This window comes from [Micrococcus luteus] ATCC 49442 (assembly GCF_010367585.1).
GTDB classification, from domain to species: Bacteria; Actinomycetota; Actinomycetes; order Actinomycetales; family Micrococcaceae; genus Arthrobacter; species Arthrobacter luteus_A.
In genome coordinates, this window is the sequence record NZ_JAAAXP010000001.1 from 1,141,647 (window position 1) to 1,199,317 (window position 57,671).

Consider the following 57,671-nt stretch of genomic DNA (forward strand, 5'->3'; position numbering starts at 1 on the left):
AGAGATTCGCTCGGCGTTCGGTCGTGAGCGTTTCGGCCTGGTGATGATCGGGGGCGGCATCAGGATGATCCCGGAGTACACCGAGCTCTTCGAACGGATCATCAACGTGTGCAATGCGGAATCGCCCGGAATCACCTTCTGCTTCAACACATCGCCCGACGACTCTGGAGGCGTTGGAGCGTCACGCCAAGCCGTGAACGTCTGCGACGCGATCCGTGCGTCGACTAGCCTCGGCGTTTCGTGTCGGCGGTCATGAGATGCGCCTCTGCTCACGTGCGGCTGCGATGTATTGGGAATAGGTGCTCGCCTTACGGGCACTGTTGCGACACGGAGCGACCAAAAAACGCCGCCACAGAGCGACCAACTCCACAACCGATTCCGGCGCGCCGAAAAGACTAGTCAGAAATGGTCGTTTTGAGCAGCCAGTGAACGATGCAGGCGGGGAGCCTGACTCAGCAATCAGCCGTAACGCCGCCCCATCTTATGATCCGGAACTAGGGACTGCCCCCGGTTTTGTTGACTCCTTGACCTAGCGAGCTTGTGCTCGTGGAAGGATGTTGACCATGCCCACGGCTTATGGGGCGGAGTTCCGCCAGGATGTTATTGATGTGGCCCGCAAGGGCGAGGCGCCGCTGGCGCAGATCGCGAGGGATTTCGGGCTTTCGGTCACGACGTTGAAGCGCTGGATTGCCATCGCTGAACGGAAGGAATCCGGGGCTGGCCCGGCGGCTGCGGAGTCGGCCGAGATGCGGGAGTTGAAGAAGCGAAACCGCCTGTTGGAGCAGGAAAACGAGATTCTGCGCCGGGCTGCTGCCTATCTTGCCAGGGACATCAACCCAAAATGACTTACCCGCTGGTCACGGATCTTGCCGCCGACGGTGTTCCCGTGGCGGTGACCTGCAGGGTGTTGGGATTCAGCAAGCAAGGCTATTACCGCTGGAGGGCCAGTCCGGTGACGGAACGGGACTGGGTCGATGCGCACCTGGTCAACGCCGCGCTGGACATCCATGCCGAGGATCCTGCTTTTGGGTACCGTTTCATCGCGGACGAGCTCCCGGAGACGGGCATCACGGCGGGTGAGAACAGGGTCCAGCGCCTGTGCAGGGACCACGGCATCTGGTCGGTGTTCTCGAAGAAGCGTGGCCTGAACCGCAGACCCGGGCCGCCGGTCCACGACGACCTGGTCGAGCGGGATTTCACCGCCGCAGCGCCGAACGAGCTGTGGCGGACGGACATCACCGAACACCCCACCGCAGAGGGCAAGCTTTACCTCTGCGCGGTGAAGGACGTCTACTCCGGAAGAATTGTCGGCTACTCGATGGACTCGCGGATGAAGTCTTCGCTGGCCGTCGCCGCACTGGAGAACGCCGTGCGGGCACGCCGCCCGGCAGGGACAGTGGTGCACTCGGATCGAGGGTCCCAGTTCCGGTCACGCCGGTTCGTCGAATCACTCCGGCACCACGGGCTCACCGGATCAATGGGCAGGGTCGGGGCGTGCGCGGACAACGCCGCGATGGAATCTTTCTTCTCGCTGCTGCAGAAGAACGTCCTGAACCGTCAGCGGTGGCTCACCAGGCAGGATCTCCGGCTGGCCATCACAACCTGGATCGAAGGACCTACCATCGCCGGCGACGGCAAAGACGGCCTGGCAAACTCACGCCCATCGAATATGAAACAATCAACCGGACCGCGCTCACAGCGGCCTAAGACCCCGAGTCAACAAAAGCCGGGGCAGTCCACTCCGCCTCGCTCCAGGTGGGCTGGAACTCCGCCCGCACTCAATGGTGAAACCTAGGACAGGAGGCTTTGTCGGTTCTACGGTGTGCCGGTTGAAGGCGTAGTCGTCTCTGGCGCCGGACGTGGTGTAGAGCCCGTATGCAGGCTCGGCGGGTACGTCTCACCCGAACGTCCTTGACAGCCGAACTCATGAGGCTGCCCAGCTGCACTCCCTTCAAACCGCATCATTTCGGTCACTGCAGAGCCTCTTGCCCAAGGGGCGACTACGCCGACCTATATCGTCCGCCTTTCGGGTGCGCATGATGACAGCGTGAATATGGATAACAGTGTGCTTGTTATTTTTTCTACGCTGCTGGTCGCCATAGTTGGCTTCTATTTTGGTCAAGGAGCGACTACGGCAGGAGTACGAGCAGCCACCGGACCTGGCGGCCGTGGTCGAATTCAGCGTCGTTGAGACGCCGAACATGCGTTCCTTGCTAGGCCGGAACCGCCGGGTGTCAGGGGCCGTGCCTTGCCGTGGGTATCGGCCGACCCGACTGATCGCTGGCCAGCATGCCTGGGCCGCGTTGAGGATGCCGCATGAAGGCTATCGACTGTGCTCCTCGTCTCGGATCAGAGTGGCCTCGGGGGTATCGTCTTTAAGCCGGAGCTTGCCGAGGCCGATCTGGACAAGCTCGTGCAACTCCTCGGTGACTACGACCTCGTAACCTTGGTTGCTCCCCGCAAATGCCCATTCCCGTTTCGGTGGGGACCGTTCTCGGAGTCCGCTTCTAGCTCAATACCGAAGCCATGATGGTCCCGGAATTCGCCTGCAACGACAACGTTCGCCACCGTGGGATTTGCCAGTGGTGGCAAATCCACCTTCCGTCCCAGAGAACCATCGCCGGAGTGAAGGTGCTGCATGCGAACGTGCCCAGTCCGACCGGCTTTACGGCTGGGCAAGCCGGCAGAACCGGGACCAGTAACGCAGCAGTAACGGCTGGAGGGTTAGGTTCAAACACGGCGGCCGAGGAGTCTTACAGCGCCGCTCCACTAACAGCACCAGAGGCTAGTTGATCAGGGGCGCTTCGCTCCGCCGTGGGGGCGGAAAATGGGGTGCGTCACCGGCCCTTGCTGGATCTGGTGCCGTCTGGGCAGGAACAAGCACACTTAAGAGTGTGTTTCGGTCGACCCCGGTCCCTCTATGGTGCCGGTGAGCCTGCAGGCTAGTTTGGTGGTGGAGGGCACAGTTTTGTCCGCGGGACCGTGGACTGTTGCCGTTCGAGCACGGATGTCAGAGTTGTCGTTTTATCCGCCCTCCCCGGAATACACCGCTTTTGCCGGGACGGATCGAAGAACGGTGATTTGCCATGGAAGTCATTCACCCGCGGTGCGCGGGCATCGATATTTCAAAAAAGGACGCAAAGGTCTGTGTCCGCATCCAGGGACGAGGTTCCGGGGCCACCTCCGCAACAGTCACGACCTGGGGCGCGATGACAGGGCAGATCCTCGCGCTGAAGGAACACCTGCTGGCAGAGAAGGTCACCATTGTGGTGATGGAGGCCACCGGTGATTACTGGCGGCCCTTCTACTACGTACTCGAAGAAGAACTGAACGTCATCCTCGTCAATGCCCACGAGGCCAGGAACGTGCCCGGGCGGAAGACGGACGTCTCAGATGCGGCTTGGCTGGCTGATCTGGGCGCCCACGGATTGGTGCGGGCCTCCTTTGTCCCACCGGCACCGATCCGTGAACTCCGGGATCTGACCCGGGCACGGACGATCATCACCCGGGAGCGCACCCGCGATATCCAGCGCCTGGAGAAGCTGCTCGAGGACGCCTGCATCAAACTCTCCTCCGTGGCCTCGGAGATCACCGGAGTCTCAGGCCGGGCCATGCTCGAAGCCCTGATCGCCGGCGAAGACGATCCGGCAGTACTGGCCGATCTGGCCAAACGACGGATGCGCTCAAAGATCCCGGAGCTGACCGAAGCATTGACGGGCCGTTTCCGTGAACACCACCGGTTCATGACCAGGTTGTTCCTGGACCGGATCGACGCACACACCGGCGACATCGAACGCCTCGACCAACGGATCGAGGAAGTCATTGAACCTTTTCTGCCCGCCCGGGAGCTGTTGATGGGCATCCCGGGCTTCAGCCGCATCATCGCTGACATCTTCATCGCTGAAACCGGCGCTGACATGTCGGTTTTCCCCACACCGCGGCAACTGGCCTCGTGGGCCGGCACCTCGCCCGGATCAAATGAATCAGCCGGACGGATCAAGTCCGCCAAAACCCGCCCGGGCAACCGCTACCTCAAAGGCGCACTCGGCATTGCCGCTCTCTCCATAGCAAGGACGAACAACACCTACTTCTCCGCCAAATACAGACGAATCGCCGCCCGACGCGGACCGATGAGAGCCCTTGTCGCCGTCAACACTCCATGCTCACCGCAGAGTGGCACATCCTCACCACCGGTGAGCTCTACCGGGATCCAGGACCGGACTACTTCACCCAGCACTCCCCAGCCAAGGCCAAGGCCCGCGCGATCAGCCAACTCGAATCCCTCGGCTACACGGTCAGTATCCAGCCACTGGCAGAAGCAGGTTAGAACCCCCGCTCAACCGTCCACACCCGCCGTGGTCATCAAATTTTCATGTCAGGAGGCCAGGATGGCAAACGCTCGACCAAAGAATGACGGCACCCTGATCGTTGATGTTCATGAACTTCAACTCCCGCAAGCAGCGCTCGATCGCATCGCGGCATCAGTGCAGAAAGCTGTGATGCTTGAACTCGCCACTGTCGATGAAGCCCCGGACTTCCAGGTCCAAATGTCACGGCCGGACGGCAAGTTCATTGACATCCTGAAAGACATCGGGCGGACCCGCGGCCTCATACTCCAAAAGATTGCGAGAGGCGACGGTCGGTGACACTCGAGCCCTCCAAGCGTGTGCCCACTTGCCCTAGCGGTCGTTGCACATCGGGCGCTCTTCTGATCGGCCTAGTCGGGCGTGATGGCACCGTCCGTTACCTTGGCGGCCCCACTCCTATTGATGAAGACTTCGTCAAGGCGGCGAGCAAGGGGCGCAACCCGCAAACCAGATTCCGCTTCGCTGAGCCCTGCGCACAGACGCAGTGCCAAAACTGGTCCGGGAACGACTGCAACCTCGTCAGTGAACTACTCAAGGACCCTCCCCCAACCACGACTTCGGGCAGCACAGCCGAACTGCCAAAGTGTGGGATTCGTGCATCCTGTGTGTGGTTTGCCCAACGGGGACGAAGCGCATGCAGCGTGTGTCCCGCCGTCGTGCACACCATCACCTGACGCTCTCACGGCTGGGGCCTATTTCGGGGAGTATCAGGCTCCATGCCTTTCTCGGGCTTGGAAGGCATAGGCCTCTAGCGCATGAAAGAAACCTACTCGTCGGAGCTGCTGACAAAGGAGGAACAATTGTGGACAAAAAAGAACGCACCACTATAGAGGTCTCGGACACAGTATTCCGCGAGGTGTACGACTCCCCGGCATCGTTGCCAGGGAGGGAACGTTGGACCACCAGCGATGAAGATGTCCGCAGGTTAGAGGACTTGATCGGCCTCAAGAGCGGCACGATTGGAGCGCCCCTCTGGGTCAGCGGTGACGAACGGCAGTGTCCGAAGTGCAGCCGGGAAGTGAACTGGCTGGACATCGTGGCGTCGTCCACCGGCTCGATCCACTCGCCGCGAATGATTGCGGCGGTTATCCTGGGCCAGCGCAAGTGTGTGAACGTCGAGGCGCCCAGAGCCATTGAGCGCGTAACTTGTTTTAGCTGCGGTGCCAGCATCAAGGGGCTGCGGAGCTTCAAATGCCACAACTGGGCGTATGCCATCGGCGACCTGCGGGAAGTGATCGCCGATCTCCCGGAAGATTCAGGCTGAGCTAGCGGTATGCGGTGGGCGCTTTCCTGTTCTTCGTGGCTAGCGGACCTTAAAGTCAGAACTTTGATGCCGTACGCGGAAGGGTGGAAGACCCCTGAGAGTCTCCCGGACACGAGGAGACCATGGAGGCCTTATCCCGACCGACTCATCCCATAAAGACCCGAGCATCTCCCCAAGCGGCGCGGTCCCGCGTCCGCCCGGCAGGCTGAGAAGCCAGCGCGTACCTGCGCCAAGTCGCAGCCACGCAGTCACAATCAAGGAGTCAGAACATGCCTCAACCTGAACAGCCAGTACCGGATGTGAACACGTTGGCGAACCCCGCGCCGGCAAGAGAGGACCAAGGCGTTGACGTGCCGAACTTGGGGTCCCAGGCCCTGGGTACGTTTCTTGCCACGGCAGGCACTTTGACGCTGCAGGATCGCAAGCTGATCGTCGACCAGGCATTGATCCTGATCGAATCGAACTACGTGCATTTGCCGATGAAAGAGGCAATGTACGCAGCGAACCCGGTGCGGCGCCTGCGGCTGCTGCGAACGAGGCTGGATCGGCAGACAGCCTCGGCGATGGAACCGGAGTGGCTCTTCCACTGGCAGATCTCGAGCGTCTTCCACTCGGTGCGGGATCTCCACACCAACTACCTGCTTCCGGCGCCGTTCGCAGGCCAGATCGCCTTCCTGCCATTCGGGATCGAGAAAGCGCACGACACCGGCACCGACCACTACATCGTTACGCGGATCCTCAGCGGGTTCCAGTCCGAAGGTTTCGACCTGGGTGCGGAGATCACCCATTGGAACGGCATACCGATTGCACGCGCCGTAGCAGTGAACGGTGCCCGCTTCGCGGGTAGCAACACCGCGGCGAACCTGGCGCGCGGACTCGATTCGCTCACCTTGCGACCACTGATCATCCAGCTTCCTCCGGACGAGGAATGGGTGACTGTAAGCTTCGTGGGCAACGACGGAGGAAAGCGCGAACTGCGCGCCCACTGGCAGGTCGCGCCCAATCTGCCGCCGGCCGCCGATCACGATGCGGTGACCGTGGCGGCGACGTCGCTGGGACTGGATCTGGATTCGGACGAGAAGTCGCGCGCGGTGAAACTGCTGTACCGTCCCGACGTCGTGGACCTCGAAGAGGGGCTGACCTCGGCAGAGCTGGCTGATCCAGTGGTGGTAGAAGGCGCAGACGTGGGGACCACCATGCCGGGAGTGTTCCGGGCACGGACGGTGAACACCACTAGCAGAGCATTCGGGTACGTGCGGATCTTCACCTTCAACGTCCAGGATCCGCTGGCTTTTCGCGACGAGTTTGTGCGCTTGACCGGAAAGCTGCCCCCGAACGGCCTGATCGTCGATGTTCGGGGCAACGGCGGCGGACACATCTTTGCTGCGGAGTTTCTCCTGCAGACCATGACCCCGAAAACGATCTCCCCCGAACCGGCGCAGTTCATCAGCACTCCGCTCAATCTGCGGATTCTCCGCCGGCATAAGGACAATCCGACCGGTGAGATCGATCTGGGGCCATGGTTCGAATCGCTGGAGCAGGCAACCGAGACGGGAGCAACCCATTCGGCCGTCCACCCGATCACTCCCGCCGCTGGCGCGAACGAGATCGGCCAGACCTATCAGGGACCGGTGGTATTGATCACCGATGCCCGTTGCTACTCGGCGACAGACATTTCGCCGCCGGCTTCGCCGATCACCGGATCGGACGAATTCTCGGCGTCGATGACAACACCGGTGCAGGCGGGGCCAACGTCTGGACTCAGGGGCTGCTGGCCAACCTGCTGCGGCTTCCGGCGCCGGCTGACGCCGAATCGCCCTACCGTACGCTTCCCAACGGTGCCAATCTTCGGACTGCCATTCGGCGCACGCTACGGGTCGGTGCAGCGGCCGGAACCCCCGTCGAAGATTTTGGTGTTAGACCGGACGCGACCCATCGGATGACACGCAATGACGTGCTCGGCGGGAACGTCGACCTGCTGGCCGCGGCAGGACAGATGCTAGCGTCAATGACGGTACGCCGAATGGAAATGGTCGTCGGAGACCCAGCCACCGGTACGGCCACGATCGACCTAACGGTAGCCGGTGTCGACCGCATCGACCTCTATGTGGCCACCCCCCCCCCCCCCCGGATCTCCCAGGACGTGACTGACGGCGATGTCCACCTGACTCTCTCGGGCGTGTCACCCGGGCAAAGACTGAGCGCATACGGCTTTAACGCCGGGGAACTCGTCACCGCCCGCCGGGCAACAATCTGACCTTTTTCGACACTTCTGCGCTCGGTGACGACGCAGTAAGGTCGGCAAACTGTCGTGGAAGCGCTTGCTTTTGAGAGGGGAACATGAATTGAGGAGTTTCACGCTTACAGGTCAAGGTATTGAAGCGCGGTACAGCGTTGAATCCGGTGTGCTCTCGGTGCAAGGTGATGGCCTGCCGGGCAGGCACCGGGAATTCTTCGGGAAGGATCTGGTGATATCAACATCGGAGTTGGGGACCTTGATGACGGGAGTACTCCTCGCGAGTACAAGGGACCGTAGTGCAATCAGGTTGTCCGTGCTGGTTCCTTCGGGGCTTCGGAAGCTCGATGAAGGACCGATAACCGGGGCCGCCATCATAGTTACTGATCGGACCGAGGCTATGGACTCAGGGCCAGATCCCCTGCAGGATTTCGATGTCCGTCAGTTGTCCGGGAAGATGCAGGCTTGAAGAAGAGCGTCTATGTGCCGGATGCAGAGATCAGAACCTTCGGGCGGGTGACGGCTGAGTCTTTGGTCCCGGACATATTGTGGGGCGTTCATCGACGCTGGAGTTGACACTGCGATCTGACAAGCCGGCGCGCGGCCAAGAGTCTCGTAACCTAAGTGATCTCCTGGTCCCGACCTGCCTGATCGGGATGTTGGCTATCTTGGCAGGATACCAAAAACTAGGGGAAGGCCGCAGTATTGGTCTACTCCGACACGTTCGGCGCATCGAACGGTGTCATCGAAAACCCCGCAGCGCCGGGGCTGTCGAAGCTTCGCCAACTGCAGATTCAGATGCCTTCTCGCCGTCGGCTGGCACCGGCCGTCCCGAGAGACCTGGTCCTGAACCGTTCCGCCTCACCCGGAATCAGTTGCAGGCCTGGGCGGAGGATAGGTACGAAAATCACCACGGGGTCCTCCCGGGGCTGTCAATCAATCGAAGTCGAAGGCCGCGATGACGGGGGCGTGGTCAGATTCGGGGTATTTGCGGTCGACCGCGAAGGCGGCGGACTCGTCGTGCAGGATCTCGTTGTGGATCTCCGATCCCCGGTATCCGGCAAGGAGGTTCCGCGTGATGAGCATGTGGTCGAGCATTTGGCCGCGGCCTTGGTGGTAGAGGGTGTATCTGGCCGGTTCCGGGATGGTGTGTTCGATCGGGACGAGGATGCGTCCGATCAGGTCGGCGTTTCCGGTATCCTCAACGTCCCCTCGGATGGTCTTGACGGGTACCTCCTCCGGGGCGGCATTGAAGTCACCCGCCACGACGATGCGGGCATCAGGATCAGCGTCGAGGATCCGGTCGACGAGCCGGCGCACCTCTAGCGACTGCGACATGCGCTTCATGGACGACAGGAACGATCCCTCGGCCCAGCCATCCGCGGTCTGCCAGGTGAAGGAGTCGATCTTCTGGCCCGGGATGTCGGTCGGGATCTTGGACTTCAGGTGCACGTTGATAGCATGCAGCCGACTCCCGTTGCCCAGATCGAGCTGCACGTAAAGAATGGGACGCTCCAGTCCGATCTCCACAGCGGCGGCATCCGGAGGGACGGCGGTCAGCCGGCGGTAGGAGAGTTTAGCTACCAGGTCATTGCTGAATTGTTGGACATCCAGGACGGGCAGATGGGTGACGATCACCAGGTTCCGCTCGTTGTACACGGCATCGTCCTGCGGCCGTGTGCTCACTACGTTAGCTCCCTGCAGATTGGTGCCGGCCAGCAGCTGCTCAAGTGCCAGCAGAGCCCTGGGCTGGTTGGGTCGCTCCTGCCCGTGCACTTCTTGGAAGAACGCAAGATTCGATCGCAGTCGGATGATCTGCGGCCGCATCAGGGCAATCCTTTCCGCCAATGATGGCATCGCCCCTGGGCCCGTCTCATCGAAATTTTCCAAATTGAATGTTGAGATCCGGAATTCCGTCATCTCTGCCCCTCTGCTTTCCTGGGTTCCCGCATTGGATGTTATTCAGGGTGGTGCCTGCCGTCATGCTCGCAGCGGCGGACCTGGACTGCGGCTATGAAACCGGCATGGGAATCCCCGGTTGCTTCTCGACCCGCAGCCCAGAACCCATTGCCGGAGAACTGGCGATTATCGTCCAGGTATGCTGGCAGCAACTCCCTTCGGCCTCCTCACGGGACGATGGGACGCCACCCGGTGATCTACGGCGCATGACACGCGGATCGCTGTCCGACGTCGTAGGCAGGTCCCGACCCGCCCAATCGGGGAAGGTGCCCGCCGCGGCTTGGCTGGTTGACCTTTGAGGCCGGTGTTCTTTTCTAACCTGTCGTATCCACTCCCCTCTGAGCTGCTTTCTGCTCAGAGCCAATCCCTTCGCGCCCCTCACCCGGCTTTACCTCAAGCGTGCCCGCGCCAGGGGGGCGTGGTTCCACCTTTGTCCCCCCCGGGAGCCCTTCCATAAGATCCTGCGCCCGCTTGTCTAGCAAGCGCGAAAGTGCCTGTTGTGCAAAGCCGAAGATTAGGGCATAGGCAAGAATTTGGCCTTGGGAGTCCAGACGGGAAAGACCAGGTATGAAGTTGCCTTGGATTGCCACGAGGCCCAGGATGGCAGCGAGCACTCCGAGCGGAACCTTGAGAAAGGCAAGTGCGACCGGCACGTCGTACGGTGTTGAGGTCCCTTTCAGGTTCCGTATGGAGAGGGTGGCGGCTGTGGCACCGCCTAATGCCCCCAAGAGTGCCACGACCATAATGTCGTTTCCCGTTGGCGCTGCCTGGGGCCCTGAACTTGTTGGGCAGTGCATTACCTGAGCCGCGGTTGATGCGTTCGGTAAGGGATCTCCAAGAAAGCAGAAGGGAATGAATGTTGGGTTTCTGTTGACATATATCACGGCGAGGACCAGAAGCAGAACAAGGAACCAAGCTGATATAAGGACAATGTTCCGGAAGCTTCGGAGCTGGGCGTGCTCAAGATCAAGTTGCTCGTAGCTGTCCCCGACCACCCGGCGCATACGGGGCCGCAGATTTTCAACGCTTTCCTGTTGAAGCTCGTCGACGGTGATGCGTCTGGGGTCGTCCCGATGAAGGGTGGCGTTAGCACGGGCAACTACCATCGGAATCTCTGCGCGGAGCTCGGCTGGGCTATATAAATCGATCATTTGGGTTCGAGCTGCGTGAAGGTTCCGGTATGCCGCCTCAACCAGCGTTCCTCGCCACCAGTTGGCGACTGCGAGCGGCACAGGATCCTCTTTGTTAGCTGCAAGCCGGGCTCTCTGGGAAAAACCGCAGATAGCGTCGGCGATTGAATCCTGGTAGGGAGTCAGCCCTGGCTCACGCTCACGTATCGCTCTCACTCGGCTTTCAATGCGGGTAGTGTCCACATCGACATGCTGGACCCAAATCCGCCGGCGCTTCCCTGACCTAACTTTTTTATCCGGTTCCACACGGTTTTCGCCTGCCCGAGTCCCATTAATCTGGTCGATCATCGCTACTTCCTATTGACGTCCACGGAGTGGCCCAGAAGCTGCCGGGCTTCGCTTGCAACCACAGTAGGAGTCCCAGCCATGGCCTTAGGTCGGTTGCCAGTACCCGTACTCCGGACTACCGGGATAACTCGGAAAGCTAAATGCATAGAGAGAGAATAATTCGTCGCGCGTTACAGAGGCGTTATTGGTTTTGGCACTCATGCGGCTTTGGATCGCGTACTGCTGCTACTGCGCCAGGACGTAGCCGGACATACGCCGTCAAATTCATTTCGTGGCGTTCTCCCTGTTATTCCTCAGGAACGAACTGCCACCACGACTCCGCGTATGTTCCGCCGGGTGGACTGTTCCAAGATGGTGGCTGCCGAAGCCACTGATCGTTGACGCGCGCTGACCCGGGGTCGGTGAGTGACGATAGTAGCCACCCTGAGGGACAGCGTCGTGAACCTTGGGTATGCAACGCCTGAGCCTTTGCCATCTTGGTGGGCCCACCACCGACTATGATCGTCCGAATCCTTGGTTCGCAGTCGAGTGCCACGTTCAATCGATTCACGCAGGCATTGTTGGGCTTCCCAGAACCTGCCTAAGCCTTGATCCACCGATCCGCGGTTGGCCTGCGGTTTTTGGTTTCGGGCATGCCGGATTGCCGGCCTCGCTTGCTCAATGATGGCGTGTTTGCGATGCGTTTTGTCCGCCGCGACGGTGTCCAGGATCCGGGGTCCACGGTGGTGAAGAACGCGTGGTGCCGGTGCGTGTCGAACAGGGTTTCCTGCCCATCACTAGCCTTCCGATTCAGCTCCGGGATTCGGCGCACCACCAGCCGGCCGGTGACCTGCTGGGCCTTTTTATGGGACGTGAACGCCGTGAACCCGGTTTCGGGGACTTCGGCCTTCGAGACCCAGGTGCTGGTGGTCTTGTCGAAGACCGCGTCGGTGTATTCGATCATTTTCCACGCTGCCTCCGGGATCTCGGCGATGGCCCGCTTCACGGCCGGATCCATGCGGACCGTCACCGAGACCTGCGCCCCGCCGGCCAGGGCTATGGTCACCGAATCATGGCCGTAGAAGGCCGGATCGAAACGGCAGAGCATCCCCCCGCCGGCGTGGACGCGATCGAAGGTGGACAGGGCCGCGGTGACCAGCCGCTTGGCGCCGCGGGCCGAGGTCGCTGCACCCTTACGCAGCCGCTGGGCGGCGATCGCCGGGGCGGTGGCCAGCAGCTCGTTCAGGCCCGGACTCCGGAGTGCCCGTCGCCGGAGCCCTGTTTGGCATAGTGGTCCTCGATGATCGTGTCATCGACATCGACGAACACGAAGTCCTACGGGGCCGAAGATCCCAGCAGCGGTGCCCGGGATGCCAGGCCAGCCAGGAAGCGGCACGCGACCGCGTCCAACTGCCCGACGTGCCCGAAGGTGAAGGACCGCAGGAACGAGCCCAGCGTCGAGGGCGCGTAATAGGCGCTGACGAGCCGTTTTCATCCCGCCGTGGCGCAGCACGGCCATGTCATCGATCGAGTCCGCGCGCGCCGGCGACCATCCCCGCCGCCAGGGGCGCGACCTTCAGCCCGACGTTCGCATCCTTGTCCGTCGGCACCGACAGCCATTCAGTGGGTGGTTCGCGGTTACGAATGGCCGACGGCCTTTTTAGGAAACGGCCCTGTTGCACCGGTGCGGCTAATGCCCCCGCGGCCGCAACGGCCACAGCAGTCGCCCTCAGCCGAGCAGCGGGACGCGGAAGATCTGGCCTGGAAAGATGAGGTTGGGGTTGTTAATGCGGTCTCGGTTAGCCTGGAAGATGTCATCGGGGGTCGTGTTTTGGCCCGGTTCGCCAGCGATCTTGGTCAGGGTATCGCCGGGCTGGACTTCGTACAGTTTGAAGCCCTCCAATGCTGTAAAGAGGGTGACTGGAACGAGGTTAAGGTCGGTCCCCGGGGGATGAATGCCGGACGCGTCCTCGCCGAAGACCTGAAGCGTCATATGGGCGCCGCGGGCGGTGTAACCACCGACCGAAACCTGGTGGCCGAAGTCCAGGATGACTCCCATGGAACCGGCGCCCTGGATGTTTCCCTGGGCTACGCTTTGACCGTTCTGGTCCAGCAGCTGCCACAGGACTGTCGCTTCGAAGCCGGTGCCGAAACCGGCGATCGTAAAGTCGCTGCCGATGACGTCGTTCGGCTTCGGCTGACGCACTTCAATCAGTCGCGGGGCCATGGCTACCTCCTTGACGGTTCTAAAAGGATCTTGCAGAAGAACTTTTTCATCCCACCCGTTACCGCCGCGTTATCGGAAGGGAGAGCACAGCCCAGCCCTCCCCCGGATTGACGGTCGACGACAGTAGTGAGGCGTCAATGTTGCAACGTGAACTTGTCGAAAAGGTGAAGTGGTCTGCACGGTGTGTAGTGGGCACGGAGAACTTGCCCTCATGACGGATCGTCCGCAGTATTGGGGGTCTGAGATGAGGCAGTGTGCCGTGCCCGTGCGGTCAGTCCTCGTTCGACGAGCCACGTGATGGCAGCGAGTGAAAGCACGAGTGCGAAGACCATTCCCAGGCTGGCAGCTCCGGCAGCCGTGGCGCCGGCGGCCGCGTAGAGCACTGCCATTGGCATCGTGCCGGTTGCTGTGGCGGTGATGAAGCGCCGCCAGGAGATGGAGCGGGTTGCTCCTGCGAGGACCGCGGTCGTTTCGGCCAGTAAGGGGACAGGGCGGGTTATAACGATAGCTATGGCCCCCCAGCGCCCCAGTAGTCTCTCAGCATGGCGACGCTCTGAGGGCAGGACGAGTTTGTCTAGCAGCGGACCGCCACGGCGGCCGATGGCAAACCCGACCAGTGCTGCCCCGAGGCTGCCGGTAAGTGAAAGCAGAGTGCCTAAGACAATGCCGAACAGGGCGCCGTGTAGAACCATTACCAGGCTTGATGGCACCGGAAGTACAACATCAGCTATGAGCAATCCGACCCCTATGACGGCTGCCATAAGCGGGCCTGCTTCAACCAGTTGTTGCGTGGGGTCGGTCAGCAGTGTGATGTCCGCGGCTTCGACCAGGGCGAATAGGGCCAGGAAGAGCATCATTAGGGCCAGTACGACTGTGATGTAATACCGCACGCAACATCCTCCTTCCGTTGGTCGGCGCGTAGTGGCTTGGGTGTCAGGGCCGTCGGTCAGTGACGCCGGCTGAGCGCAGCCTCCCAAACGGAGCCGGTGCTGGGGCGCCTATGGTGGCTGTACCTTTGATGAAGCCGCAGAGTACGTCGGCGTCCCATCCGCCGAGCCAGAAGTGCACAGGCCACGGCGCAGGCTCAGCCATCTCTTCGCTCGCGAGCCAGTGTTCAGGGTCGTGAAGCTTGAGCTGTGACCCCAGTTCATAGGTAAACCGCATTCGTGCTCCGAAGAAGCGGGCAGCGCCGCCTCCCGGGGCCCCAATTTGGCGTTCGAGGAACGCGGCCCTTTCCGCGGTGCCGGTGCGCTCTGGCTCGCCGAGGTTAGTAAGTTTTGTCCGGAGTGTGATGGCCCGCTCCCTCCACAGGCTCGCCAAGTCTGTGATGCCGGTCGCGTCCCGGATTTCTTCTGAAGCATCCTCGACTCCCGCGGCGTAGAGTTCCGGGTACGGGTACTCCGGGTCATGAGGGTTGATCGCGCGGACGAGTGAGAACTGGCCTTTCGTCACCTCGAGGATGAAGGGATAAACGGGCTCCAGCCCGGCGCCGGCGATGACGCCGTTGCGGCCTTCAAATTTGGGGCCGTTCAGGAGGGTCACCCTGGCGCCGATGAGGGCGTGGTCTACTGCCAAATTCCCGTCCAACCTGACCTCATTAATGGACACGCCAACCTGAGGTCCTAGCGGGCGCGTAAATGGAGGATCCTGGAAAACAAGGAGTCGGTCCAGATCCGGTTCACCGACGTAGGCGTGCACGTAGCCGGACACGCCACGTGGTTCGTCATACGGGTCAGGATCCGTGGCCAGACGGCACTGGAACCAGCCGCTGAACCTGAGCTCGATCACGGGGCCACCTCTGTAATCCGGCGCCGAAGGAAGGAAATGGTCTCACCGATGGCACTTAAGCGCGGTACGTCTGCGCCCAAGATACGAGCTTCTGTGGCCAGCACCTCCAACCGTTCCAACAAGATGGTCCATCGAGCCCCGAGGAACGGGGAAACCGTTAGGTCGTCATAGAGCTCGAACGAAGGAGCAGCCATACTTTCATGGTCATCAGCGAAGGCGGGAAGCTCGGTCAAGACCTCGGCCAGAGGCCGGATGGCGGTGCTCATCATTTGCCCTGCCGAACCCTTAAGCACTTCCCGCTGCTCTTCTGTTTCACCGACTGAGGTGAAGAACTGCTGAAGGATCATTAGTGTTGTTGCGTAGGCGACGTTGAACAGTTCCGCGACCCGCACGCTGAGTTCGTTAGTGAGCAACGTGCCCCCGGGATCGGCATCACGGTGGACGCGCGTCTGCGGGTTCCGGACCACGGGACGAGCCGCGGAGAACCAGCCCTGCTCCGCATATTCAGCGCGTATTTTGTGGAATCGGTCATAGTGAGATCCCGCGCGCTCTCCGGGTGCCCCTTCACCATCCAGGATGATGTCATCGATGGCCGCCAGTGCGGAGATACGGCCGATTACGGGACGCAGGTCCAGGCTGACGGACCAGGTGTCCTCGACCTGGGCGGTTGAAGGTCCGATAAATAGTTCGGCCTCGGGAATCATCTGAAACCCGTGGCGGATCTTCTCGTACAGCTCGCCTACATACTCGTACTCAAGCGGGTCCGGCGCCAAAGACAGCGACAACGATCTAGCAGCTGACATGCGTGGGGGTTCGGGAAGATCTTCACCGCGGGGCAGTTCGAAGACGAGCATGCGGTATAGGGCTTCATCGCTGAACTCGACAAGATCGAAAGGAAAGGGATAGTAACCAACGGTCTGCGGGAAATTCGGACGAGAGAAATGAGGGCCTTCACCGATGGCCGCCAAAAGGTTGCACACCGTGCCTAAATGACCCATTTCCTCCACGGCCACCCCTAGAATGGTCGCCTCCCACGAGCGGAGCAGCGAAAGGTGAGGTGCAGTGATCCCCTCGTTAAGGCGTTTCTTCATCGTCAAAGCCGGGAACAAGTACTGGATCATCAATCCGTGCTCGATTTCGGCGGCCTCGTGCAACGCGCCAATGAGTTCTTGCCGAGTATCAATCATTGGCTCAAAATAGCCGAGCGCCGTTATTGCAGCGTTATCGCGGGCCTATATCGCTTGAACCACGAGTGGCCACGAACGGAGTGGATGCCTCGTGGGGCTAGATATGGGCATCGAGCCGGTGAAAGCCAGCTGTCACCAGGTTTGTCTCGGACAAGTGCTGCTCCAGCACCCAGCGCTGCAGCTACACCAAGGCCAGCCCTTTCGTCTTTCGTACGCACGTCTGGGGACCTACCGCCGGACTTCAGGGGCTCGCTTCCCCGTGCCCCGAGTAGCGGCGCGAAGGATCTCAGTTGAGCCTGTGCAAGGGGGCGTTCTCTAGCCAGACCCGCTCCATGACCTAGTGGCCTAAGGCAGAGCCAGAAGACCTGAACTGGAGCCGATGTCATCGTGCATTTCTGGTGCCGGTGGCCTACTGAGCTCCTGCAAAAGTTGCAACTGACCTACCATTTATCCCCAAGCCACCTGGGACCCTTATGGTTCCGGGGCTCGTCGATTCAGCAGCACAAGGCCGGCGTCTTCGCTCCATGAACGGGGTCAAGGATGGTGTCCTTCAGTTCATCACCGCCAACCTGGCCAGTAACCGGTCAGTTGTCGTTGTAAAGCTGGTGACGGGGCGAGAGGTTAGTAACGCGGTAATAACGGCGGCGGGGGAGACTTCAGAACCGGGGCCGCAAGTCCCCCCTTCCAAGGGAGTGAACCGTGAATTTAGTACGTCTCCGTGCGGAAAACTTGGGTGGTCACTAATGCGCGGAAAATGCTGCCGTGGATTGAACCAGCCCCGGTGGGTGCGCCAGTCCCATCTCCGGGACTTAACCGGCTCGTCCATAAGCTGCCCCCCCCGAGCGGGCGGGTCATGCGGTCATCCCCGCCGGCAACCAGAGTTCAAAACTTCGGACCTCTCCTAGGAGACAGCAATGAAAGACGATAGCCCGTTCGATGGACGGTGGAGCTACAGAAGCTTCCGCAATGATCCGGACTTGTCCACCGAGTTTAATGCCCTCAGGTTTGGCGCCGGCACCCTCGAGCTGGCGACTCCGGAAGTCGGCCGCGTCTCCGGAAGCCTCGGCGGCGAGGGCTGGCGCCTGGACCTTTCCGGTGGGTACGACTACGGCAATCCGTTCGCCCTGCGTTTCCAGGGCTCCGGGGAGATCGGAGGCGAGCTGTGGGTCTATGACTATGTGGGATATCTGGTGCCCATCTGGCCCCACGGTACCGACCAGCGACCGGCGATCACCGGTTCAGTCATCCGCACAGTTCCACACTCAAATGGCCAGGCCACTGCCGGGGTCGTCGCATCATTCATCGCCGTCAAACAGTCTTAAGACAAAGGAGGACACCCATGCTTGTTCGAAAAAACGTCCGTTCCCTCTCCGCACCGGAACGGGAGGCCTTCGTCAATGCACTGCTGGAGCTGAAGGCCAAGGGAAAATACGACAAATTCGTGCACTGGCACCACCACGTCATGCAGCCAGCGGTCCTGCCCTTCGAACCGCGTGACGCCAACTACCGCAACGGTGCACACCGGGGCCCGGCCTTCCTGCCATGGCACCGCGAATTCCTGTCCCAACTGGAAACAGCGCTGCGCACCATCGACTCCACCGTGTCCATCCCGTACTGGAACTGGACCGAGGACAGCACTGACCCGGCCTCCTCCCCTGTATGGGCTGAGGACTTCATGGGCGGCAACGGCGTAGAGGCCGACGAATGGCGCGTGGCCAACGGGCCCTTCGCCCATGCCAACGGTCACTGGCCGGTCCCGGACTACAGCGAGGAAGGCCTCCCGGGCCCAGGATTGAAACGAAGCTTCGGGCAGTTCATTGACAGTGTCCCGACGCCCGCAGATCTGCAACTTGCCCTGCGCGAAGGCTTCTACGACACCCCGCCATACAACCCCAGCCCATTCACCATCGGATTCCGGAACCGGCTAGAGGGCTTCATCACCCAGCGCGGTGACAACAGGGTCGCGACCACGGGCTCGCAGCTGCACAACCGGGTCCACGTCTGGGTAGGCGGAAACATGCTGCTGATGACCTCTCCCGATGATCCGGTGTTCTTCCTCCACCACTGCTTCATCGACAAGGTTTGGGCCGACTGGCAGGAGCTGCAGAAGGTCAACAACCCGGACGGTGCACCGCACTACGCCCCGCTGCAGGACGGGCCCCCCGGCCACAACATCGACGACGATCTCCGCCCCGGTACCCGCACCATTCGACAAGTCTTGGACATCGCGGCACTGGGCTATACCTACGAACAGCCCCCTGCTACCCCAAACATGGCCGATATGGCCAGGATCATCCAGCCGGTTCGTAGCCCCTTCTGGGTGGACTGATCTGGAACACCCCGCTGCCTGCGCAAAATCACTCCGCCATAGGGCCAGGTCGGGCAGTTGGTCGCGGTCAACGTAATGCTGCCCGTCACCCCGGCGTCCTTTGGCCCGATTTAGAGGGTGATGGGGATTGCAAAGGCCTGTATTGAGAGGGACTGAGATTGAGCTGCGCGGTTCCTTAGGCCCTGAGGTCGAAAACGTCGGCGCGGATGCCGTGGTCTCCAGTCTTGCGTTCGCCAGCCGGTGAGTCGTACACCACCAGGACTGACCTGCCGTCCTCGAGCAAGGGTGATCCCCTCGGCCCGGTCCTCACCCTTTCCGAACGGCACGTTGAGTTCACATCCCAGGTCGCCTTTGTCCAAGACGGCCTCAGCATTGTCGATGAGAACGACTTGCCTACGCTGTCTGCCAAGCACCTGCGCGGCGGCCAAGCCAGCTGGCCCACCCCCGATAATCGCTACATCGAAATGTGACTCCATACCCCACGCTTCACACCATCAGGGCAACATTTGCCACGTTCACAGGTGGAACCGCGATAAAGGCCTCAAATGTACTCGAGACACATCAGCTCTCCCTGGTGAGACCCCCTACAGGGATGAGACGGCTTCAGCGAAAGCTGGCAGAACTCGTGGTAGCCAACAGGAGTTCGTGCATACGCGCCGAGAGTTGCATCGGGATTCCTGCGTCGGCGAGGAGTGCTGCGTAGCTGTGAACGTCCCGACGGGCCTCGCTCACATTTCCTTCAGCCAGGTGTGCACCTATAAGACAACGATGCGCGCTCTCCCGTAACGGATCACCGGCAATCGCCTGCAATGCCGCTTCTATTGCATTGTCGAACCTCTCTGCGCTCACGTACCAAGCTGACATCCGTTCCAAGGCGTGAAGTCTGATCTGACGCTGGCACTCGCGGTCGATTACCAGCCAATCGTCGTACCAGGTTGGTAGCAAATCCCAACTCAGTGGACCAATCTTTAACGGTGGCGCTTCACCCGACAACCACTGATCCAGCTGATCCCGTAACCGAATGATGTCCACCTGCACAAAGGGGGTCAGGTAGAGCCTGTCACCGGACGTAGCCACAAGCGGGAGCCCGTCTGGCCTCGGCAGCCTCCACAAAGTCGAGCGTAGGCATCCCCGCGCCTGAGCCTCGTTCAGGTCCGGCCACAGCTGAGCGGAGACCGCCGTGCGCCGCAAGTCGTGGCGCAGCGCCAGAAAGGCAAGCAGATGCTCAGCCCGGGGGGCCATACCTACCGTCGTCTCACCATGTCGCAGGCGAAAATCGCCTAAAAGCCGAAGTTCTAGAGCAGCCCCACCGCTAAGTTCAGCATTTGTCCCCGTTGGCCTTCCTTCGACAGACTTGACGGCGGTGCTGATTTTTCCTGGCTTCACGCTCCCCAATTCCATGGATGATCCTCTCCCCTGCCCTGAGACCACCCGATTCCGCGTAGTCTCACGCAGGTCTTCGTTCCATGGAGTACACCGCTCACTGCGTTACTACTGCGTTACTGTCAACGGAGGGATTTTGATGCCCGTTGTCGGATGGGTGTATCCGCTGATGTAGCCGATCGGCTCGGGCCTGAGCTGAGGTCGCTAACCATTCTCTAACCACCCTCAAAATTTCGGCGGGGTCAGCAGTAGCTAGAGTGCTTGGGTCGGTATCTGGACTTTGTCCGTAGCTGATCCTCGCCCTGAAGCCTTGGGGATGAACGGCTTCGTGCCACGTACGAATGACCATCAGCCCAGCAGCCGGGATCCTCACGTTTGTTCTAGGGTCACCAGCAGAATCTGAGGACTGTTGGTCCTTTGTCATGGCCTCACGCCTCCCGTCACAAGATGACCACGCGGAGCAAAAGAGGCCAGCGCTTTTGGCCGCCACTGCAAGAACTTCTAATCAATTAATCCACACCGGGCTCAGTGTCGCCTGCACGATGTTCCGACCGTCTCCTTCTTCCCTTCGGAAACTGAAGCCAGGGGCGAGCAGCGGGCTGCGGGTTCAGCGAAAAGCACAATGTTTCAGTTGTCAGGCCGTCGCCCGTCGGACCCCGCAAGCAGCTGTGCCCTTCGCTCAAGTATCCGACCTTTCCGTAACGACACCGTCACTGGCGCCGTCACCGACACGATAGAGGCCCGTGCCTCGGTTTTCTTCAGCGAGGTGTGGAGCGGCAGTAACGGGGCAGTAACGCTACGGGAGGTTTACTCAGCAAAAAGGAGGCACCATGACACGGGCAATTTCGATCCATGTGGGATTGAACTCGGTGGACCCACAGTCATACGGAGGATGGTCGGGAGACCTTGCTGCCTGCCAATTCGACGCCGAAGACATGTTTGCCCTCGCCACAGGAGAGGGGTTTTCGGCCAACAAACTACTGACAAAGGAAGCTACTTCCAGGGCACTATTGGAGGCCATACGAAGTGCTTCGGACGAACTCGAGGCTGGTGACATCCTCCTGCTGACCTATGCCGGGCATGGAGGACGGATACCCGATACCAGCGGGGACGAAGATGATGAGATGGATGAGACTTGGGTTCTCTACGACCGCCAACTTTTGGATGATGAACTACACGCGGCCTATGCAGCCTTCGCGCCTGGCGTGCGTCTCGCAATTTTCTCGGACAGCTGCCATTCAGGAACAGTGACACGCGTCGGTCCTCCGGCAGCTGCCGGCACCGTAGGGGCAGGGCCCATGCAGCCGCTGCCAAGCGCTGGCCTGCGCACGCGGGCAATGCCTCCGGCTGTGGCCCAGGGCGACTTTCTGCGCCGCAGAGCGCTCTATGAATCCGTCCCGGCAAAGTCGTCGGCCAAGGATGATGCGGAGACCCCGTCAGTGGATCCCCAAGCGTGCATTGTCCTGATTTCGGGGTGTCAGGACAACCAGGTTTCCCTCGATGGAACCCGCAATGGCCTCTTCACGGCAACTCTGCTGACAGTCTGGAACGGCGGCCAGTTTCACGGTGGATATCGCCGGTTCCGGGACCGCATCTCCGCGCGTATGCCTGACACCCAGAGCCCAAATTATTACGTCATTGGAGCGCAGAACCCCGAGTTTCTCGCGCAAAAACCCTTCACCGTTTGATACAGGGACATGTCAACAGCGAGCCGTGGACCGTCACTGTGTGGCCCTTCTTTCGAACCACCGGCTTGGGCCACGCAATGATTTCGCAACGTAGGGTGCCTCCAGCCCTGGCAAATGAGGCGCGTCGACCCCCTAACCGCACAACAAACGAACACCCACTAATGATCACGCCGTCAGGCCAGGACCAAGGAAGTCAGCATGCCTAACACTCCGCTCTCCGACCACACTGCAGAGCCACCGCTAGCGTTCAACACCAACGTGATGCCCGATGTCTTCGACAAACGAGACCTGGAGTACCGTCCCCGTCTCCAGCCACTCCCCCACTCCCTGGACGAGCGGCCCTCTCAACACTTCGTCCTCACCCAGCAGGGCAATTCCTGCACTGGCCACGCTGTGGCATCCATGATCAACACGGTCTTAGCCACTAGCCCGGATCCGATCAGGGTAAGTCCCTACATGATTTACACCCTGGCGCGGCGCTACGACGAGTTCCCTGGAAACGCAGACGAAGGCTCCTCACTACGCGGGGCACTCAAGGGCTGGTACTACCACGGTGTCCTCCCCGAAAAAGACTGGCAATCGCTGGAAGCCGACCCCGAGATTGATCTCAACCCAGATCTCGCTCTGAAAGCACTTCGCCATCCACTAGGGGCTTTCTACCGCGTCAATGCCTTCCGTCTCGATGACATGCAGTCGGCCGTGAACGAACTCCATGCTGTCGTCGCATCCGCACGCATTCATAGCGGCTGGAAAACACCGCAGGCCGAACAACGGGAAGACGACGGGACCACGCACTATATCATCAGGCGCTCCTCCAGGGTTGATCAGCTGGGCGGGCACGCATTCACGATCGTCGGCTATAACGACATCGGCTTCCTTGTACAGAACAGCTGGGGGCCGGCATGGGGCCGCAAGGGTTTCGCCACCCTCACCTACGAGGATTGGCTCGTTTCGGCCTACGATGCATGGGTGGCGCGGCCCGGTGTACCTTCTGCGGTGAACCTCCGAAAAGACACCAAGGTCGTAACCGCCACCACCGGTGGAATGGCACAAGGCCCAGGACCAGACTTGGAACGGCTCAAAAACCATGTTGTGAACCTAGGCAACAACGGCCAGCTGTCCGGGACCGGACGCTTTGTCAGCAGCGCCAGCCAAATCAACAAAATAGTCGAGAACATAAAGACTACTCACAGCGAATGGGCCTCGCGAAGTGCCGCCTCTAACCACGCCCAGCCCCGCCGCATCGTGCTTTACGCCCACGGCGGGCTCGTGGACGAAAATGCCGGTTTACGTACCGCCCAGGCGCAATTGAACTGGTGGCTCAACAACGAGGTATACCCTGTCACCTTCGCTTGGCAAAGCGGTCCCATAGAAACATTCATCAGTCAGTTGGAAGACATCACCAAAGATCTCATACCCTTCGGCGGCCTGGGGTTTGACCTTGTCGAACAAGCAGACAGGCTGGTGGAAAAAATAGCGCGGTCCCGCCTCCGCTGGATGTGGGACGAGATGAAGGAAAACGCTGAGAAATCCTCCAGTGCCTTACTCCACCAAGTGTCATGGCGCCCAACGCCTTCAGCGGAGACAGAACAAGCTCCGGGAGCATCACTGCTCGTCAGCAGGCTACGCACATACGTGGACGAAGTGGCTCCGGAAAAAGTCGAGGTGCATTTAGTCGGTCACAGTGCGGGTGCCATTTTCACGGCTCATCTGCTGTCCCGCCTCGCTGCTGAAGGCATTCCGGTGACTACCCTAAGCTGGCTGGCACCAGCTATTACAGTTGATGAATTCAAACGGCTCGTCGTGCCGCTCCTCGACAGCGGCAATCTGGAACGGTTTACTTCCTACGGACTAAGCGAAGCCGTGGAACTCGACGACGTCGTCGGCACAGCCGGACTGAAGATCTACCAGAAATCCCTGTTGTATCTGGTCTCCCGCGCGTTGGAGGGTAACGGGGAAACACCCTTGGTCGGCCTTCAACGCGACATGGGCGCAGCCGCCTCCACGCAGCTCAGTAACGGCCGAACGAACTTTTTCTGGTCCCCCAGCCAGAGTCCCCTTGGCGGACGCAGCAGTGCGACTTCTCACGGTGGAATGGACGAGGACATGCTCACGATGACCTCGGTACTCCTGCAGATCCTTGCCGCGACTGACGTGACACAAACAGCAACATTCCGACCCTTTACGACACTCGACGCGCGCTCCCCGGGATCTTCTTCTGAGAAGGCCTCTCCCGCTGAGGCTGAAACGGTTAACGTTCAACCAGCAGGTGAAGTCCCCGTAACCCACATGGGACAACCCCAGGACGCTCACGACAAAGGCACCGAGAAAGAAAGATGACTAGCTCAGACATAGCGTTCTACAGGTGATAAATCCAAGACAACGGCAAGGTGCGGTTCGGCCGGTCCCGTAATCAAGCGCAACAGGTTAAAGACGCTCCGTGTATCACCGACCGTGAGGGGAACCGAACCTCGGTGGTCCAGGCGTCGAGCCCCAAAGGGGGGCCCTGCAGGCTTTTGTGACACCAAGGGAGCTCTCAACCCATCCCTATTGTGAATGACCCGATTCCTCGAGGTGGATAACAGTGACTGAAGATGTGACCGGACAGTCCCGGCGACCGGAAAGGGCCGTCCGACTGATTTTCGAATACGACGGGGACGACGTCATCCTTATTTCTCAACAAGACGTCGACGTCGCTACCACCAGATTAGGCATCCTACGAGAGCCACCGCTGGGGAACTATGTCGAGGTGCGCGCAGCGGACGGTGGCGCACTTTCCCGAGTAGCGATCGGCGAGGTTTTTTCAACCAGTGTCGAGGTGTTTCCAGAACACGCGGGAGAAGCCATCGTAAGGCTCGATGTAGACAAACCCCGCGGGGCCTTCACGGTGGTAGTTCCCACCGCCGAAGAGGCGACACAGGTGGCCGTGCTGGGGGTTCGAGCAGTTCGTGGTGCAGAAGCCAAAGCGGGTGCGGAGCGCCCTGCTCCTGAAGAACTGGGCGTCTTTCCACTGATGCGGAAGAGCTAAGGGGGTTGGAACCATGACTACTTCCGATGGCACCGTGCAGGGCAACACGCAAATCTTCGGATCGGCTCCCCGCGACAGCGCGTTCAACGTTGTCCTGCTCGCTGAGGGGTTCACGGCCGGACAACAAGCTGACTTCGACACCGCATGCGCCGAGTTCGTCACCGCTTTCAGCGCCGCGGCACCCTTCAACGGGTTAGCGGCCGCGATTAACGTTTTCCGCGTCAACGTCGCCTCAACCGATTCCGGTGCTGACGACCCGGCGGCGGCAGGAGGTACGGGCGCGGTGGTTCGCACCTATTTCGACGCTACGTTCGGAGGCAACAACATCCGGCGCCTGCTGCTGTGCAACAGCACGACGGCTCTTCAGGTGGCCGCAGCGCAGGTGCCTGAGTTCACCGTGGTCCTGGTCGTGGTCAATTCGACTATCTACGGTGGCGCCGGAGGGTCAGTGGGCACCTACTCTCTCGCGCCGGGGGCGACCGAAATCGCCCTACACGAGCTGGGACATACCGCCTTCGGGCTGGCGGATGAGTACGACTACTATGCCGGCGGTGATGAGACCGGCCAAGACCACCACCCGGCGGTGGAACCCAGCGAACCCAACGTCACCATTGATGCCAGCCGCCCCACCTTGAAATGGCGCTGGGCCGTGAACGCGTCCACAGCACTCCCGACGACATCAAACACAGACTGCACGAAAGTGGACCCGCAACCAAGCCCGGTCCCGACGGGAACCGTAGGAGCCTTCGAAGGCGCCCACTACTACCACTGCGGCGCGTTCCGCCCCGAGTACAACTGCAAAATGCGCAGCCTCGGAGATCCCTTCTGCCGGGTGTGCGGCGAGGTCATTCGAAACCACATCCGCTCTCAGGGGGAAGCTGACATCGTCGGTTTCGGTGAGGGCGGGGTGTGGGTGTCGCTGAACAACGGCAACGGCAGCTTCCAGGGCCCGCAGAAGGTGGTGGACAACTTCGCCTACAGCGCCGGTGGTTGGCGGGTGGAGAAGCATCCCCGGTTCCTGGCGGACCTGACCGGGGACGGGCGGGCCGACATCGTCGGTTTCGGTGAGGGCGGGGTGTGGGTGTCGCTGAACAACGGCAACGGCAGCTTCCAGGGCCCGCAGAAGGTGGTGGACAACTTCGCCTACAGCGCCGGTGGTTGGCGGGTGGAGAAGCATCCCCGGTTCCTGGCGGACCTGACCGGGGACGGGCGGGCCGACATCGTCGGTTTCGGTGAGGGCGGGGTGTGGGTGTCGCTGAACAACGGCAACGGCAGCTTCCAGGGCCCGCAGAAGGTGGTGGACAACTTCGCCTACAGCGCCGGTGGTTGGCGGGTGGAGAAGCATCCCCGGTTCCTGGCGGACCTGACCGGGGACGGGCGGGCCGACATCGTCGGTTTCGGTGAGGGCGGGGTGTGGGTGTCGCTGAACAACGGCAACGGCAGCTTCCAGGGCCCGCAGAAGGTGGTGGACAACTTCGCCTACAGCGCCGGTGGTTGGCGGGTGGAGAAGCATCCCCGGTTCCTGGCGGACCTGACCGGGGACGGGCGGGCCGACATCGTCGGTTTCGGTGAGGGCGGGGTGTGGGTGTCGCTGAACAACGGCAACGGCAGCTTCCAGGGCGCGCAGAAGGTGGTGGACAACTTCGCCTACAGCGCCGGTGGTTGGCGGGTGGAGAAGCATCCCCGGTTCCTGGCGGACCTGACCGGGGACGGGCGGGCCGACATCGTCGGTTTCGGTGAGGGCGGGGTGTGGGTGTCGCTGAACAACGGCAACGGCAGCTTCCAGGGCCCGCAGAAGGTGGTGGACAACTTTGCCTACAGCGCCGGTGGTTGGCGGGTGGAGAAGCATCCCCGGTTCCTGGCGGACCTGACCGGGGACGGGCGGGCCGACATCGTCGGTTTCGGTGAGGGCGGGGTGTGGGTGTCGCTGAACAACGGCAACGGCAGCTTCCAGGGCCCGCAGAAGGTGGTGGACAACTTCGCCTACAGCGCCGGTGGTTGGCGGGTGGAGAAGCATCCCCGGTTCCTGGCGGACCTTGGATGATTCATAACATGGTCAACTCACCGTGATGGTTCGGTGGTGAAGAAGCCGCATAGGAACTATCCACGAGAAGAACGACAGCACGGTTGGGCTGGTTGCCTGGCGGCTTGACTCCAGGAGTACCTCCTCCTGTGCCGCAAACGCTGACAGTAACCAGGAGGGCTTTGACGAAGCGTTGGGCCGAGAACTTCATTAGATGGGCACCTCGGCGGTCGTGACCCAGCGTGATGCTACGGTGACGCGTGTCCCATAGCATCTACCCTATCGAACGCGAGTGTAAGGGGAGGTTATGAGCATTCAAGCGCTTCCGGGCGACTCGGGCACGGACCAGACGGTTGGCTTCGGCGACGTAACGCCGAGAGCTTCCGTGCAGGGCTCGGAATCAGAGGAACAGCGCGGGGTGCAAGACAGCACACCGGCCATCAGGGACATCTCTGAAGCTGAGCAGCGCTCCGATTCAGCGCAGGGCATCACTAGCCAACGCAGACGCCCTGCCGAGGGCGAAGTGGACACAACGCCGCTGACTCGGCGAGGCTGACAAAGGAAGATTCAGCATGCAACTTCACTTCCGGAACCAGCACAGAACCCTACTCTGGGTCTGCATCGGTTTCTCTTCACCCGGCACCTGCGGTGCATACGGAAACTGGGGCACACGAGGGTGGTGGGCAATCGCGCCCGGCGGTCAGGCTTACGTTTTGAACACCAACAACCGTTACGCGTACTTCTATGCCGAAGCAGCTGACGGTGGGATTTGGGCTGGCCGATACGGACCAGTTCTCGCTCCGCGTCGCGTTTTTGACTCCTGTTGGGACATCGGGAACAACGTGGATCCGTACGTGTATATGCGAGAGATCTACACACAGAGCGATCGGCACACCGTCAACTTGATCTAGGTTGTCTCTGTAAGCGCCTGCACCGGGGCGAGGGCCACGCATAAATTAGTATTGCCGATTTGCGGCCTGAAACTCACCGGTCTTGAGTTCAATGCCAATGTAGCCCGTTGACCACATCGACAAATTGTCAGCGTGGCCGCCAACCGCAGTTGAGACGCCCAGCCGTCTGGCAGGCGGAGAAGCAGTCCAGCGTCATGGGATAGGACGAAATTAAGACCCTCGTTGTGCTTGATGCAAAATATGGCTTTTCCTGCACACGGTTAACACCACCTCGGCGAGGGTCATCAAAGATGTTCTGGCCCAACGTGTCGAGCACCGGGATCGGAAGCGGTAGCGGACAGGACTAAATGCAGGTCGCCATGTTGACGTACACCCCAGCCTGACGGCCGGGACCGCATCCCTTGACTTTCTTCTGGTACGGGCCTGGAACTCAACCCGACAGGACGTTCAGCTGGAGGATCCGCGCCGCTGAGGTGCCGACCCCAACACCTGTAACGGCCAGGTAACGGCATCTAGGCAGACTGGGTGTGGCTGCCGTCGCATGGTTTCCCATGACGGGCATGGAGTTGCAAGCAGCCGAACGAAATTGTTTCCGCTATGAGAACCAGACCTGGAAAGCCCCGGATGGCACGCCACCCCAACCGGTGACCGTTATCAGCAATACGTGCTGCTGACAGGATGGTTCCTTGCTTTCAGGAAGGGAGGCCTGTAATGGCCACTGAGCGTACCCCACAAGACGCTGACGGGGCGAAGGTGAGGTATGAGGTAATTCTCCGCGCGGCGGCGGGCTCCGGGGACAGGATCGATATGCGCCGCGTGGCGGACATGGACCTGGACCGGGTGCCCGATCCCGAGGGAGGCTTGCGGCTGCTGGTCGACATGGACGAGGCGGCCCGCCTCGTCCGTAACGGATTCGAAGTCACAATCGTCCAGGCCGCTCCCGCAGGTCCGCTGGACCCCTCGCTGATCATGGACGACGCCGCCGCGGCAGCCTGGCTCGATGAACACCTCGGAGGCATGGAACAGAAGGGAGAGGACTGATGTACCGTACGGTTTCCCAACTCGATACTGCCGGCAGCACCCTCGCCGCGACCCACCCGCAGCTCTGCACACAATTCACGTTGCCCGAGTCCTCAGTCCAGGGTCGGCCGGTCCGCGCCCTGCGGCTGCGCGCTGGCGACGGAAACAACCGGCGAGGTGTGCTGCTAGTGGGGGGAACGCACGCGCGCGAACTGATGAATCCAGACCTGCTCATCGAACTGGCGGTCGACCTTGTCATCAGCTACCGGACAGGAAGCGACGTGGTCCTCGGCGGCCGGACCTGGCCGGCCGCCGATATCAAATTGACCCTGGAGACCCTCGACGTGTACCTGCTGCCGTGCGTGAACCCGGACGGGCGCCACTTCGTGATGACCGTCGATGGCTTGTGGCGCAAAAACCGGCGGGACAACGCGGGAACCACCTGTGACGGCGTCGACCTTAACCGCAATGCGGACCTTCTTTGGGGCATCACCGAGGGGCAAACCTCTTGCGACCCGTGCTCCGATGTCTACTGCGGGCCATCCGTCTTTTCCGAGCCCGAGACCCGGAATGTCCGCCACCTGCTTGACTCCCACGGCATCGACTGCTTTGCCGACGTGCATTCCTATTCGGAGCTCGTGCTCCACCCTTGGGGACATGCACCGACCCAGACGACGGACCCAACGAAGCGGTTCACCACCCTGCCGGCAACTGCCTGTCAGCCGATCAGGGATCCGAGCTATGCCGAGTACATGACACCGCGCGACCTGATGCGCTTTGAAAGCGTCGGAGACCGTATTGTCCAAGCCATTGCCGACGTGCGCGGCCGGAATTACACACGGGAAACCGGACTCGGCCTCTATCCCACCACCGGGACACTGAGCGATTACGCCTACGCACGCCACATCGCGGACAGCACCAGGCACAAGACATACGGCTTTACCCTCGAGACCGGACCCTGGCAGGGCAGCGCGGCGGAATCCTTCCATCCCGCGAATCCCGAGCCGATCAAGCGGGAGGCTGAGTCGGGGCTGCTGGAACTGATCCGGCAGGCCATCTGCGCCATCGAGCTGGCCGGCTGGAAGCTGCTTAACCGCGACACGGAGATCCTTGCGCTACGCCGGGTCCGGGACGAATTGGGCGGCACCGAGGAAGGACGGGGTTGGATCACACTGTTTGAACAGCTCCAGGCGCCACTAGTCAACATCGTGCTGGAGGATCCCGAGCTGGCCGGGCGCGCCGCACGCCTCGTGACCGCTGCCGGCGCCCAGGCCGCCGACGATGGCGCGGTCCTGGCCTCGGAGACAACCGGCGAGGCCCATGAATTCATGCAGGCCCTGGCCGAGCGTGGCCCCGAGGAACTGCGGGACGACCTGCAAGCGGTGCAGGACCGGCTGGGCGCCTTGGTCGGGCTTTCCACCGCAGAGATCGTGCACTCGCTCACAGAACGCGGACCCGCAGACACTTCGGTTTCGGACCGTCCGGTTATCTAGAGCGGCCCCTGGGAATTTGCCCGGTCGTGCATCGCCGGGCCAAGGGTGCGGCAGATGGCCGACGGCGGACTCGCGGGCACCGCCCCTAAATGGCGTAACTTGTCCTATCCGTACCGGAGGCTGCACAGTCTGCAATTTGCCCCGGCAGCCTGTCGCCCTCGGGCGAGGCGCGGTGCGTCATCCTGTGGGCATCAACGGACGTCGGCCGGCCCTCAGATACCTTGCGCGCACCGGAGGAGGTGCTGGTTCAGAGCATCGCAGTCACTAACGGGCGCCTGGGCCAGGGAAAGATACCTATCAGCTGTTCAGAGTCCCTACTAATGGAATATTTTTCTTGACATAAATTCTTTTCTTGACATACGGCGTCATTCTCTGAGCCGTTTCACGATCGACCCGACACTGGCAGGGCCGGAGAGACTCTCGCAGCGGGTGGCAGCTGTTCCGGCACCTGTGACAGCGATTGTGGAACCGACCTCGATGATCTGGCTGGCGCTGTCCCTCGCGGTCGAACGGGCCGGCGGCCAGATGGAAATGATCGGTGCCCGACACTCCGCACGGCTATGCGGGGCCATCATGGGCAAAAACAAATCCGATGTCGTCGACTCCGAAGTCCTCACCCATGCCGGGAGATCTTCGACCCGCCACCACTGGTCCTGGCATCCCCGGGACAGCTGGCACTGCGGCGGGCCGTGTCCGCCGGGCCGGCGCCGTCATTGACGGCAACCGCTGCTGGGGGCGGCTGCTGTCGCTGGCACGGTGGGCCTTTCCCGATATATGGACCGCTTTCGCCGGATCCGAATCAGCAGCCCTCGCCGTGCTGGGCCGGTGGCCCCACCTCCGTTCCCTGGCATTGGCGCGCTAGGCGACCCTGACGGCCCGCGTCGCCGAGCACACCCCATGTCGCCGACACACCCGGCCACGCCATCACGATCAAGACCGCAGCCTGGGGATGGGCAGACTTCTCGGACGGTCACCTGGACCTGGACACGCTGGCCGTAGACGTGAACGAACACCTCGGTGACCTGCAGGAATCCCGGGCAGGGTGGATCGCTTCACCTCGCATGCACGGCAGTGGTGGGAACATCTCTACGGCGATGACCCGCTGATCCTTTCCCTGCCTGGTGTGGGCCCGGCAACCGGTCCCTGCATCCGCGCCTACTTCGGCGACGGATCCGGGTTCGAGAGCGCCAAAGAAAGCAGCGAACTATGTCGGCATCACCCCTTCGAACTGGTCCTCCGGAACGATGAACCAGTCCCGCCGGGCCATCAGCAAGGAAGGACCGGCACCGTTGCGCCTGGCGTTCTGCCAGGCCAGCAGCGTCGCCCGGACCATGGATCCCAGCTGCCGCGTTCTATCACCGGCTCATGACCGAACACGGCCACTGCCACACCCAGGCCACTATCGCGGTCGCCAGGAAACTGGCCGAAAGGACCTGGAAAACCCTCACCACCGGACACAAATGTATGAGCTGCGGGACCTCGAGGGGCAGCCAGTCACCAAACGGGCAGCGAAAGAAATCACCGCCTCCCATTACACCGTCACGCCCAAGCAACGCAGCCAGTCGCGGTCCCACACGATCGAAGCGAAACGGGCACGCCTGACACCGTAGCTACCAGCACCTACCGGCACCGGGCAACGTCTTTTCGACCAACTGCAGCGGGACGGCGTATTGAGGGTGGTTTTCCGGGACGCTGAGGTCGAGCAAAAGCCCGGTGGACGGATCCGCCAGCGGGAAGTACGTCCACCGGAGGCGGAACAACTCGATGAGCTCTGTGACAACTTCGACTCCACTTTGGGCAATGGCTTGTGTTGACACGCAATTTGGGCCCGCTGCGTTACCTTGGCGTTACTGCTCCGCGGCATCGAAGGCCCGCCCCACACCGTGGAGAGGGCATCCCGTGGACGCGGCTTGAGCTGCCCCCGCACGCCGATGGGTCACCCCGTCCCTTCGTGTTCTTGAGATGTGCCGTCTGGATCACCCGCGACGTCATCACCGGCGACTTAGAGGTCAGTGCGTCACTCCTCGTCAATGGTCTCGTACCGGAACTCCGTGGGCTGCCGGGCCGCTTCGGGGTCCTTCATCCAGCCCCAGCTGATCGGCGTACCGGGCTTGAGCCTCTCGGGGTCGAATGCCAGCAGCCGCCACGTAGTCTCGTCGAGCCGCTCGCTCTGGTTTACCTCGACATTCCCCACGAAAAGCGCAGGCCCATAGGCCCGTGCGGGGATGGGACCGTCGGTCTCGACAAGGAACTCCACGGCGTCCTTCCTTTCGATGAGGGTTGACGTGAAGTGCTCGCGTCTCGGAGCCTCATACCGGATCCGGCGTATTTGGAGCCCGCGCAGGTTGGGGAGCTGGGGCGCTGAGGGCGGCACGGCTGAGACGGGTGACCCCGCGTCGGTGGTCATCGCGTTCTCCTTTCAGGCATGGACGACCTGCAGGTCGTCCAGGGCGAGGTCGCGGTCGTCTCGGCGGTCGAACCGAAACATGATTGCCGCGACGGCTTTAAGGTCGAGCTTCGAGGCGGCGGTGAAGCATGCCGTCCGGAAGCGGACTGTCTTGAGCATGGTCTTCATGGTCGCGGGGTTCCTCGGGAACGGACGGGGGACACCACCGACCTCATCAGAGTCGACCCAGGACTCTACGCCTCCAACGTCTCTCAGCCCGAGCTTGAACCCGGTCGGCGGTGCGCCCAAGCCGGTGGCACCGAATACCTCCGCGACCCGGACCCAGACCTCATGGCCGGTGAGGTCGCGGCTGCCCAATTCCTGGACGAACTCCCGGCCATTTCCGCCCGCCCGTGCCACCATGCCGTTGCTGTCACCGAAGAAGGATCCGTTGAACGCTCCGGCCCCTTGGCGGAAGGGAAACTCGCCGGCCGTGAGCCCACCGAGCTGCTGCGTCGGTGCGCCCAAGGAGTTCGCCTGGATGCCGTTACCGTCCTCGTGGTTGTCTACGGTCAGCACTCCCTCCTGAAGAAACGACAGGTGGACGTGCTCGGTCGATACGCCTGCCGGCAACAGGCGGCCGTTCAGGTAGGGCGTGGTGCCGTGCGCCAGCAGCGTGGCGCGGTAAAAGGCGCAGCCGTAGGCCTCCAGTACCCTTTCGTGCTCCGACCGGCTGAGGACAGTAGCCGTGGGGGCTGCCATCGTCCAGAGGCTGTCGTCGTCGAGCCAGACACGGTTGTAGAACTGGTGGTTCGTCCGATGCACATAAAGCTGGGATTTCAGCGGGGCCGGTGTCGCGCGGTCGTAGTAGATGGCGCCGTCGTTGGGCCACACGTCCCCATCTGCCGCGGGGAGGATCGTCATGAAGGCGTACCCGGCGGGCGTGCGCTTGGAAGCACCTCCCTCGGTGGGCGCCAGGGCGATTACCGATCGGATCGTGACCCCCGCCAGGCTGATCACCTCGGGGACTAGCACCACGGCCTCGCCACCCTGCGAGTGGCCCATGAGGCTCACGCGCGAGAAGTCGACGCGTTCGTGGAGCACCGACGTCGCGTCCGCGTCGAACTGCTGGATGAGGGCGATCGCCCCGATGATGAGGTCCGCCCGCGCCTCGATGATTGCGATGCTGTAGCCCATCCCGTTCTGCGCGTTGCAATCGACGGATGCGGCGATGATTCCCATCTTCGCCAGCGAGGCTTGGAAATACTCGTAGCCGAGGTAGTTCGGGTCGCTCGGACTGTGGTTGCCGTGGGCCATCACGACGAGTGGGACACGGCCTTGGGCGGCGAGGCGCTCGTTGAAGGGGACATCCGTGCCGTCGTCCTGCGCGGGGTAGTAGATGCGGCCGCTGTTCGGGCCGTCCGAGAAGTCCGTGACGCCAACCGGGAAGAGGTTCAGCGCCGAAGGATCGGCGCCCACCGGCGGGTTTGCGCATGGCACGGTGATCCTGAGCACCCGCTGCCCTACACATCCCTCAAGGTCCTGGGCGATGACGACGGTATCACTGAAGGCGATCTGGGTGATGAGGGTGACGATAGGGCCGGCCCCCTTGCCGACGGGCTGCCCGTTTAGCCAGACGGTGAGTGTGGCGCCAGGGGCGTATTCGGTGAACATGACGGATGTGTCCCCGCCATGGATGGGGCCGCATCGCGGGGCGGGCAGGCTCGAGCAATCCTCGACCGTCACCGTTCCGGTCCCGCTGGGCGGGTCGGCCGGGCACAAAGTCTGGAATGCTTCCAAGGGCTCGCCTGCGGTGAACGGCGGTGCGATGGGGCCGACGCTGATGGATCCACCCCAGCAGCCCCACGTCCCCAGCTGGCTGCCGTTCCGCGTCACGGTGACTCTCGCTCCGTTGACGACGTCAATGACCTCCAGCTGGGTGCCGCCGGCGTAAACCGGCTTGACCAGGGGAACGGGCAGCGGCGTCGGCGGCGAGGCGGTCGTATGCTCGACCGACGGCGGGCTCGGGTCTCCGCACAGGTCGAACCATGCTCGCACGTTCTGCGAGGTACCGAACGGCGGGGCGACGTCCACGCCTTGCGGGTTTGCGCAGCCATTTACCCGGCCCACCTCAGCGCCGCCCGCGGTTACCCAGACGTTGCCGCCAGTGAGTATGTTGCCGACGCCGGTGCGTACGCCGCACTTGTAAACCGGGAGGCCGAACATCTCCGGACGGGGCGGCCCGGTCGGGAAGTCCTTCAAGTGGTCACGGACGGTGACCGGTGGAGTCGACAGGACGCTAACGGCGCCGGCCGGCTTCTGCCGGGCGCTGACGGTGTCGCCCGTGTTGAGGACCGGGACCTGGACCGAGATGCCGTAGGGCAGCACCACGCCGACGGTGGCGCTGCCTGCGGGTGCACCGTTCACCTCGACCTCGACGGTCGCGCCCAGTACCGCGCCGGTTACCATTACCGCGCTGGCGCAGCGGTAGATCGGCTCGACGACGACAGGCGGCGACAGCAGCGCGGGATCCTCCTCAAGGTTCGCTTCCCGGCGGCTGATCTCTTCGATGGTCATGAGGTGCCTCTCTCGTCGTCCGTCACGCCGGTCCCGCTCCCGGCACGGTGGACGGCTCGAGAATCTCACTTGTGAGGAGGTCCTCCTCCTTGTCCCCCAGCAGGACGTAGAGTCCCGGGGCCTCCGCGTGCAGGAAACCGCGGAGGCGGGCGATCCGGGCACCGCTGGTAAGGTCAAAGGCGGAAGCTTGGTAAAGCCACGCGGCGGACTCTCCCCCGGAGCCGTCGGTGACGCGCAGCTCCATCCGGGGCAGCCGCACGCCGCTGCTGTGATCGGTTTCGGCCGGTTCAACCCGACGAGCGTCGATCACCCGGGCGTCGACGAGCTCTACCCAGCTGGCCTCTAGGCTCCGCGAGAGCAGCGAGCGGGTGCCTTCGGCGGGGAAGTCTGCGGCGCTGACGCGGGTGGGAGTTGGAGCATCGTGGGGTTCCTCTCCGGCCAGCCGCACGCGCATCCATCCCTCGTCACGCACGGTCGTGGACCCGGAGTCGTCCCTGAGCACCCCGCCGAGGAAGGCGACCTTCTGCCAGCGCGCATAGTCCGAGGGCATGTCGATGTCCGAGCGTACCCAGATCCCAGACCAGCCCCCGCCCGTGTGGCTATTCAAAACCACCAAACCCCGGTCGTGGATGCCGCCGTTGCAGCCCGTGCAGCACGCCACGCTGACGTGCACGCTAGCGAGGGTGGGGCCGTACGGGAAACGCGTCTCTGTGTATGGCACCTTGAGCTCCATCGGCGACTTCACACCATGGACGAACCGCGGTCCCACTACCCGGTCACCGACCACGACCTGGTCCACAACCAGTTCGTCCTTTGGAGCCGCCTCGACGGCGAGCACGATCTCCGTCGGGGAGTCCGGTTTGCGGCCGTGCGCCCTTGCGGGGCGGCCACTGAGGAGCTGGAGGCCAGCGTCATAGGCCCAGGCCGCGTCATCAGGCGACGCGAACAGCACGATCAGCGTGTGGTCGTCCGACGGAAAGGTAGTAACAATCCCATTGCCCAACATGTCGGCTCCAATCTGCGGCAGGACTGCCTTACCAGGAACGGCCGGGCGTATCAGCCCGAGTCTGGACGCGTTACCCGGCGAATTTTCTCGGTCAGCCTAGCAGGGGCGCCGTTATTGGGGCGTTATCGATCACGCCGGGGGTGCAAACGGCAGTTGGTTCAGGACCGGTGAAGGCTTGCATCAGGACCATCCACAACTCGCCGACTGCTTGTGACGTTTGAGTCAGGACCACCCTCAGTGTTGTTTTCATCGATGAAAGCAAGCATTTGCAGGTCCCGGATGAGGAGTGTATATGGAGCTGTTTGCCAAGACTCGCAGAGACGTTCGTTTGGAGAACACACTCTTTTCCTCCTATAAAGCAGGTGATAAGCGCACAGCCCGAGGAAGTGGCAGACGCCAAGCATCTTCTAGTTGAAACAGCGAGCCCACCACTGCCGGTCAGGGGCGGAACTGCGACCTGAACCAAAGCGGGCAGCGCGCCACTCTGCTGAATCTTCTAGTCCGAAAATGGGGTGAGCTTCCTGTAGTGCGTGCATGTGGAGTTGTCCGGCGGGCGATGGTAAGCCGGCCGGTGGATTCCAGCAATCGGAGGCTGCCTCCATCACCAGCCGCTCGATACCGAGATCGACCAGATGGTTGGCCAGTTCCGTTAGAGACCGGGTCATCGTCGAATGTTTGGACACCTCCTGCAGGCGTCTTCGGGTATTCCCCGGGCCGGGCATCCGCACACAACACACGAGCTCGGCTTTGCCGATATCCAGGGCAGCGACCCTCGCAATGATCTGTTCCTCATCCTGGGATTCGGTCAGCATGGCCTTCGTCATCTCCTCGCAACGCACCCGATCTGATGGTCGAAGAAGCCGCCCGTGGGGATCACCGGGAAAACGGGAATCTAGTCCTCGTCCTCGTCGAAAGAAACAGTGAAGGGCCCACAGCGTGATCCCCACCGCCCGGCTAGACGACGGCCTAAAAGAACTATGGGGGCACGGCGTTGACAGGCGACCATGGGAACATTGTCAGCCCGGAACGGGCGTCCCACAAGGGATACATTGGCCAGATGAGCAGCCTTGCCGGATGCTAGTTTCGCAATATCGCCCTAGCCAAGAGATATGCGGCAAGGGCGCCAATGACGGCTCCCCCGCCTTGCAGTATGACGCCGACCAGACCACTCTGGGCTAGCGCAGAATCTGGGTCGGCAACCATTTGAAAAGCTATGAAGTATCCAACGGCATAGCCAATTGCCGCCCCGGCGACAGCTGCAATCCACAAAACGTAGTCACGCCCGGAATCTTGGGACATAAATAGGCTCGCTTCCTGATCGTGTTTCTGGACAACGCCTTGCAATTACGCCCCACGGCCCGGCACCGGAGTGGCCAACCCGTAGACGAAACGGCGGAAGGCGGCCTCGAGATCCCTGCAACCGGATCGGGTGATCAGGAACTCCTCCAGGTATTTCGTAGTGGTCGGCCGCTCGCTGTGGTTGGTGTAGAGATCGCGCATGTGCGCGCGCAGCTCTGCCGTCCCGATGGCTGCCGCAACTCCCTCGAAGAAACGGCTCCCCTGCTCGTAGGACTCCGGTGCCGTGACGCGCACCCACGGGTTCGGCGGCTGCAAAAGCACCGGGGGTTCACTGAAGTTGAACGGCATGGAGCCCGTGGCGCCGTTGTCGTTATAGACAGTCCAGGCTTCGTCCCACCAGGCGTCGGGTTGGCTGGCGGGTTTGAGCCCTCGGGCGAACCAGCTGTGGAATGCCTCGTGGCGGAGCGCCGGCACACCGCTCGTGGTTCCGCCCTCGTATTCCATACCGCCCCGGTGCAGGAAGGCCGTGAAGCGGGATCCGTGCCGGTACGGTCCGCTGGATTGTTCGTTGGTGGCCAACCAGCTCTTGAGATCGGCGATCCGGTCGGGTAGCGAGATGTTGCTACGCACGAGTTTCCAGGCCTCGATGGTCACCTGTGTCCCGGAGACCGGCAGGTCCACGGTACCGGTCGCGGATTCGAGGGTGTCGGTCGCGCGCAGCTCGAGCAGCGGGGACAGCGCGGTGAAGTGTGCCGGGAAGGTGATGCGCCACCGGTTGGGCGCCACCACAGTGACTAACCCGTTGGTGATGGGCGTGTGCGGAACAGACGTGTGCAGAAGCTGGAGCTCGATCGTGAGCGAAAACTGGTCGAAGATCAGGTTGGCCGGGATGAATGCTTCCAGGTATCTCCCCGCGCCGAGATCGGTGAACCCGAAGTTGAAGGCGAGCCGAGGGCCGGCACTCCAAATGATGCCCGGCGGGTAGGAGCCCACCGGCGACGCCGCCGGCGGCCCGAGCCGGTATTCGAGGCGGAGTGTGTGTTGCGACCTGGCGGGCAATACGGACTCAACTATCCGCAGTTCAGCGTCCGGGCCACCGCCGAAATCATGATGGGCCAGCTGCACAACCGGGATCGGTGATCCGTCGAGCGAACCCGCGGTCACCTGCTGGCGGAGATCGAAGACGGGGTTTCCCTCGCGGTTTCCGGTTGTAAAGTCGACGGTTGCCTCGCCCGTGCCCGACGAGCTCGCCGCGTCGAACACCAGGCGAGCTTCAACATGTTGGATATCGATCGGTGTGGCCAGCAGCCCGTCCACTGTCGTGGGCGGGGGTGCCAGATCGAAGTTGGTGCTCACTGTGTTCGCACGGGTCGGAGGGCATCGGAGGGCGCCGGAGCCGGGCCGAGGTGCCGTTGCGCCAGGTTGTCGTGCTCGCCCACGTGCGAACCGGCTTCGGCCTGGTCGGTGGGGGTGTATACCGATGCGAGCAGGAGCCCTTGGGCGGCCGCAGGCGGCACGCTGTCCGCCGGTATCGTTGCCTTGACGATGGTGCTGGCACCCGGCGCCAGTGCGAACCCGCACGCTGCCGATAGCGGCGGCAGGAAGTCGGCCGGGTAGGTGAACGCCGTGCCCGCTACAGGCTGGATGGTGAAGGTGACGACGAAGGCGCGTGCACTCGCTGCGCCCGTATTCCGTACCCGGGCGTAGCAGAAGTTGTCCTGCCCGGGCAGTGGCGTCTGATGCGTCGTGCCGTTATCGTCCGCCTGCCGTGTCCACAAATCCCCAGAACTGAGGGTCGTCGACCCGCCGCCGAGCTGAAGATCGGCAGCAGGATCGACGGCCAGCAGACCGCGATTGTGGAAGCTGTTGAGCATCTCCGCCAAGTGGCGCCCCCGGTAGTGCGGCAGGGCCGCGTTAGTGCGCATCACGGCTTCAGCGCCATCGGGCATGCTCGAGGAGGCGACGAGCAGATGGTGGGACAAGGTCACGGTTTTGATCACGGCGTTGCGGGCTGCGAGTCGCTCGGCCGGGACCGTCGACGCACCACCGATCGCAAGGTAGACGTTCCACAACGCAGCCGACCAAATCTCGCCGTCCGCATGCTCCTGGTTCACCCAGTCCGCCGGGTATACCTTCGTCCCGTCAACCCGGCGCAACCCGCCCCGGTCCCCGAAGATCCAGGGCTCGAAGACCTCGCGCAAGAATCCGTGCTCGGCGAAGTAGACGCACGCCGCCATGTCCCCGAAGCCCTCGCCCATAGCGCGGGTCTCGCGCCGGCCGGTAACCGGATTGGTAGCCCCCCAGCCGGGTACCTGGTCGTCCTGGATGGCATGGCCGTACTCATGAATCATGACGTGCGCGTCTTCGGCACGGTCCGGCAGGCAGGGGCCGGAGTTGGAGAAGTGCAGCCCCTTGTCGATCGGTGAGTAGAACGCAGCCCCGCTGCCCTCATGAGGGTCACACGCGATCTGTGAGTTCCGGGCGGTGGTGATCCCGGGTCCCTGCGTCGGGTCCTGCAGGTATCGCTGGAAAGTATCGACCGCGTAATAGACGTTCACCGCCTCGAAGCGGACGTCGCCGGTGGAATAGGTGAAGGCGTGGGCATCCGCCTCCTCAGGGAGGACGGTGTTCGGGGGCCCGAAGTTCCTCATGGCCACGAACGGCCCGGACAGTCGGTGCCGCCCCGTCGCTGCATTGAACGAGATCTCCCGCAAAGTGCGGGTGACCCGTTGGGCATCGATCGTCTGGCGGGAGCTGCCGGTAAAGCTGCAGCCGCCGGCGGTCGCGTCCGGGTCGCGCAGTGTGGCGTCTCTTGCAGTCACGACTGGGTTGGGGTCGAAGACCAGGCCGGACCCATCGACGTGCTTGATGAGGTCTTGCCGGTCGAGCACGTCGCCGGTAGCGGCGTCGACCATGACCCGCCAGTCATGCGGCGGGTTCTGGGTGGGAAGCAAGACAACGAAGACGCGGTGCAAGCCGTCCTCGCGTGGAAAGTAGGCCTGCGCCGGCGGAGGCGGGTCCCCACGGAGGTCGGGCCGGCCGACATCCTCCAGAGCGGTCTGCTGAGCCTGCTCGGCCGTGATAGGCGCGTCACCGGCGGGTGCTACCTGGAGTTCCGGCTCTCGGTCGAGGTCAATCTGGACAATCCGATCCTCTGCGGCGTTCGTCGCGACCAGGATCTGGGTCTCCAGCACCGGCAAGCCGTCGAGCTGCTGCTGGTAGCGGACTAGCCGGCCTAGCGGGGTCGTGGCGCTGTGCATCTCGGTCAGGCCCGCGGCGGCCGGTATCCGAAGCTCCTCCGCGTGGTCGATCAGGAATTGTTTCACCTGATCGCCGGCGGCTTCCGACTCCGCGTCGGACCGCGGCAGTTCGTAGTCCCCACGAACCCTCATGAGGCGACCGCCGCTCTCATAAACGTCGCCGTTCTCATCTAGTGATCCGTTCGGCATGGTCTGCGACTTCCTGGCTAGTTATCGGGCTTACTTGAACTTCGGCTGGTGTCATGCGGAGCGGCTATTACCCGGCTGAGGTACTGCTCCGCTGGCTGGTCACCGACCTCCTCACGTACCTCGACCTCGGCTGCGGTGAGACCGGTGTAGGCTCCGGCGGAATCTCCGTCAGCGGCCGTAATAGAGCATTGCCAGTCGTGTGCCACATGCAACTTCATCACGAGCCCCTCCCGTAGACTGCGCAGATTTGCTCAAGCCCTGTTGGAACCGCACGTGGCGAACGTGCCGTAGCCCGACAGGTCGCGGTCAGTGCAGCCCAACCGGCACACACGACCCGCAGCGCGTAGATGGCTTCTGATGTCATCCAGACCCGGATCTGTTCCGCGCGGGACGATCGAGTGTTCACCGGCTGAGGGAAAGCGAAAAATCCCGCCGATACTCGGTGGTCGGGCAGGGTCTGCCGACAAGATACCCAACAGAATGACCGGCCAGAATCCTCTGATTCTGTCGCTGCCGCGCTCCGCGCAGGTCAACCACCCAGCCCATCGCGTGCTGCACCGGTGCCCTGTCCCAACTGCGTCACCGGGACAACACTGGGATCAGCTACGCCTCAGTTTCCCAGCCTGTGTGTCAACTGACAGAGAGCCCACGTATTGCTCCAACGGCTGGTCTCCGACGTCATTCGGTACATCGAATTCGGCCACCTTGATGTTGGCTTCCTCCGATGGTGGGTCCCCTCCCTCCACTGCCGCACCCACAATGGTTCCGTCCTCGGTATACGCCACATGCAGTTTAGTCATCAGTCTCTCCTCCAATTTGTCATGAGTCTTTCCGCCAAGCTTGGGGTTTGCACGGATCTGCCGTCTCCCGTCATCACTCGGGAGCCCTAATCGCACCTCGCGTGAAAGTCGTGGGGTTGTTCGTATTGTTCCTGACGACGTACGTCAAACGTCGCACACCTGAAGCGTCCGTAGCGATGAACTTTCTCAGTATCTCGATGTTGTTGTTGGACCCAGTCGGCACCGCTGAGATATCCCAGAAGGCATCGTCTAGGGGTTGGAAAAAGCTGAATTTTAACGTTTGTCCACCGCCGATGAATTGAGCACCGGCTGATGATACGAAGACGCGAACGCCTGCCATGAGATCCTCCTCTTGTCAGCCCGTAACCCGGGCACTTCTTCGGCCTAACCGTCCTCCCTGAGGGAGGTGTTCATAGGAAAGCAGACGAGGCGTTACGTCGGCGTTACTCTTAGATCGCTCCGGGACGTTTGCAGGGCCGCGAACGAGGACGGGGCGTGATCCTGGCAGCGTAGGCCAACTCGGTCGAGCCGACGATGTGGGCCCGGCCACGGCGGATAATGTTCTGGCAGCCGCAGTGAGGCGTGGGCGCAAAACCAGACCTTTGGGCGTACGTCTATCGTCATTGCGGCAGGTAGTCTCATCGTCACCGCAAGCCTCATATCGATTGGAAGTCTAGAATCACAGGGTCCTGTCCGGCTGATCTACACCCCAACCTGACGGATGGAACCCCATGTGTCTTGACTTTCTTCTGATACGGGCCTAGAACTCAACCCGACAGGACGAGGATTGGAGGCGCAGGGTGGCTGGACAGCGGATCGGGTATGTGCGGGTGAGCACGCTGGACCAGAATGAGAAGCGCCAGCTCGACGGCCAGGTTCTTGACCGGGTCTTCACCGACAAAGCCTCCGGCAGGGACACCGCCAGGCCGCAGCTGGCTGAACTGCTGCGGTTCGCCCGTGACGGGGACACCGTGGTCGTGCACAGCATGGACCGGCTGGCCCGGAACCTCGATGACCTGCGGGCCCTGGTCCAGGGCCTGACACGCAAAGGCGTGCGGGTGGAGTTCGTCAAAGAGAGCCTGGTTTTCACCGGCGAGGACTCCCCCATGGCAAACCTCATGCTCTCCGTCATGGGCGCCTTCGCCGAGTTCGAACGCTCCCTCATCAGGGAACGGCAGCGGGAAGGCATCGCCCTGGCCAAACAACGCGGTGCCTACAAAGGACGGAAAAAGACCCTCACCCCGGAACGCGCCGCAGAGCTGGTCCAGCGCGCCGAAACCGGTGTTCCGAAAGCCATCCTTGCCCGTGACTACGGGATCAGCAGGGAGACCGTCTACCAGTACCTGCGCCACGCCAAACTGGACTGAACCGCTCCCCCGCTGTCGCCATCGTTGTGCCATAGCCGGGCCGGCCGTAGCTTGACGGAAGGTCCATTATCGGCGTTTAGAAACGGTCGGGGGAGCAGCTCTAGGAGCCGCGAATATCCCTTCAAGACACGCCGCGAAGCCCTTATGTCTGTGTGCTTCACGGCTCCGACGATCCCCTGTTATCAACCTGGGCGGTTCAGAATTAGTGGTGCTGGCCGGAAATCGGGAGCAGCAGAAATGAGAAGCGAGCCACTCTGGGAGCCCACTCCTGGAGTGCACGTAAATCAGGCAGGTCCACGAGTGCCAGCGTTGGTTCGAGCCCTGCACCGAGGCTGTTCCAATAGGGCACAGCAGCCGGTTCGACTTCGCAGATCCTATTGGCCGTCGCACCCGGCGGGACCATGATTCCTCGGACGATATCAGCCCAGGTGCTGGAGGGATGCCAGTGCAGGATTCCGCCCCGAGGAGCCCTAGGGTCATCCTGGTTCCGGCTCGGCGGATGGTCGAGGAGCGCCCCCATTAGGCTCGGGTGTGCGGTGAGCATGGCAAGCAGCACAATGACTGCTTGGAATTCGCCAGGACGAGTATCGCTTCCGAGGAACTCCCGGCTCCGGCTTAGGTCGCGAGTCGCGCGGAGCATGCGGTAGAGATTGAGTACCCTCGTGCCCTCGCGTGGGGTCTCTAGAAGGCCTCCGACGGCCTTTAGCAAGGCCTTCTCGTCGTCATTTAGCTTCAGCGGTTCCGTGACAGCGGTTATTCCGGACGGAGACGATGCGGCCAGAGGGGACTGAGGCTGGATCTCGATCGGTGTCGGGTGAAGCTTGCTCTGTGAAGCTGCATCGATCGCCAGCACTGCCTGTGTGTCTTCTCCTGGCGTGCTTGTCCCGTTGGTCGCGTTCAGTCCGCCGTGGTGCTGAAGTCCCGTGGCGGCCTCGTGTACGACAGTGGCTTGTTGGTCCGCCTGCAGCTCGTTGTGTTGATTGTCCTTGTTCCGCGGAAGGTCGACAGCTGCAGAGACGAAGCGGCCGAAGGCATCGGGGTCCATGCGCGGCAACACGAACGGAATGTTGAAGATTTTCTCCAGGTAGTCCTCGGGTGTCACGCCACCGTCAGCTTCGCTGGTCAAGTAATCACCGCGTGCGAGCGTCGCCGGGTACTTCTCCCGGAGTGAGCGGACTATCCAGCGGGGGTCGACACCGACAACCACAGTGAACAAATCGAGCGCCAACAGTAGGTGGATTGCTTGCAAGACCTCGACAACCTGCTCGGGCTCGCATCGATCGAGGTCATCGATGTACAGCACGATGCGGTCGATCGGTGTCCGCCCCTCTCGGGGATTCTTGCGCCAATCCGACATCAGTTGGGCGAGCCGGTCGAGGTCCCGGCGCACTATGGAGATGAGACCAAGCCTGCCTTGATACTCCGGGCTCTCGGAGCGTTCGAGCAGAAACTTGAACAGCCGGGCATCCGGCCTAAGTTCGTTGAGGTCATGCTCGATCTGTTCAGCGCGCCGGGTTACTGTCGTCAACCGCGCCCCTACGCTCTCCTCCCGTGCCTTCGCCCGCCAATAGGCGTCCAGCGCGGGTAGAGTTGCCGCTTCCCGGGCCTTAGCGTCGGATGTTTGTAAGTCATCCGCGACTTTCCGCAGCATCTGCAGTCCCGATCGTGCCCAGTTCGCCGCCAAAATCCCGGCTGCTAGAAGCGTCGAGGTTCCGGCGATCCCGAATGTGGCGGCCATGCGGGGCGCAAAGAAGGACACGACCGCTGTAACGGCCAGTACCACCAGGCCGGCTGCCAGAAACCAGCGGGCGCGGCGATTCCGCGCCATTGCAGCCAGTGCCTTCACGTCGTCAACGGAATCACTGACGGCGTCTGCCAGGGCGTCCGCCTGGCTGACCAGGTCCTTCACACCGAGGCTGCGAAACGCCTTGTCGAGCTCGTCATGGAGGATCGGGGACTGCCTAGCGACTGACAGAAGGTGCACCTTCTGTTTAGCGCTGCTCTTGCGCGCGGCAACAAGGTCGGTGCGCGCTTGTGCGGTTTCCGTAATCGCACGATTCTTCGCCTGCAGGAGTTCCACACGGGCTTCGCGCTGGGTTTCGAGGTCATGGGCGAGTTGCGCCCGCTGTTTCTTGAGCTTTTCAATATCGGTTTCGCCTACGGAATCCGGGCCCAGAAGCTGCCTAAAGATCTCGTCGCCGAGGCTGGCCCAGAGGTTTGTGTCGGAGTAGTGCCAGGCGTTGAAGGTCACATGGGCGATCTCAGAGCAGTGGCGTGCTGGACTCTCCTTGGAAAGTCGCGCGATCTCATGTCGAAGCATGCCCATGAAAAAGCTTTTGCCGGATCCCCAAGCGCCGAAGAGACCGACCGAGAGCGGTTGCGGCGTCTGTCGGCTGGCAATCAGGTCCGCTAGCATCCGAACGTAGGTTGCGACGCCCAGTGTGTCGCGATCGAGCGGGAAAGCGTGAGTTGGGTCGACGAAGTCTGCGGTTGTCCCGCCCTCAAGATCGAGCGGCGCGACGGTCGACGTCAGGAAAGCGTCCCAGACGGCGGAGTCGTCCTCCGGCGAGGCGGTGTCGACGACATCCCGCAGTGTTCGTCGCAGTTCCGGTGCCGTGCTCCCGAGAACGGTTAGGAGGCTGCCTGTCAGGGATTCGTCGTCGATGACGGCGGCAGCGAGAACGTGGCGGGCGTGGATGCCCTCACTGCCAAGATCGTCGGCCAGGGTCGCGGCGCGAGTCACCAGATCGATGAAGGGCGGCGGGAAGGCTGCCTCAACGTACCCGGCCCCCGGGACACGCTCATGGATCTGTAAGCCCAGCCGGAGCCCTAGCTCCCCGGCCTTGCCATGCCTGCCAACAAATGTAGAGAGGACTGTTGCGTCGTCACGGCGCGCGGCCTCCACGACGGCAGCGCAGAGCACTAAGCTCGCCGGGGCGGGGGTCGGGTTCGTGCGCCACGAGTGGAGCAGCAATGCCTCGTCGAGGATTGCCTTTGCCCCCGGGCTAAATGGGAGCTCCATCTCCCGGCGTGGAACGAAGGTTTCCCAGAGGTTCAGAAGGAGGGCCTGGGGTGTATCTGCGAGAGTAACGCTTGAGTTGGAGCCGCTCGTCCCCGCGAATCCAATGATTCCGAGGTCGGTGATGACGGGGGAGCCCATCGCCGTCCGGTCTTCGGAGTAATGGAACCCGGATACAACGCCGGCCTCTGAATCGGTCTTGTATGAGACTGAGCCGTTGCTGAGAACGACTCCAGGGACAAATCCGGCGTTGTCGTAAGTGCTGTCGTCCACCTGGAGGAGCGTGCATTCAGCCGTCCCCCTGGATATGACCAACGGTGGCCGTTGATCGGGTGTCAAGTTCGCTGGCGGATCGATGGTCCAGACGCACAGCCCATCTTCTTCGGAACGTAGCTGCAGGCGATGACTGTTTCGGCACACGCGGATGCTTGTCCCGCTCACCGGCACCTCTGTGATTGCCGTCGTGGGATTCACCAGCACCGCGAACCCTCGTGCCGCGCGGTCGTCGGCCATGATAATCCCGATGAACGGCCAGTCCCGAGGGTCGAGCGGGAGGCCAACCAACATGAGGTCGGCAGCGGAGTCGTGCCATGCCGGTTCGGCGGACGAGCTGGGCTCTGCCGTCGTCACTGAGTGCCGCCCATGTGGCCTCCTAACGATTACTCTTCAGCATGTCCGCCTTCGGAATGATCGTCAATGACAGCAGGGTCTACCGATGGGTTAGCCATCGGTGTCTGCAGCCACGTCGTCATGGGGCGGGGTAAACGCACGCTAAGGCGTCTAGCCTCGATTTTTCATAATGGCCGGTGAGGGGCGGTAGTGTGTGGCGCCGGGTTGGTCTGGGGTTGTTTTCTGTTTTCGGGCGTACTGAAGTGGCCCATTGGATCGCCTGGTTTGGCGCCGGTTCCACTTCCGGTGATGGGGCTGCTCGTCGGGATTGGTCAGTGCCTGCTTAGCCTGAGCCGGGAGGCAGAATTTGTCTAAGGCGATTCGTGTTCTCCAGAAGCAGTTTCAGAAGGTCTTTCTCCGGCGCTGATTCCGGCAGGAGGAGTTGGTTGCGGCGGGCGCGGGTGATGATTTTCCCGGCGGTCGCGAAGAGCCGGTAGCGCCAGCGTTTGATGTCCCAGGCCTTGGCGTTGTGGCCGTCCGGGAGAGCGGTGAGCTGGATCCAGGAGACCAGGTTGAAGGCCAGGGTGGCGATGTTCGCCCAGGCCTGGTTCGCGGCGAAGTCGAAGAACGGGAGCTTGCCCAGGCCGGTGTTTTTCAGGGTTTTGATCCGGTTCTCGCACCGTCCCCTGGCGCGGTGGCGGGGGTCCAGGAAAGGTCCGTGCCAGCGGGGTGAGTTGGTCAGGAACGCGGTGATCCGGTGCCCGTCGGTATCGAGCAGACTGGGCTGCGCTCCGGGGTGCAGCGGCTCGGCGCGGAGGAACAGTTTCGTGCCTGGCGGGTAATCGGTGAGCGGGATGACGTCGGTGGCGTTGATGACCCACGCATCGGTGCGGTCGTTTCCGCCCTGGTCCAGGGCCGGCTGCCAGTACTGTTTGTCGCTGATCCAGTGGACCATGTGGGCCTTGCCGAACGGGAGGGTGTAGCTGGTGGAGAACTGCACGCCGAGGCTGTGCAGGTGCCAGAGGAACTTCCGGGAAGCCCCGGCACTGTCGGTCCGGACCAGGATCTTCTCCCCGGCCAGGGCCCCGGTCTCGGTAAAGAAGCTCTCAGGAAGTTGGGCTGTGGCGGTGTGGAAGACCCGGATGTGGTCCTCGGCGCTGTTCGCTCCGGCGTTGCCTGGGCGCAGCACCGCAGCGAGGATTTCCCCGGAACCGTTGCCGGCACCGTAATCACAGGAAGCGATGAAGGGGGCGAATCCGTAGCCGCGTTTGTAGGTGCCGGCGACGTTTTCCTTGTCCGAGTGTGAGGTCACCAGGGTCGCGTCGATGTCGATGACGAGCGGGTCTGCGGCGGTCGCGGCCAGTGCCGGGTTCCTTGCCCGGCGGCGTTCCAGGCCCGGGTGCGCAGTTCCCGGGTGAGGGTCTCAAAGCCGTAGCCGAACAGCTCCGGGTCCGTGACGGTGCGTTCGAAAAACCGGGACACTGTCGCGTGAACCGTCCCGAGTTTGATGCCGCTATCTTCTGTGAGAAAGATAGTGATTATGCCCAAGCAGTTCCCGCCGGAAGTCCGTGACCGTGCAGTGCGCATGACCTTGGATCGGTTGTCCGAATACCCGTCCGTTTATGCTGCTTGCAAGGCACTGGCGCCGAAGCTCGGAGTCGGCCCTGAATCGCTGCGCCGCTGGGTTGTCCAGGCCCAGGTCGATGCCGGTGAGAAGACCGGACCAAGCAGCGACGAGCTGGAGGAAATCAAGCGGCTCCGGGCTGAGGTGCGGGACTTGAAAGAGTCCAACGAGATCCTCAAACAAGCTTCGATTTTCTTCGCGAGGGAGCTCGACCCTCGCCGCCGCTGATTTGTCGATTCATCGACGAAGTGCGGGCTGAAGGTTATGCGGTCGAGTCGGTCTGTGCAGTCCTGCGGGAGCAGGGGGTGCAGGTCGCCGCACGAACCTACCGGGCGTGGAAGAAACGCCTGCCAGCCTTGCGCACCATCGAAGACGCCCGCATCACCGATGCGCTCCGGGCCTTGAAAGTTCCCGACGCGAAGGGACGCCCCCGGCCCGAGATCATCTATGGACGGCGGAAAATGGCAGTGGCTGCGCCGTAACGGCTTTCCGGAAGCCTCCAAACACACCGTGGACCGGCTCATGCGCGAAGAGGGAATGAACGGCCTCATCAGAGGCCGCAAGACCCGCACCACAATCCCGGGCAAGGACGGCCGCCGCGCCGGCGACCTGCTGAACAGGGACTTCACCGCCCCGGCCCCGAACCGGATCTGGGTCACTGATTTCACCTACGTCCCGGTCTACTCCGGATTCGTCTACGTCGCCCTGGTCATCGACCTGTACTCGCGGGCGATCGTGGGCTGGGAAACCTCAACCGTCAAGGACACCGCGTTCGTTGAACACTGCCTGCGGATGGCCCTGTGGCGGCGCGAACACACCGGCCGGCCGGCACCGGCGGGACTGATTCACCACTCAGATGCGGGAAGCCAGTACACCTCGATCCGTTACACGGACACCCTGGCCCTGGAGGGCCTGGAGCCGTCCATTGGCAGCGTGGGTGATGCTTATGACAATGCAGCCGCCGAGACCGTGATGGGGCTGTTCAAGAATGAGGCCGTCGCGAAGGACTCACCGTTCCGCAGCGGGGCGTTAAAGACCGAAACCGACGTGATGGAGATCGTCTTCGAGTGGGTCCACTGGTACAACAACGAACGCCTGCATTCCGCCCTGGATCACCAGACGCCAGAGGAATTTGAGCAAACATATAATGATCTACAAACCGGCCCGTTACCCGACGACGCCGCCAACAAACAGGCGGCATGATTCCCGGGACGGTTCAAGACATGCTGCGAAGCGCCATACGTCCGATGGTTCGCTTCGCTGAACACGTCCGACTCCACTACAACGCAACGGCACTGAGCTGGTGGGGCAAGGAGCTCTCCACTATCGCTCCGGAAATGGTCGAAGCCGACGCCCTCGAATAGCAACAAGTGGTGCGTGCGAAAATTGCTGCCGCCCGTGTTCGCGTAGCCGAACTCCAGGCCAGCCTGCCCACCACGGCCGCAAACGGAATACTGTCCTCAATGGAGGGTTACTGGCGAACTCACATAGACCACAACGAAAAAATGAAATGCCCCGCCTGCGGCTTCAACGGATGGGCGGCAGGCGAAGCAGACAGGGGCGCCGGCGAAACCGAGTACGACGAAAGCGGACCAACCTACTGGAGCACACTCCATGTCCTGCATTTCGAATGCAACGTGTGTGGTTTGGAGCTGACCGACGAAGTAGAAGTCAGCATTGCAGGACTGGAAATAGACATCGAATTCCAGGACGAGGAATACTCCCCTGAACCCGACTACTAAACACATCCTCTGGGTGACAGCGCCCGTTCCACTTCCTTAGTTCTCTCGGGGTCCGACGTGAGTATCGCGGCCCGGGCCCAGTGGTACTGCTCGTCGACTCCTTGCAGCCGGCTGGGGGAACCGACCTACAACACGCCGTTCCCCCAGGCGAGGTCAGCCGATCATGCTCCAGTTTCCACAGCCCCGGCTGACGAACCCTTCACCTGCAAAGACGGTGACCACCGGCCCCTGGGGCGCGAACGAGATGAAGTCATTCTCGATCGTCGCACCCTGGGGGGTTGTGCGTTCCCAGTAGCAGCCGTGTACGCCGTTGGCCCCCGCCGGTACGGCCACCTGGTAAGCGCCCGCGGCGATGTCTTTGCCGACGACGAAAGTGCCGTCGCCCATCGCAGTTTTGGGTGCGGGCGGAACACCGCCGGCGACCCTGACCAGCTCTGCCGCGAAAGGAGCATCCGGGCACATTGCGGCCGCGGCCTTGGCCACCGCCTTGGTTTTCGGGCCTGTGGGGTATTCACCGTATCTGTTGTCCCACCCGTCTTTGGGCGGGATGGCGCAGAGCAGCAAAACGCTCCCGTATGCCATCTGAGGTGCACTCGCGTCGCCGCCGTCGGCGCCGATCTGCTTCACTACAGCGGCCTCGTCGGGCTCCAGGTCATACCGGTCCATGTACCATTTGCCACCGACCCGGAGATCGCACGACTTGAACCGAGCGAAATCCGGGGAGGCCCAGATCTCCTGGAGCTTGGTGAATGACTTTGTGTCTTTTGCCGTGATGGCACTCTCTGACGCGGAGCATTTGAAGCTGTACCGCAGCGACCGGACCCTCGCGGCTTCCTTCACGGCCGCCGCCGCGGTGGCTTCCGCCTGGGTGCCCTCCAGCTTCAGGGCCACTGTTCCCCCAGCCTCGACCTCTGTGCCGGCGGACGGGTTGGAGCTAACAACCACGGAGAGATCATCGGGCTTCTCGGAGAATTTCACACCGTCACTGCCTACAGCCTCGTACTTGATGACGGCTTTGAAGAGTAGGTCGCGGGCTTCCGCAAAGGGCTTGCCCGCTACATCGGGGACCTTCGTGAGCTTCACAGTCTTGGTCGGCGTCGGCGAAGCTGCCGGCTCAGCGGCTGGCGTACCGCACCCAGTCAGCAGCAATCCGATACAGGCCGCAGCCACACCAATCATCCTGAACTTCACAACATCCCCCTTATTGCCCCGCGCCCACGTGCGCTCATCCTATGTGCCCGGGCACCGAGAGCGATGTTCTCACTGGCATTGTGTCCTCGGGCGGCGGCCCCGGCCCTGCAGTCCCGAAGAACAGGCAGGCCGGATGGCAGTGTCCCACTTCCTTGTCACCGGGACACTGCTAGTGGAACACTCCCCCGCCCTTATGTACGTATTGGGGCGTTTGTGTGCACGGGCAGTCCTGCGCTGATTGAGCTTTAGGAGAACGGCAGATGCTGCTGGACTGCCAGGAGGACGATGTCGGATGACCTGCCGCACTTCATGTTCATGGCCCTTGACCTTGGAAGGCAGTGCTTCAGATTCTCTGAGCGGTTTGTTAGAGGAGAAGGAACAAGGTGCCGGTCTGTGAGCGGTTCCGTAACCGCACGCGGATTACTTAGGCTTACCCGTTCACCATACGTCCTCCTTGGCGTAGACGTATGTCTCCTTTGGTTCAGTGAGGCATAAACAGGGCCGATTTCTCCCTCGAAGGTCAATTGTTGACAACCTGATCGCCCCTTTGAAGTCGTAGAGCGCGGAGGTCAGCGATAGCCCGCTGGGCTAGAAAGTAATCGATCCAGGCGAATGATTGCTCAACTTGTGCCAATAACGCGTTAGTAACGGACTGTCCTGTAAATAAACAACATCAGAGATCTACAGATCGAGGAGATACGATGTGCGAAAAGTGCAGTGGCGATCATCCTCAAGTGACTCGCGAAGACCATGCTGACCAGACGACTAACGCCGACAGCGGTACCAGTCGGCCTATCAGGGTACGGATTGAAGCCGGCTTCGACAGCAAGGTCTCAATCCGGATCGTCCCGGGGCGTGACCTCTTCAAGGAACCTCAGCGAGAAGAATGCTCGCCCCGCGGTGATCGGCCGTACGCCGTCCGGCCGATTCCCTTCCCGGCTGATCTGGTCGAGAAGCTGGTCAAGGCCAACACGGCGGTCATCGGCTGGTTGGCCAAGGACAAGGCGAACGCTGAGAAGTTCATTCACGATCCGCTGGTCGCGCTTGAGCGGGCCGGCGTGGAGCTGAGCCGGGCTGAAGCGAAGGCGCTTTCACGTTCGCACGGGGCACTTCGCGATGAGGCAGTCCTACCTCCCGGTGCCGCGATCTCGACGCTAACCGTCTCAGCCACCACGCGCGGCAAGATCGGGGACATTCGTCCGAGCAAGCGCCCTCACGACACACCAGACGCTGATGTCACCGGCACTGCCGGTGACCCGGGTTGCTAGGAGGAAGAGACCCATGGCACTCGACCGCACATCGGGCTTCGACATGCTTGTCCAGATCTCGGAACAGGAACTCAGTAGTCAGCTGGCGGCGGCATTTTTGGGTGGGACGGTCTTCCCGCCCTCGCTGTCCTTACCTGTGTCCATGGGTGGGGCGACCGGCACCGCCGACATCAACTTCCAAGTCCCGACGCTGGACCTGGACCGGCCTCGACCTCGGATTGGCCTTACCTTGCCGTTCGCGAACTCTCAGCTCGCGTTGTCGGCGCCGGCACCGCTCACCGTCGCCCCTCTTGGGGGGACGATCGTCATCGTCGACGCCGTGCAGATCGTCGGCCAAGCGGATAGCCAGGCGGCTGCCCTCGACTTCACAGCCGGCGCTCCGGCGGTCAACGTGGACTTTGACGCGGCGTCGGAGACGTTGCTCGGTCCGCTGCTTGCCGCCGTGGGAATGACGATCACCCAGGCAGAGAACACCATGGCCGGTCTCGTTCTCGCCCAGCTTCAATCGACGGTGCGGCGGGTGATGTTGACCCCCTTCGTTCCGGTCGCCGACGACACCAGTCCGACCACGATCTTCGACTTCGCCGTCACCACCGTGAACGACCTTAGTGCGGCCGATCGCGACTGCCTTGCCTTCGGCGTCCGAATGTCTAGCGAAACCGGCGGCAACATCAACAACATCACGAGCAACATGATCCCCACTGGGGGCTCAAGCTTGGTGATGATGAGCAACACCTGGCTTCTAGCCAAGGTGATGCGTGGCCAGGTGGCCACATCCCTCGGTCGGCCGGTGACCGACTTCGACACCCCCCCTCCGGCTGAACCGGTCCATCCCAGCGCCCGGTGGCACGGGCACGCTCACCTCTCTGGTCGCCTTCATCGAGGGCAACAGGATCCGAGTCGACGGCCGGGCTACCGCCAGCGGCACAGGGTGGTCGGCCGTTTCCAATTTCAGGTTCTTCGTGAGCCTTTCGATCGATGCCTCGGGGTCAATCGCGATCGCCACCACCACTCCGACCGTCAACACCGACGTCGACCTCGAGTGGTGGGTCTGGCTAGTCGGTCTCGGTCTGGGAGGTTTGTTCGGCGGCATCGTCGGTGTGATCGTCGCCGCAGTGGTGCTCGCCATTACCGAGTCATTGGTTGAGGGGGTGGCCGACAGCATGATCTCCTCAGGGATCTCCGGGTCGCTCGGCACGTTCTCCTCGATCCCCCTGGGGCCGATCGGCAGCGGATTGGAGATGACCTCGCTGGTGCTCGACGACCTTGAGCTGCGAGGGACAATCGCCCGGACACCCTCTGTGCCGGTCCGCAACAGCAGCTCGCGCACCGCGGTCAGCAAGCTCTCCTTCGACTTCGACGCCGGCACCACCAGTGGCACGCCACAACCCGGCACAGATTTGGTGTGGGATCCGGCCTCAGGACTCTCAACCCGTGGCGCAGCCAGGCTCTCGGTCACCGGGCGTACTTACGGGTCGCTCGACCCGCTAGCGATCTCGGTGCTTCCGTTGATTGGCACCAGCATCCCGCTATCGATGATCCCCGCGTTCGCGGACCTGGGTCCGTTCTCGATCGGCAGCAAGCTCGTGTTCGGCATCCGCACGGGCGACGGACGGCTGGTGCGCTGTCGGGCCTGGCGCAACGCGTTCGACGGGCGGCTATTACTTCAGTGGGTTACTTACGACAACCCCGTTGCTCAGTTGGACCTTACCCAGCGTTGGTGGGTGGCCGAGCGAGGGCCGGTCGAGAAGTACATCTCGGCCGACTGCGCACGCTGCACGACGTCGGAGGTGGCCTGGTACGGTGTGATCGAAGCCTGGCCACGTCTGGCCCCGTTTCCGATCGATTACCAGTGGTGTCTGTGCGGCCACGTGCTGGACGGCGATAGCGGCGATGTCCCCGGACCCGATGGTCCGATCTCTTACAAGCTCGTCGGCCGCGAGCTTTGCATCACGGGCCAGTTGGGCCAGACTATAGACTGCGAGGTGTGCGTCAGCGCCATCGATGCCCGAGGCCATGAGCTCTACACCTGCCTGACGATCTTGCAGCCAGGGGTGCAGACTACCTGCCACCCCTGCGTGCCTCGACGGATCTTCCAGCTCGAATTCGCTGAGCTCGCCAATGAGCTACAGGGCTACCGCCCGGCCTTCGCTACCGCGGCGAAGGACCCCGTCACGATCGGGTAAACCCTGGGGCCTACCACGTGAGAGGAAGCTAAACCTGTCGTTGCGCCGTGGCCGGCGCTAGTGTTGCTGGTAAATCTCGAAAGGGGAGTTGATCGAAGTGGATCCACTTTTGTTGGGAACCATGGCGGCCTCTTTGGTGGCGAGTTTTTTTGCGAAGATGGCAGAGAAGGCTGGCGAAGAAACCGGTGGGCGTGCCGTTGATGCTGCTACCGGCGCCGTGGGCAAGGTAGTGGAATGGATGAAAGACCGCTTCGCCCCGGACAAGGAACCGCAAGGTGCCGCAGCCTTGGTTAAGGTGGAAGAGGGTTATGACAGCGCGAAGCTCCAGAATGCCCTGGCAGAGGTCATCGCGAAGAAAGCCCAGCATGATCCATCGTTCAAAGCAGAGTTGGAAAATCTCGTTAACCAAGCCCGCGAATCGGGTGCCGATATAAGCGGTGTTAGGCAAAACGCGATCGGCGATGACAACGTGCAGAACGCCAACATCCACGGATCCACCATTACAATCGCCCGGGCCGGTGATAGAGGTGAGCCCCACTCACCGGGGCGCCACAGTGCAACAGGCAACTGACAAAGTGCCGGACGAACTCGACCGCCAATGGATCCAGGGCAACCAGAACGTACAGATCAGCAACGTCGCCGGTTCGACCATTAACCTCACACTGAAGGACAGTGAAAGGTCCTGGCATGTTGCCTTGGAGCCGGCCACGGCCTCCGTCGGACTAGACGTGAAATCTCCTGCCCGCCTAGTTAGGGCCCGTTCTGGGATCCTTCCTTATGTCGACCGAGCCGGGCACTTGGCTGCCCTGTCGGAATGGATCGGCACACCGGTTCCCTTCGCGCTTTGCATTGTTGGCGGCCGGGGCGGCACGGGGAAGACCAGGCTGGGCGTGGAACTTTGTGAACGGACCGTGGCCCGGGCCGGGTGGCTTTCCGGCCTGCTGCCACGGGAGGGGAACGATGCTGGCCTCAGGGATTTATACGACGCTCCCAACCCCCGGCTGGTAGTTATCGACTACGCCGAAACCCGTATTGAGCAGCTCGAAATCGTACTGCCGGAGCTGCAACGGGCCGCCAGCGGCCAGTACCCAATCCGGGTCCTGCTGCTCATCCGTGCCGCCCCGCTCCACAGCAGTGACTGGACCGAGGCCCTGCGCGGCGGCAGCGACTGGCTCGAATCTGTGCTTGACCAAGCCACCGTGCGCATCCTGGACGAAACACCGCCGACACCCAGCGACCGCCGTGCTTTGTTTGACGCCGCATCCGCAGCATTCGCCCAGCGGGCGAATCGCGCAGTCAGTCTGACCGATGTCGCAGTCCCGGACTTGACTGGAAAAACCTTCACCACTCCCCTCCTCATTGTGATAGCCGCCTATCTTGCCGTGCACCCCTCAGGGGATCCGCCGAATCCCTTCCCCAAGCTCCCGCCCGCCCCTCCGGATTTACTGGAAAGACTAACCAAACACGAAGCGGAATACTGGAACAGCCGTGCCAAGGAACTGGGCATTGAGGGTACCCTGCAACGCCGGGTCGTCGCCTTGGCCACCCTCGCCGGTGCCGGAGCAGGAGTAAAAGCAGAAGCAGAAGCAGAAGCAGAAGCAGAAGCAGAAGCAGCCCTCATACTCGGCCAACTCCCCGACTTCGCCGGAGAATCAGCTGAACGGCGCCACAGCGTTGCCCGATGGGCCCATAGCCTGTATCCCGGGCCGTACTGGTGGAATCCGCTGGAACCGGACCTCCTTGGCGAATATCTGGTCAGCAGCACCCTCGCGGGATTCCCCCAGGTACTGGCAGCTGTGCTTGACCGGGAGCACCCGGAGAGCCTCATCCAGCCTTTGGAGACTTATGCGCGAATTGCGGCCAGCGACAACAAGTTCGCGGATGCCGCCCGGCCCGTCCTGAGCAGTAACTTGGCACGCCTGTGCCGTATTGCCGCCGAGCAGGTCGCTGAAGGGAGGGATCTTGCCCTGCTGCTGGGCGGTACCAGCGTTGCCGGAGCCCTGGAGAGGGCAGCGTCAGTTATCGCCCCTGATCCAAATGCGTTGTCCGCAGCCGTGGAAGCCCTGCCATCCCGTCCCAATGCCATCCTGGATGGACTCGCACTGACGCTGCTGGAGCAGGTCGTCCACGTGCAAAGGGAGTTGGTAGCCACTGACCCCCTTGCCCACAAACATGACCTGGCCACTTCTTTGAGCGCATTGTCGCCCCTTCTGGCTAGGGTCGGTCGCCTGGAAGAAGCCCTGCGGGCTATGGAAGACGTTCTGGAGCTGCGCTTCCCCACGGCGGATGATATGGCCGCGAACCAAGCCGACTTGGCAAGAACCCTAAATGACCTCTCAACCCGTCTCGCCGGAGTTGGACTGGTCGATGACGCATTGGAAGTTATAGAGGAGGCTGTTCGGATACGCCAGTGGCTGGCTGAGGAGGATCCCTCCCTTCACGACCCGGGCCTAGCCGAATCATTAAACGGTCTCGCCAACCGACTCTGGCAGAGTGGGCGGAACTCCGACGCCCTCGCGCCACTAAAAACCAGCGTTCGCGTTCATAGGCGGCTGGTCGCAGAGAATCCAGCCGCCTATGAACGCGGCCTTGCTCTGGTCCTGGGCAACCTCGCTAACCTGCTTGGGGAGCTGGACCTACCAGACGAAGCGTTGGCCGCGGCTCAGGAATCCGCCGACCTCTATCAGCGACTGGCAGACGCTAACCCCGCGGCCCATGAAGCTGAGCTCGCACAGGCCCTGAACATCCTGGGGCTTTGTCAAATGGGTGTGCAGCAATTTGATGATGC

The 57,671-nt window shown here is 62.1% G+C and carries 42 protein-coding genes and 6 pseudogenes (2 of these 48 cut by a window edge); 27 read left to right on the forward strand and 21 right to left on the reverse strand.

The features are described 5' to 3' along the window. From GUV69_RS22940 to GUV69_RS05345, 6 genes and pseudogenes are all read left to right on the forward strand, one after another. On the forward strand, positions 1-27 hold the 3' portion of the coding sequence (locus GUV69_RS22940; RefSeq protein ID WP_208786585.1) for a hypothetical protein. It extends 165 nt beyond the left edge of the window; 27 of the gene's 192 nt are visible here — the last part of the coding sequence; its start codon lies beyond the left edge, outside the window; the stop codon is at positions 25-27. Positions 28-563: 536 nt separating this feature from the next. After that, positions 564-1,707: pseudogene (locus GUV69_RS05325) on the forward strand (IS3 family transposase). A gap of 1,379 nt (positions 1,708-3,086) precedes the next feature. Beyond that, positions 3,087-4,327: pseudogene (locus GUV69_RS05330) on the forward strand (IS110 family RNA-guided transposase). A 61-nt stretch (positions 4,328-4,388) separates the two neighbouring features. Beyond that, positions 4,389-4,646 carry a hypothetical protein gene (locus GUV69_RS05335; protein WP_164200392.1) on the forward strand — a complete coding sequence of 86 codons (258 nt, stop codon included), beginning with the start codon at positions 4,389-4,391 and terminating at the stop codon, positions 4,644-4,646. Positions 4,647-5,169: 523 nt separating this feature from the next. Then, complete coding sequence (locus tag GUV69_RS05340; protein ID WP_164200394.1) at positions 5,170-5,631, forward strand: hypothetical protein; 462 nt, start codon at positions 5,170-5,172, stop codon at positions 5,629-5,631. A 269-nt stretch (positions 5,632-5,900) separates the two neighbouring features. Then, complete coding sequence (locus GUV69_RS05345) at positions 5,901-7,574, forward strand: S41 family peptidase (protein ID WP_208786586.1); 1,674 nt, start codon at positions 5,901-5,903, stop codon at positions 7,572-7,574. A 1,229-nt stretch (positions 7,575-8,803) separates the two neighbouring features. Here the strand turns inward: GUV69_RS05345 and GUV69_RS05350 are convergent. From GUV69_RS05350 to GUV69_RS05380, 7 genes and pseudogenes are all read right to left on the reverse strand, one after another. Further along, entirely contained in the window at positions 8,804-9,694 is an 891-nt protein-coding gene (locus tag GUV69_RS05350) for an endonuclease/exonuclease/phosphatase family protein (RefSeq protein WP_431197100.1), read from the reverse strand. Between the two features lie 446 nt (positions 9,695-10,140). Beyond that, on the reverse strand, positions 10,141-11,304 hold the full coding sequence (locus GUV69_RS05355) for a hypothetical protein (protein WP_164200398.1): 1,164 nt from the start codon (positions 11,302-11,304) through the stop codon (positions 10,141-10,143). Positions 11,305-11,939: 635 nt separating this feature from the next. Further along, positions 11,940-12,899, reverse strand: a pseudogene (locus GUV69_RS23145) (transposase family protein); the annotation flags it as partial. A 113-nt stretch (positions 12,900-13,012) separates the two neighbouring features. Next, the gene (locus tag GUV69_RS05365) at positions 13,013-13,510 is read right to left on the reverse strand and encodes a LysM peptidoglycan-binding domain-containing protein (protein ID WP_164200402.1); all 498 of its coding nucleotides are present in this window, start codon (positions 13,508-13,510) and stop codon (positions 13,013-13,015) included. A gap of 209 nt (positions 13,511-13,719) precedes the next feature. Next, entirely contained in the window at positions 13,720-14,400 is a 681-nt protein-coding gene (locus GUV69_RS05370) for a TVP38/TMEM64 family protein (protein ID WP_164200404.1), read from the reverse strand. A 43-nt stretch (positions 14,401-14,443) separates the two neighbouring features. After that, a complete protein-coding gene (locus GUV69_RS05375; RefSeq protein WP_164200406.1) occupies positions 14,444-15,298 on the reverse strand; it encodes a hypothetical protein in 855 nt (284 codons plus the stop codon). Next, positions 15,295-16,485 carry a ferritin-like domain-containing protein gene (locus GUV69_RS05380; RefSeq protein ID WP_164200408.1) on the reverse strand — a complete coding sequence of 397 codons (1,191 nt, stop codon included), beginning with the start codon at positions 16,483-16,485 and terminating at the stop codon, positions 15,295-15,297. The genes GUV69_RS05375 and GUV69_RS05380 overlap by 4 nt, the downstream gene beginning before the upstream one ends. Before the next feature lie 914 nt (positions 16,486-17,399). Between GUV69_RS05380 and GUV69_RS05385 the strand changes: the two genes are divergently transcribed. Next, positions 17,400-17,807 carry a hypothetical protein gene (locus GUV69_RS05385; protein WP_164200410.1) on the forward strand — a complete coding sequence of 136 codons (408 nt, stop codon included), beginning with the start codon at positions 17,400-17,402 and terminating at the stop codon, positions 17,805-17,807. A 17-nt stretch (positions 17,808-17,824) separates the two neighbouring features. After that, positions 17,825-18,814, forward strand: coding sequence for a tyrosinase family protein (locus tag GUV69_RS05390; RefSeq protein ID WP_164200412.1), 990 nt, complete (start codon positions 17,825-17,827; stop codon positions 18,812-18,814). Between the two features lie 110 nt (positions 18,815-18,924). Here GUV69_RS05390 and GUV69_RS23150 read toward each other — a convergent pair whose 3' ends face one another. Then, entirely contained in the window at positions 18,925-19,290 is a 366-nt protein-coding gene (locus tag GUV69_RS23150; RefSeq protein ID WP_244292629.1) for an FAD-dependent oxidoreductase, read from the reverse strand. A gap of 127 nt (positions 19,291-19,417) precedes the next feature. Continuing rightward, complete coding sequence (locus GUV69_RS05400; protein ID WP_164200414.1) at positions 19,418-20,215, reverse strand: AfsR/SARP family transcriptional regulator; 798 nt, start codon at positions 20,213-20,215, stop codon at positions 19,418-19,420. 812 nt (positions 20,216-21,027) lie between these two features. Here GUV69_RS05400 and GUV69_RS05405 point away from each other — a divergent pair. Then, positions 21,028-21,885: a caspase family protein gene (locus GUV69_RS05405; RefSeq protein WP_164200416.1), complete on the forward strand. Its 858-nt coding sequence runs from the start codon at positions 21,028-21,030 to the stop codon at positions 21,883-21,885. Between the two features lie 240 nt (positions 21,886-22,125). Here the strand turns inward: GUV69_RS05405 and GUV69_RS05410 are convergent, their stop codons facing one another. Then, complete coding sequence (locus tag GUV69_RS05410) at positions 22,126-22,275, reverse strand: hypothetical protein (protein ID WP_164200419.1); 150 nt, start codon at positions 22,273-22,275, stop codon at positions 22,126-22,128. Positions 22,276-22,341: 66 nt separating this feature from the next. On the opposite strand from GUV69_RS05410, the gene GUV69_RS05415 reads away from it, so the two are divergent. The 10 genes and pseudogenes from GUV69_RS05415 (at position 22,342) to GUV69_RS23595 (ending at position 31,970) form a co-directional block, all read left to right on the forward strand. Beyond that, on the forward strand, positions 22,342-24,225 hold the full coding sequence (locus tag GUV69_RS05415) for a C1 family peptidase (RefSeq protein ID WP_164200421.1): 1,884 nt from the start codon (positions 22,342-22,344) through the stop codon (positions 24,223-24,225). Positions 24,226-24,469: 244 nt separating this feature from the next. Beyond that, a complete protein-coding gene (locus GUV69_RS05420; RefSeq protein ID WP_208786587.1) occupies positions 24,470-24,913 on the forward strand; it encodes a hypothetical protein in 444 nt (147 codons plus the stop codon). 13 nt (positions 24,914-24,926) lie between these two features. Beyond that, positions 24,927-26,957, forward strand: coding sequence for an FG-GAP-like repeat-containing protein (locus GUV69_RS22945; RefSeq protein ID WP_208786588.1), 2,031 nt, complete (start codon positions 24,927-24,929; stop codon positions 26,955-26,957). A 286-nt stretch (positions 26,958-27,243) separates the two neighbouring features. Continuing rightward, a complete protein-coding gene (locus GUV69_RS05430; protein ID WP_164200423.1) occupies positions 27,244-27,492 on the forward strand; it encodes a hypothetical protein in 249 nt (82 codons plus the stop codon). Positions 27,493-27,508: 16 nt separating this feature from the next. Continuing rightward, complete coding sequence (locus GUV69_RS23585) at positions 27,509-27,847, forward strand: DUF1036 domain-containing protein (RefSeq protein ID WP_164200425.1); 339 nt, start codon at positions 27,509-27,511, stop codon at positions 27,845-27,847. Between the two features lie 711 nt (positions 27,848-28,558). Further along, entirely contained in the window at positions 28,559-28,888 is a 330-nt protein-coding gene (locus tag GUV69_RS05440; protein ID WP_164200427.1) for a hypothetical protein, read from the forward strand. Beyond that, positions 28,888-30,360, forward strand: coding sequence for a M14 family zinc carboxypeptidase (locus GUV69_RS05445; protein WP_164200429.1), 1,473 nt, complete (start codon positions 28,888-28,890; stop codon positions 30,358-30,360). The genes GUV69_RS05440 and GUV69_RS05445 overlap by 1 nt, the downstream gene beginning before the upstream one ends. Positions 30,361-30,759: 399 nt before the next feature. Further along, a pseudogene (locus GUV69_RS23590) lies at positions 30,760-30,945 on the forward strand (hypothetical protein); the annotation flags it as partial. A 7-nt stretch (positions 30,946-30,952) separates the two neighbouring features. After that, a complete protein-coding gene (locus GUV69_RS22950) occupies positions 30,953-31,222 on the forward strand; it encodes a hypothetical protein (RefSeq protein WP_208786589.1) in 270 nt (89 codons plus the stop codon). 259 nt (positions 31,223-31,481) lie between these two features. Then, entirely contained in the window at positions 31,482-31,970 is a 489-nt protein-coding gene (locus tag GUV69_RS23595) for a transposase (RefSeq protein WP_164200431.1), read from the forward strand. Here the strand turns inward: GUV69_RS23595 and GUV69_RS05460 are convergent, their stop codons facing one another. From GUV69_RS05460 to GUV69_RS05495, 8 genes are all read right to left on the reverse strand, one after another. Further along, positions 31,971-32,177 carry a hypothetical protein gene (locus GUV69_RS05460; RefSeq protein ID WP_164200433.1) on the reverse strand — a complete coding sequence of 69 codons (207 nt, stop codon included), beginning with the start codon at positions 32,175-32,177 and terminating at the stop codon, positions 31,971-31,973. 200 nt (positions 32,178-32,377) lie between these two features. Beyond that, a complete protein-coding gene (locus tag GUV69_RS05465; protein WP_164200435.1) occupies positions 32,378-32,767 on the reverse strand; it encodes a hypothetical protein in 390 nt (129 codons plus the stop codon). Between the two features lie 12 nt (positions 32,768-32,779). Then, on the reverse strand, positions 32,780-35,323 hold the full coding sequence (locus tag GUV69_RS05470) for an alpha/beta hydrolase (protein WP_164200436.1): 2,544 nt from the start codon (positions 35,321-35,323) through the stop codon (positions 32,780-32,782). A 22-nt stretch (positions 35,324-35,345) separates the two neighbouring features. Then, positions 35,346-36,329 (reverse strand): hypothetical protein, encoded by a 984-nt coding sequence (locus GUV69_RS05475; protein WP_164200439.1) that lies wholly within the window; start codon positions 36,327-36,329, stop codon positions 35,346-35,348. 407 nt (positions 36,330-36,736) lie between these two features. Beyond that, positions 36,737-37,141 carry a hypothetical protein gene (locus GUV69_RS22955; RefSeq protein ID WP_208786590.1) on the reverse strand — a complete coding sequence of 135 codons (405 nt, stop codon included), beginning with the start codon at positions 37,139-37,141 and terminating at the stop codon, positions 36,737-36,739. A 532-nt stretch (positions 37,142-37,673) separates the two neighbouring features. Beyond that, positions 37,674-38,984, reverse strand: a complete 1,311-nt coding sequence (locus GUV69_RS05485) for a M1 aminopeptidase family protein (protein ID WP_164200441.1) — start codon at positions 38,982-38,984, stop codon at positions 37,674-37,676. Beyond that, on the reverse strand, positions 38,981-41,077 hold the full coding sequence (locus tag GUV69_RS05490) for a M36 family metallopeptidase (protein WP_164200443.1): 2,097 nt from the start codon (positions 41,075-41,077) through the stop codon (positions 38,981-38,983). The genes GUV69_RS05485 and GUV69_RS05490 overlap by 4 nt, the downstream gene beginning before the upstream one ends. A 599-nt stretch (positions 41,078-41,676) precedes the next feature. Then, positions 41,677-41,877, reverse strand: a complete 201-nt coding sequence (locus GUV69_RS05495) for a hypothetical protein (protein WP_164200445.1) — start codon at positions 41,875-41,877, stop codon at positions 41,677-41,679. 800 nt (positions 41,878-42,677) lie between these two features. Between GUV69_RS05495 and GUV69_RS05500 the strand changes: the two genes are divergently transcribed. Next, positions 42,678-43,244, forward strand: a complete 567-nt coding sequence (locus GUV69_RS05500; RefSeq protein WP_164200447.1) for a recombinase family protein — start codon at positions 42,678-42,680, stop codon at positions 43,242-43,244. 202 nt (positions 43,245-43,446) lie between these two features. Here the strand turns inward: GUV69_RS05500 and GUV69_RS05505 are convergent, their stop codons facing one another. Both GUV69_RS05505 and GUV69_RS05510 read right to left on the reverse strand, forming a co-directional pair. Then, complete coding sequence (locus GUV69_RS05505; protein ID WP_164200449.1) at positions 43,447-46,893, reverse strand: P-loop NTPase fold protein; 3,447 nt, start codon at positions 46,891-46,893, stop codon at positions 43,447-43,449. A gap of 322 nt (positions 46,894-47,215) precedes the next feature. Further along, a pseudogene (locus GUV69_RS05510) lies at positions 47,216-48,360 on the reverse strand (IS1380 family transposase); the annotation flags it as partial. 52 nt (positions 48,361-48,412) lie between these two features. Here GUV69_RS05510 and GUV69_RS05515 point away from each other — a divergent pair. The 3 genes and pseudogenes from GUV69_RS05515 to GUV69_RS05525 all read left to right on the forward strand — a co-directional run bounded on the left by GUV69_RS05515 (position 48,413) and on the right by GUV69_RS05525 (position 50,238). Beyond that, positions 48,413-49,699 (forward strand): annotated as a pseudogene (locus tag GUV69_RS05515) (IS3 family transposase). Between the two features lie 20 nt (positions 49,700-49,719). Continuing rightward, on the forward strand, positions 49,720-49,860 hold the full coding sequence (locus tag GUV69_RS05520) for a hypothetical protein (RefSeq protein WP_164200451.1): 141 nt from the start codon (positions 49,720-49,722) through the stop codon (positions 49,858-49,860). A 9-nt stretch (positions 49,861-49,869) separates the two neighbouring features. Further along, on the forward strand, positions 49,870-50,238 hold the full coding sequence (locus tag GUV69_RS05525) for a hypothetical protein (RefSeq protein ID WP_164200453.1): 369 nt from the start codon (positions 49,870-49,872) through the stop codon (positions 50,236-50,238). A gap of 153 nt (positions 50,239-50,391) precedes the next feature. On the opposite strand, the gene GUV69_RS05530 is transcribed toward GUV69_RS05525, so the two are convergent. Beyond that, positions 50,392-51,321: a PASTA domain-containing protein gene (locus GUV69_RS05530; protein ID WP_208786591.1), complete on the reverse strand. Its 930-nt coding sequence runs from the start codon at positions 51,319-51,321 to the stop codon at positions 50,392-50,394. Between the two features lie 842 nt (positions 51,322-52,163). On the opposite strand from GUV69_RS05530, the gene GUV69_RS05535 reads away from it, so the two are divergent. The 4 genes from GUV69_RS05535 to GUV69_RS05550 all read left to right on the forward strand — a co-directional run. Continuing rightward, positions 52,164-52,697 (forward strand): hypothetical protein, encoded by a 534-nt coding sequence (locus GUV69_RS05535; protein ID WP_164200457.1) that lies wholly within the window; start codon positions 52,164-52,166, stop codon positions 52,695-52,697. Positions 52,698-53,659: 962 nt separating this feature from the next. After that, positions 53,660-54,883, forward strand: a complete 1,224-nt coding sequence (locus GUV69_RS05540) for a hypothetical protein (protein WP_164200459.1) — start codon at positions 53,660-53,662, stop codon at positions 54,881-54,883. An 88-nt stretch (positions 54,884-54,971) separates the two neighbouring features. Continuing rightward, positions 54,972-55,454: a hypothetical protein gene (locus GUV69_RS05545; protein WP_164200461.1), complete on the forward strand. Its 483-nt coding sequence runs from the start codon at positions 54,972-54,974 to the stop codon at positions 55,452-55,454. Continuing rightward, positions 55,438-57,671, forward strand: partial view of a tetratricopeptide repeat protein gene (locus GUV69_RS05550; RefSeq protein ID WP_164200463.1) — the 5' portion only. It continues 823 nt past the right edge of the window; only the first 2,234 of its 3,057 coding nucleotides appear in the window; the start codon lies at positions 55,438-55,440; its stop codon lies off the right edge, out of view. The genes GUV69_RS05545 and GUV69_RS05550 overlap by 17 nt, the downstream gene beginning before the upstream one ends.

What these genes read in the sequence shown, in the direction of transcription:
- GUV69_RS05475 (WP_164200439.1), bottom strand. Translation starts at nt 36,329, where the DNA reads ATGTTGGGCAATGGGATTGTTACTACCTTTCCGTCGGACGACCACACG.
- GUV69_RS05440 (WP_164200427.1), top strand. Translation starts at nt 28,559, where the DNA reads ATGGCCACTGAGCGTACCCCACAAGACGCTGACGGGGCGAAGGTGAGG.
- GUV69_RS05385 (WP_164200410.1), top strand. Translation starts at nt 17,400, where the DNA reads ATGAAAGACGATAGCCCGTTCGATGGACGGTGGAGCTACAGAAGCTTC.
- GUV69_RS05415 (WP_164200421.1), top strand. Translation starts at nt 22,342, where the DNA reads ATGATTTACACCCTGGCGCGGCGCTACGACGAGTTCCCTGGAAACGCA.
- GUV69_RS05495 (WP_164200445.1), bottom strand. Translation starts at nt 41,877, where the DNA reads ATGACTAAACTGCATGTGGCGTATACCGAGGACGGAACCATTGTGGGT.
- GUV69_RS05335 (WP_164200392.1), top strand. Translation starts at nt 4,389, where the DNA reads ATGGCAAACGCTCGACCAAAGAATGACGGCACCCTGATCGTTGATGTT.
- GUV69_RS05350 (WP_431197100.1), bottom strand. Translation starts at nt 9,694, where the DNA reads ATGCGGCCGCAGATCATCCGACTGCGATCGAATCTTGCGTTCTTCCAA.
- GUV69_RS05345 (WP_208786586.1), top strand. Translation starts at nt 5,901, where the DNA reads ATGCCTCAACCTGAACAGCCAGTACCGGATGTGAACACGTTGGCGAAC.
- GUV69_RS05430 (WP_164200423.1), top strand. Translation starts at nt 27,244, where the DNA reads ATGAGCATTCAAGCGCTTCCGGGCGACTCGGGCACGGACCAGACGGTT.
- GUV69_RS05380 (WP_164200408.1), bottom strand. Translation starts at nt 16,485, where the DNA reads ATGATTGATACTCGGCAAGAACTCATTGGCGCGTTGCACGAGGCCGCC.
- GUV69_RS05355 (WP_164200398.1), bottom strand. Translation starts at nt 11,304, where the DNA reads ATGATCGACCAGATTAATGGGACTCGGGCAGGCGAAAACCGTGTGGAA.
- GUV69_RS05365 (WP_164200402.1), bottom strand. Translation starts at nt 13,510, where the DNA reads ATGGCCCCGCGACTGATTGAAGTGCGTCAGCCGAAGCCGAACGACGTC.
- GUV69_RS05445 (WP_164200429.1), top strand. Translation starts at nt 28,888, where the DNA reads ATGTACCGTACGGTTTCCCAACTCGATACTGCCGGCAGCACCCTCGCC.
- GUV69_RS05520 (WP_164200451.1), top strand. Translation starts at nt 49,720, where the DNA reads ATGCTGCGAAGCGCCATACGTCCGATGGTTCGCTTCGCTGAACACGTC.
- GUV69_RS05465 (WP_164200435.1), bottom strand. Translation starts at nt 32,767, where the DNA reads ATGACCACCGACGCGGGGTCACCCGTCTCAGCCGTGCCGCCCTCAGCG.
- GUV69_RS05490 (WP_164200443.1), bottom strand. Translation starts at nt 41,077, where the DNA reads ATGCCGAACGGATCACTAGATGAGAACGGCGACGTTTATGAGAGCGGC.
- GUV69_RS23150 (WP_244292629.1), bottom strand. Translation starts at nt 19,290, where the DNA reads ATGGAGTCACATTTCGATGTAGCGATTATCGGGGGTGGGCCAGCTGGC.
- GUV69_RS05470 (WP_164200436.1), bottom strand. Translation starts at nt 35,323, where the DNA reads ATGACCATCGAAGAGATCAGCCGCCGGGAAGCGAACCTTGAGGAGGAT.
- GUV69_RS22955 (WP_208786590.1), bottom strand. Translation starts at nt 37,141, where the DNA reads ATGCTGACCGAATCCCAGGATGAGGAACAGATCATTGCGAGGGTCGCT.
- GUV69_RS23585 (WP_164200425.1), top strand. Translation starts at nt 27,509, where the DNA reads ATGCAACTTCACTTCCGGAACCAGCACAGAACCCTACTCTGGGTCTGC.
- GUV69_RS05405 (WP_164200416.1), top strand. Translation starts at nt 21,028, where the DNA reads ATGACACGGGCAATTTCGATCCATGTGGGATTGAACTCGGTGGACCCA.
- GUV69_RS05390 (WP_164200412.1), top strand. Translation starts at nt 17,825, where the DNA reads ATGCTTGTTCGAAAAAACGTCCGTTCCCTCTCCGCACCGGAACGGGAG.
- GUV69_RS22945 (WP_208786588.1), top strand. Translation starts at nt 24,927, where the DNA reads ATGACTACTTCCGATGGCACCGTGCAGGGCAACACGCAAATCTTCGGA.
- GUV69_RS05400 (WP_164200414.1), bottom strand. Translation starts at nt 20,215, where the DNA reads ATGGAATTGGGGAGCGTGAAGCCAGGAAAAATCAGCACCGCCGTCAAG.
- GUV69_RS22950 (WP_208786589.1), top strand. Translation starts at nt 30,953, where the DNA reads ATGTCGTCGACTCCGAAGTCCTCACCCATGCCGGGAGATCTTCGACCC.